47 protein-coding genes and 1 tRNA gene (2 of these 48 only partly in view) are annotated in these 57,671 nt (G+C 57.9%); 9 read left to right on the top strand and 39 right to left on the bottom strand.

What is annotated here, in order from left to right:
- Positions 1-657: the 3' portion of a pantoate--beta-alanine ligase gene (panC, locus tag GO988_RS08005; protein WP_157563977.1), read on the top strand. It extends 186 nt beyond the left edge of the window; only the last 657 of its 843 coding nucleotides appear in the window; its start codon lies beyond the left edge, outside the window; it ends in the stop codon at positions 655-657.
- 19 nt (positions 658-676) lie between these two features.
- On the opposite strand, the gene GO988_RS08000 is transcribed toward panC, so the two are convergent.
- Complete coding sequence (locus GO988_RS08000; RefSeq protein ID WP_157563975.1) at positions 677-1,690, bottom strand: sugar phosphate nucleotidyltransferase; 1,014 nt, start codon at positions 1,688-1,690, stop codon at positions 677-679.
- A gap of 181 nt (positions 1,691-1,871) precedes the next feature.
- On the opposite strand from GO988_RS08000, the gene GO988_RS07995 reads away from it, so the two are divergent.
- The 3 genes from GO988_RS07995 (at position 1,872) to GO988_RS07985 (ending at position 3,944) form a co-directional block, all read left to right on the top strand.
- Positions 1,872-2,486 carry a LemA family protein gene (locus GO988_RS07995; RefSeq protein ID WP_157563973.1) on the top strand — a complete coding sequence of 205 codons (615 nt, stop codon included), beginning with the start codon at positions 1,872-1,874 and terminating at the stop codon, positions 2,484-2,486.
- Between the two features lie 151 nt (positions 2,487-2,637).
- Entirely contained in the window at positions 2,638-3,096 is a 459-nt protein-coding gene (locus GO988_RS07990; protein WP_157563970.1) for a TPM domain-containing protein, read from the top strand.
- Positions 3,093-3,944 (top strand): TPM domain-containing protein, encoded by an 852-nt coding sequence (locus GO988_RS07985; RefSeq protein WP_157563968.1) that lies wholly within the window; start codon positions 3,093-3,095, stop codon positions 3,942-3,944. Before GO988_RS07990 ends, GO988_RS07985 begins: the two co-directional genes overlap by 4 nt.
- A gap of 74 nt (positions 3,945-4,018) precedes the next feature.
- Here GO988_RS07985 and GO988_RS07980 read toward each other — a convergent pair whose 3' ends face one another.
- The 13 genes from GO988_RS07980 to pdhA form a co-directional block, all read right to left on the bottom strand.
- Complete coding sequence (locus GO988_RS07980) at positions 4,019-4,639, bottom strand: 3'-5' exonuclease family protein (protein WP_157563966.1); 621 nt, start codon at positions 4,637-4,639, stop codon at positions 4,019-4,021.
- Between the two features lie 97 nt (positions 4,640-4,736).
- Positions 4,737-6,620 (bottom strand): single-stranded-DNA-specific exonuclease RecJ, encoded by a 1,884-nt coding sequence (locus GO988_RS07975; RefSeq protein ID WP_232341443.1) that lies wholly within the window; start codon positions 6,618-6,620, stop codon positions 4,737-4,739.
- Positions 6,621-6,934: 314 nt separating this feature from the next.
- Positions 6,935-8,785, bottom strand: coding sequence for a tetratricopeptide repeat protein (locus tag GO988_RS07970; RefSeq protein WP_157563964.1), 1,851 nt, complete (start codon positions 8,783-8,785; stop codon positions 6,935-6,937).
- A gap of 174 nt (positions 8,786-8,959) precedes the next feature.
- Positions 8,960-11,089, bottom strand: a complete 2,130-nt coding sequence (locus GO988_RS07965; protein ID WP_157563962.1) for a peptidylprolyl isomerase — start codon at positions 11,087-11,089, stop codon at positions 8,960-8,962.
- A 115-nt stretch (positions 11,090-11,204) separates the two neighbouring features.
- Positions 11,205-11,465 carry a hypothetical protein gene (locus tag GO988_RS07960; RefSeq protein WP_157563960.1) on the bottom strand — a complete coding sequence of 87 codons (261 nt, stop codon included), beginning with the start codon at positions 11,463-11,465 and terminating at the stop codon, positions 11,205-11,207.
- Positions 11,466-11,521: 56 nt separating this feature from the next.
- On the bottom strand, positions 11,522-12,085 hold the full coding sequence (gene lptC / locus GO988_RS07955; RefSeq protein ID WP_317164820.1) for an LPS export ABC transporter periplasmic protein LptC: 564 nt from the start codon (positions 12,083-12,085) through the stop codon (positions 11,522-11,524).
- Positions 12,085-13,410 (bottom strand): hypothetical protein, encoded by a 1,326-nt coding sequence (locus tag GO988_RS07950; RefSeq protein ID WP_157563956.1) that lies wholly within the window; start codon positions 13,408-13,410, stop codon positions 12,085-12,087. The genes lptC and GO988_RS07950 overlap by 1 nt, the downstream gene beginning before the upstream one ends.
- On the bottom strand, positions 13,397-14,161 hold the full coding sequence (locus GO988_RS07945) for a type III pantothenate kinase (RefSeq protein WP_157563954.1): 765 nt from the start codon (positions 14,159-14,161) through the stop codon (positions 13,397-13,399). The genes GO988_RS07950 and GO988_RS07945 overlap by 14 nt, the downstream gene beginning before the upstream one ends.
- A gap of 55 nt (positions 14,162-14,216) precedes the next feature.
- A complete protein-coding gene (locus GO988_RS07940; RefSeq protein ID WP_157563951.1) occupies positions 14,217-16,253 on the bottom strand; it encodes a pseudouridine synthase in 2,037 nt (678 codons plus the stop codon).
- A gap of 239 nt (positions 16,254-16,492) precedes the next feature.
- Entirely contained in the window at positions 16,493-16,876 is a 384-nt protein-coding gene (locus tag GO988_RS07935) for a TraR/DksA family transcriptional regulator (protein ID WP_157563949.1), read from the bottom strand.
- A 178-nt stretch (positions 16,877-17,054) separates the two neighbouring features.
- Entirely contained in the window at positions 17,055-17,531 is a 477-nt protein-coding gene (ribH, locus tag GO988_RS07930) for a 6,7-dimethyl-8-ribityllumazine synthase (RefSeq protein ID WP_157563946.1), read from the bottom strand.
- A gap of 190 nt (positions 17,532-17,721) precedes the next feature.
- The gene (locus GO988_RS07925) at positions 17,722-18,483 is read right to left on the bottom strand and encodes a tetratricopeptide repeat protein (protein ID WP_157563944.1); all 762 of its coding nucleotides are present in this window, start codon (positions 18,481-18,483) and stop codon (positions 17,722-17,724) included.
- Between the two features lie 101 nt (positions 18,484-18,584).
- Positions 18,585-19,769 carry a pyruvate dehydrogenase (acetyl-transferring) E1 component subunit alpha gene (gene pdhA, locus GO988_RS07920; RefSeq protein WP_157563942.1) on the bottom strand — a complete coding sequence of 395 codons (1,185 nt, stop codon included), beginning with the start codon at positions 19,767-19,769 and terminating at the stop codon, positions 18,585-18,587.
- A 78-nt stretch (positions 19,770-19,847) separates the two neighbouring features.
- Between pdhA and recF the strand changes: the two genes are divergently transcribed.
- A complete protein-coding gene (gene recF, locus GO988_RS07915; protein ID WP_157563941.1) occupies positions 19,848-20,972 on the top strand; it encodes a DNA replication/repair protein RecF in 1,125 nt (374 codons plus the stop codon).
- Between the two features lie 110 nt (positions 20,973-21,082).
- On the top strand, positions 21,083-21,400 hold the full coding sequence (locus GO988_RS07910) for a DUF721 domain-containing protein (RefSeq protein WP_317164819.1): 318 nt from the start codon (positions 21,083-21,085) through the stop codon (positions 21,398-21,400).
- A gap of 278 nt (positions 21,401-21,678) precedes the next feature.
- Here the strand turns inward: GO988_RS07910 and GO988_RS07905 are convergent, their stop codons facing one another.
- Together GO988_RS07905 and GO988_RS07900 are read right to left on the bottom strand one after the other, a co-directional pair.
- Positions 21,679-22,065, bottom strand: coding sequence for a helix-turn-helix domain-containing protein (locus GO988_RS07905; RefSeq protein WP_157563939.1), 387 nt, complete (start codon positions 22,063-22,065; stop codon positions 21,679-21,681).
- A gap of 181 nt (positions 22,066-22,246) precedes the next feature.
- The gene (locus GO988_RS07900; RefSeq protein WP_157563937.1) at positions 22,247-23,107 is read right to left on the bottom strand and encodes a glycerophosphodiester phosphodiesterase family protein; all 861 of its coding nucleotides are present in this window, start codon (positions 23,105-23,107) and stop codon (positions 22,247-22,249) included.
- A gap of 131 nt (positions 23,108-23,238) precedes the next feature.
- Between GO988_RS07900 and GO988_RS07895 the strand changes: the two genes are divergently transcribed.
- Positions 23,239-23,832 carry a hypothetical protein gene (locus GO988_RS07895; RefSeq protein WP_157563934.1) on the top strand — a complete coding sequence of 198 codons (594 nt, stop codon included), beginning with the start codon at positions 23,239-23,241 and terminating at the stop codon, positions 23,830-23,832.
- 113 nt (positions 23,833-23,945) lie between these two features.
- Here the strand turns inward: GO988_RS07895 and GO988_RS07890 are convergent, their stop codons facing one another.
- The 9 genes from GO988_RS07890 to GO988_RS07850 form a co-directional block, all read right to left on the bottom strand.
- Positions 23,946-24,215, bottom strand: a complete 270-nt coding sequence (locus GO988_RS07890) for a PLD nuclease N-terminal domain-containing protein (protein WP_157563932.1) — start codon at positions 24,213-24,215, stop codon at positions 23,946-23,948.
- Positions 24,216-24,309: 94 nt separating this feature from the next.
- On the bottom strand, positions 24,310-24,948 hold the full coding sequence (locus tag GO988_RS07885; RefSeq protein ID WP_317164818.1) for a rhomboid family intramembrane serine protease: 639 nt from the start codon (positions 24,946-24,948) through the stop codon (positions 24,310-24,312).
- A gap of 6 nt (positions 24,949-24,954) precedes the next feature.
- Entirely contained in the window at positions 24,955-25,926 is a 972-nt protein-coding gene (locus GO988_RS07880; protein ID WP_317164817.1) for a polyprenyl synthetase family protein, read from the bottom strand.
- A gap of 158 nt (positions 25,927-26,084) precedes the next feature.
- Entirely contained in the window at positions 26,085-28,646 is a 2,562-nt protein-coding gene (gene rnr, locus GO988_RS07875; RefSeq protein WP_157563930.1) for a ribonuclease R, read from the bottom strand.
- Positions 28,647-28,845: 199 nt separating this feature from the next.
- Entirely contained in the window at positions 28,846-30,648 is a 1,803-nt protein-coding gene (locus GO988_RS07870; protein ID WP_157563928.1) for an ABC transporter ATP-binding protein, read from the bottom strand.
- 45 nt (positions 30,649-30,693) lie between these two features.
- Entirely contained in the window at positions 30,694-31,293 is a 600-nt protein-coding gene (locus GO988_RS07865) for a lipoprotein signal peptidase (protein ID WP_262885668.1), read from the bottom strand.
- A 216-nt stretch (positions 31,294-31,509) separates the two neighbouring features.
- Entirely contained in the window at positions 31,510-34,887 is a 3,378-nt protein-coding gene (gene ileS / locus GO988_RS07860) for an isoleucine--tRNA ligase (protein WP_157565390.1), read from the bottom strand.
- Between the two features lie 142 nt (positions 34,888-35,029).
- A complete protein-coding gene (locus GO988_RS07855) occupies positions 35,030-37,516 on the bottom strand; it encodes an efflux RND transporter permease subunit (protein ID WP_157563926.1) in 2,487 nt (828 codons plus the stop codon).
- A gap of 54 nt (positions 37,517-37,570) precedes the next feature.
- The gene (locus tag GO988_RS07850) at positions 37,571-39,082 is read right to left on the bottom strand and encodes a glycine--tRNA ligase (protein ID WP_157563924.1); all 1,512 of its coding nucleotides are present in this window, start codon (positions 39,080-39,082) and stop codon (positions 37,571-37,573) included.
- Between the two features lie 168 nt (positions 39,083-39,250).
- Between GO988_RS07850 and GO988_RS07845 the strand changes: the two genes are divergently transcribed.
- Entirely contained in the window at positions 39,251-40,654 is a 1,404-nt protein-coding gene (locus GO988_RS07845; RefSeq protein ID WP_157563922.1) for an inorganic phosphate transporter, read from the top strand.
- Between the two features lie 266 nt (positions 40,655-40,920).
- Here GO988_RS07845 and GO988_RS07840 read toward each other — a convergent pair whose 3' ends face one another.
- The 13 genes from GO988_RS07840 to GO988_RS07780 all read right to left on the bottom strand — a co-directional run bounded on the left by GO988_RS07840 (position 40,921) and on the right by GO988_RS07780 (position 56,735).
- Positions 40,921-41,412: a hypothetical protein gene (locus GO988_RS07840; protein ID WP_157563920.1), complete on the bottom strand. Its 492-nt coding sequence runs from the start codon at positions 41,410-41,412 to the stop codon at positions 40,921-40,923.
- A gap of 95 nt (positions 41,413-41,507) precedes the next feature.
- Positions 41,508-42,002 (bottom strand): DUF4385 domain-containing protein, encoded by a 495-nt coding sequence (locus GO988_RS07835; RefSeq protein WP_157563918.1) that lies wholly within the window; start codon positions 42,000-42,002, stop codon positions 41,508-41,510.
- A gap of 881 nt (positions 42,003-42,883) precedes the next feature.
- Positions 42,884-44,575, bottom strand: coding sequence for an Ig-like domain-containing domain (locus tag GO988_RS07830; protein ID WP_157563916.1), 1,692 nt, complete (start codon positions 44,573-44,575; stop codon positions 42,884-42,886).
- A 60-nt stretch (positions 44,576-44,635) separates the two neighbouring features.
- On the bottom strand, positions 44,636-45,550 hold the full coding sequence (locus GO988_RS07825; RefSeq protein ID WP_317164816.1) for a methyltransferase domain-containing protein: 915 nt from the start codon (positions 45,548-45,550) through the stop codon (positions 44,636-44,638).
- Positions 45,551-45,657: 107 nt separating this feature from the next.
- Positions 45,658-47,526 carry a tRNA uridine-5-carboxymethylaminomethyl(34) synthesis enzyme MnmG gene (gene mnmG, locus GO988_RS07820; RefSeq protein ID WP_157563914.1) on the bottom strand — a complete coding sequence of 623 codons (1,869 nt, stop codon included), beginning with the start codon at positions 47,524-47,526 and terminating at the stop codon, positions 45,658-45,660.
- Positions 47,527-47,632: 106 nt separating this feature from the next.
- Positions 47,633-48,085, bottom strand: coding sequence for a GNAT family N-acetyltransferase (locus GO988_RS07815; RefSeq protein ID WP_157563910.1), 453 nt, complete (start codon positions 48,083-48,085; stop codon positions 47,633-47,635).
- Between the two features lie 65 nt (positions 48,086-48,150).
- Positions 48,151-48,849 carry a GNAT family N-acetyltransferase gene (locus GO988_RS07810; RefSeq protein WP_157563908.1) on the bottom strand — a complete coding sequence of 233 codons (699 nt, stop codon included), beginning with the start codon at positions 48,847-48,849 and terminating at the stop codon, positions 48,151-48,153.
- 30 nt (positions 48,850-48,879) lie between these two features.
- Positions 48,880-49,347 carry an rRNA maturation RNase YbeY gene (ybeY, locus tag GO988_RS07805; RefSeq protein ID WP_157563906.1) on the bottom strand — a complete coding sequence of 156 codons (468 nt, stop codon included), beginning with the start codon at positions 49,345-49,347 and terminating at the stop codon, positions 48,880-48,882.
- The gene (locus tag GO988_RS07800; RefSeq protein ID WP_157563903.1) at positions 49,344-49,775 is read right to left on the bottom strand and encodes an ATP-binding protein; all 432 of its coding nucleotides are present in this window, start codon (positions 49,773-49,775) and stop codon (positions 49,344-49,346) included. Before GO988_RS07800 ends, ybeY begins: the two co-directional genes overlap by 4 nt.
- Before the next feature lie 183 nt (positions 49,776-49,958).
- On the bottom strand, positions 49,959-53,438 hold the full coding sequence (locus GO988_RS07795) for a DUF4175 family protein (protein ID WP_232341441.1): 3,480 nt from the start codon (positions 53,436-53,438) through the stop codon (positions 49,959-49,961).
- Between the two features lie 167 nt (positions 53,439-53,605).
- Positions 53,606-54,976, bottom strand: coding sequence for a M56 family metallopeptidase (locus GO988_RS07790; RefSeq protein WP_157563901.1), 1,371 nt, complete (start codon positions 54,974-54,976; stop codon positions 53,606-53,608).
- Between the two features lies 1 nt (position 54,977).
- Entirely contained in the window at positions 54,978-55,343 is a 366-nt protein-coding gene (locus GO988_RS07785) for a BlaI/MecI/CopY family transcriptional regulator (protein ID WP_157563898.1), read from the bottom strand.
- A 138-nt stretch (positions 55,344-55,481) separates the two neighbouring features.
- Positions 55,482-56,735, bottom strand: coding sequence for a TCR/Tet family MFS transporter (locus GO988_RS07780; protein WP_157563896.1), 1,254 nt, complete (start codon positions 56,733-56,735; stop codon positions 55,482-55,484).
- Positions 56,736-56,925: 190 nt separating this feature from the next.
- On the opposite strand from GO988_RS07780, the gene GO988_RS07775 reads away from it, so the two are divergent.
- Positions 56,926-56,998 (top strand) — tRNA-Met (locus GO988_RS07775).
- 83 nt (positions 56,999-57,081) lie between these two features.
- On the opposite strand, the gene GO988_RS07770 is transcribed toward GO988_RS07775, so the two are convergent.
- Positions 57,082-57,671, bottom strand: the 3' end of a protein-coding gene (locus GO988_RS07770; protein ID WP_157563893.1) for a DUF6056 family protein. 844 nt of this gene lie beyond the right edge of the window; 590 of the gene's 1,434 nt are visible here — the last part of the coding sequence; its start codon lies off the right edge, out of view; the stop codon is at positions 57,082-57,084.

The raw sequence follows: 57,671 nt of genomic DNA, 5'->3' as shown, positions 1-57,671 counted from the left end.
AATAACCCCGACGACCTGCGCCTCTACCCCCGTCTGCCTGAGCAGGATACGGCCCTATTAGCCGCTGCTGGCTGCACCGTGCTGTTCATGCCTTCGGTGGAGGAAGTGTACCCGCAGCCCACGGTGTTGCGCTTCGATTTTGGCGAGTTGGAGCGCGTGATGGAAGGCGCGCACCGCCCCGGCCATTTTAACGGGGTAGCCACGGTGGTGAGCAAACTATTTCACCTTTCTCGGCCGCACGTAGCCTATTTTGGGCAAAAAGACTTTCAGCAAGTAGCTGTTGTGCGGCAGCTGATTGCCGATTTATCCTTCGATTTAGAGCTGGTAGTGTACCCCACAGTGCGCGAGGCCGATGGCTTGGCCATGTCGTCGCGCAACCGGCGCCTCTCGCCCGAGGCGCGGGCGGTGGCTCCGCTGCTGTACCAGGTGCTTGCGCAAGCCGCCTCCGGGGTGCGCGAGGGGGTAGGGCCCGCCGAGGTGCAGGCGCGGGCCCAGGCCGCACTGGCCCAGGAGCCGCAGTTTACGCCGGAGTATTTTGAAGTAGCCGATGCGCAAACCTTGCAGCCGCTAACTGCCTACGGGCCCGGCAGGGGGGTAGTGCTGTGCGTGGCTGCCCACCTAGGTGGCGTGCGATTGATTGATAACGTGGTGGTGTAGCACGGAGCTTTTCCTACCCCTACCCTTTTGCTTGGCTATAGTCTATCTCGGTATTATCGCCGAGGTTGAGACTATGGTTGAGGCCGCGGAACGAGGCGTCGGAGCCCACGATACAGTCGCTCATCACGGCTGAACTGAGCTCGGAATATGAACCGATAATACTGTCGCTGATGATGGTATGACGGATGATGGTGCGGTCGCCGATGGCCACGTTGGGGCCAATGATGGAATGCTCGATGCGGCAATCGACCCCGATGCTGACGGGCGGAATGATGACCGTATTTGGAAAATCGGGGTAGTTGAGCACCACCCGAAACTCGGGCTGGTCGAGTAGGCGGGCGTTGGCTTCGAGCAGGGTTTCCTTGCGGCCACAGTCAAACCAGTTGTCCACGGCGGCGGTGTGCATCGTTTCGCCTTCCTCGATGAGGTGCATGAGGGCATCGGTAAGCTGAAACTCGCCGTGGGTGCGGCGGCCAGTTTCGATGAGCCACTCCAGGGCCTGAGCCAGCTTCTCGGAATTGGCCAGTTTGTAGAGGCCGACCATGGCGTAGTTCGATTTGGGGATGCGCGGTTTCTCCACCACGCGGCTCACTAGGCCGTCGGTGCCGGTTTCGACGAGGCCAAAGAGGCTGGGCGTTTTTACTTCCTTCACGGCCAGCACCGAGCCGGGCTGGCGCAGCAGGGCTGGCAAATCGACATCGACAATGGTATCGCCGAGCAGGATGAGCACGCCATCGGTATCGTGCCGAAACGTGTCGCGGGCCAGCCACAAGGCGTGGCCTAGGCCTTCGCGGGGCTCCTGCACCACGAAGGTGGCGTTCATGTCGGGGTAGTGGTGGCGTACGTACTGCTCAATTTTCTCGCCCAGATAGCCGATGATGAACACGAACTCGGTGAGCCCAGCTCCGCGCAGCCGGTCGATGATGTGGCCTAGGATGGTGTTGCCGGCCACTGGCACCAGGCTTTTAGGCTGGGTGTGGGTGTGGGGGCGCAGGCGCGAGCCGATGCCGGCAACGGGGATAATGGCTTTCATGGATAGGAGTGGCAAGGGCGGAAAGATAGGACGGTACAACCGTTGCCGGGCGGCTGCGTACTTTGCGCCGGTCGGCCAGCATAACCACCGCAGCCAAGTAGTGGTTACGGCCGGCTAATTCTTTTCTTTCTCACCGCTGAGCCTCAAAGCTAAATCTCAGCACTTAGAAACCCTTCACACCATGAAACGCCTTCTCCTTTACTTCGCCACGTTGGTGACGCTGATTTCGCAGTCGTCGTGCGGCTACAACGGCATGGTGCAGCGCGACCAGGCCGTTAAGAGCCAATGGGCCAACGTACAAAGCGCCTATCAGCGCCGCTCCGACCTTATTCCCAACCTCGTGAACACGGTGAAAGGCGCAGCCAACTTTGAAAAGTCTACCCTCGAAGGGGTAATTGAAGCGCGCGCCAAAGCCACCAGCGTGCAGCTCTCGGCTGACCAGTTGACGCCCGAAAACCTCCAAAAATTTCAGGCTGCCCAAAGCCAGCTTTCCTCGGGGCTGGGGCGCCTACTAGCCGTATCGGAGAAATATCCCGACCTGAAGGCCAATGCCAACTTCCAGGAATTGCAGGCCCAAATTGAAGGCACTGAAAACCGCATCAACGTGGAGCGCAACAAGTTCAATACCAACGTGAACGACTATAATACCTTCACGCGCTCATTCCCGAATAACTTATTTGCCGGCATGTTTGGCTTCCAGCCCAAAGGCTACTTCGAGGCCGATGCCGGCGCTAAAGACGCACCCAAGGTGGACTTTGGCGACATGGGCGGCAACGCGCCGGCCGGCAGCAAGTAATGTAAACACTGCCCAAAACAGAACGTCATGCTGAGCTTGCCGAGGCATCTCGCGTGCAGCAGTAATCTCTGACGTTAGAAATTAGCGCTGCACGCGAGATGCTTCGACAGGCGCAGCATGACGTTCTGTTTTGGGTTAATTCACCAACGCCATGACCCACCCTCTTACCCCCGCCCAGGAAGCCGCGCTGGTAGCAGCCATCAAGGATGCCGAACTGCGCACCTCGGGCGAAATTCGGCTGCACCTGGAGGACAAATGTCCTACCCCCGAGCCACTCGACCGGGCGGCCCAGGTGTTTGCTGAACTCAAAATGCACCATACCAAGCTGCGCAATGGGGTGCTGTTTTACTTGGCTTGGCAGACCCGGCAGTTTGCCGTGGTGGGCGATGCGGCCATCAACGCAGCAGTGCCCGACGAGTTTTGGGAGGCGGTGAAAGAAACCGTTATCACCCATTTTCGGCAGGAGCAGTACGTGACGGGCCTGGAACGCGGCATTCGGCTGGTGGGCGAGCAGTTGCGGCAGTTTTTTCCTTACGACGCCGCAACTGACGTAAACGAGTTGGCGGACGACATTTCTTACGGGGACGATACCCCTACCCCCTCCCGATGAACTCCCCCTCTTTCCTTACCCCTTCGGTAACGCGCCAAGGCCACCCGGCACAGTGGCTGCGCCCTTGGCTACTAGCGCTGGCGCTGCTGCTGAACCTGGTGGCGCAAGCGCAATCCATTCCGCCGCGCCCTGACCCACCGCGCCTCGTCAACGACCTGGCGGGCCTCTTACAACCGCAGGAAGTGGCGGCGCTGGAGCAAAAACTGGTGGCTTATAACGACAGCACGTCGTCGCAAATCGCGGTGGTTACCGTACCCAACCTCGATGGCGACGACATTGCTGATTACTCCCAAAAGCTATACGAGGCCTGGGGCATCGGCCGCAAAGGCAAGGACAATGGCATCTTGGTGCTAGTAGCTAAGGACGAACATGTGGCGCGCATCCAGACCGGCTACGGCCTCGAAGGGGCCGTGCCCGATGCCTTAGCTAAGCGCATCATCAGCAATACGCTGGTGCCAGCTTTCAAGCAAAACCAATATTATGCGGGCCTCGACCGGGGCACCGACCAACTCATCGCCCTGGCCAAAGGTGAGTACAAGGCCGACCCGGCCGACGCGCAGCCCCGTGGCCGGCGCGACCGCTCGGGTTCGGGACCGGGCCTGTGGATAATTATTGGCATTTTGGTTCTCTTCTTCCTCCTGCGTTCGCGGGGCGGGGGCGGCGGCCGAGGCGGGCGCGGCATTGGCGGCGGCTTTATTCCACCCATCATCTTCGGCGACTTCTCGGGTGGCCGGGGGGTGTTTGGCGGCGGTGGTGGCGGGGGCTGGGGCGGTGGTGGTGGTGGCGGCGGCTTCGGCGGCTTTGGGGGGGGTAGCAGCGGCGGCGGCGGCGCCAGTGGCAGCTGGTAAACCCTTCTTAAAAACCAAACCAACGGGTAACAGCAGAACGTCCGGCCGAACTAGTTCGGCCGGACGTTCTGCTGTTACCCGTTATTCTCGCGTACCGCTTGGTAAACTGGGTGCTCGTAAAATGGCCTCAGCAATCGCACCACCTCTAGGGCATCGGCCAGCGCCTGGTGCGCCACATGGGGCTCGGCGTCGCCAGCACGGGCTTGGCAAATGAGCATCGAAGGCAAGCGGGAGTCTTTATGCCAATTGAGGTAGAACACCGCCGGGTCGAGTACGGCAGGTTCAGCCTTTACCAGCGTGCCCCAGCCGGGCAGCTGCCGTAGGAACAACAGGTCGTAAGTTCCTACGTTTTTGCCGGCCAGCGTGACGCTTACGCAGTCCTTTTTGTTGGGTTTGAAGCCGTTGGCCAGTAGAAACTCGCGCAATTGCGGCAGCACTTCGTGGAGCGCGCAGATGTCGGGGGCCCCTACCCTGCTCTTGTCGGACAACTCCTGGAGCAAGCCCGCATTGAGGGCCAGCGCGCCGGCCGTGCCGCAAATTTCGGGGTGGCGTAGGGCGCGCCGAAAGGCGGGCAGTTCGGCCAGCGGCGTAGTGGCCGTGCGGCGGGTGTCTTCCACCACGGCGGCTAGCTCCAGGGTTTGGTGGCGTAGTGGGTCGGGCCCGCTGGTTTCGAGGTCGAGGGAAACGTAACGCATTTTTAGGCAGATAGCCAGTAGCGACTGGCTGTTAGCTCTTTCCTTACGCGAAAAGACGGCTACCAGCTAGCCGCTACTGGCTATCTGCTCAAAAAAGCTATTCCCAACGCACATCAAGCAGGCGCAGCTGCAAGCTGCGCTGCCCCCTGAATTCGTTCATTTCCAAGGAGTAGCATACGTTCAGCAGCGCATCGGGGGCTTCGAGTAGGCGCGGCAGGTAGTGGCCCAGCCCAAAGCCGATGGCTTCGAGGGCTACCCCCGGCGACTGCCCAGGCTGCGTGAGGCGCATTTTGAGGTGGCCGGCTACCCCCACCGGGCGCACCGAGCCCGGCGACGCCCGCACGCCCGCGCTGGCAAAGACCGGCGCCGGGTTGCCAGGGCCATACGGCTCTAGGCGGCTGAGCTGAGTTAAAAACTCCTCGGTGAGCTGGGTAAAATCCAGCCAGCCATCGATGTCTACTGGGCGCACTGGCAGTTGCCCCACGGGCAACCGGGCGGCCACTTCGCGCATAAACTGCTCGCGGAAAGCTGGCACATTTTCGATGGGTAGGGCCAGGCCTGCGGCCGCCCGGTGCCCACCAAACTGCCGCAGCAGCGGGGCGCAGGCTTCTAGCACCTCGTGCACATCGAAGCCCGACACCGACCGGGCCGAACCCGTGGCCAGGCCGTCGCGCTCGGTGAGAATGACCGTGGGGCGATAATACTGGTCGAGGCAGCGCGAGGCCACAATGCCCAATACTCCCTGCGGCCAGTGCGCCTGGTAAAGCACCGTAGCGGGCGCGGTGGCGCCCGCTGGGTCTTCCGCAATAAGCGCCAGGGCCTCTTGCGTGGTGCGCGCATCGGAAAGCCGGCGCTCTTGGTTCATGTGGTCAACTACCTCGGCTGTGTAGCGGGCTTCCTGTTGGTTATCAGCCAGCAGCATATTCACAGCTCGATGGGCGTCGCCCATGCGCCCGGCCGCGTTGATGCGCGGCGCAAACCCAAACACAATGGAGCTCAAGTTGAGCGGCCCTTGGCGCGGGGCTGCCAGCTCGTGCAATGCGGCCAAACCGGGGCGCAGGCCATCGGTAGGGTAGTCGGTGGCGGCGGCCTGGTGGGTAAGCGGCCCTGGCCCGTCGAGCGTATCGGCCGCGGCGTGGGCCGCGGGCTGGCTGATGGCGCTGTGCGCTGCCGCCTGCGTGGTGTTAAAGCGCCGCAGGCCATAGGCTGCTAGCACCCGGTTTTCGCCAGTTACGGGCACTACATCGGCCGCGATGCTCACCGTTACCAAATCAAGCTGCGCATAAAGCGGCTCCAGGGGCAAGTTCAGTTTTTCGGTGAGGCCTTGCAGCAGCTTAAAGCCTACCCCACAGCCCGACAGGTCGGGGTAGGGATAGCTGCAATCGAGGCGCTTCGGGTTGAGCACAGCCAAGGCCGGCGGCAACTCCTCACCGGGCAGGTGGTGGTCGCTGATAATGAAGTCTACCCCCAGCGAATTGGCGTAGGCTACCTGCTCGCCGGCCTTTATACCGCAGTCGAGCGAAATGACCAATCCAAAACCACTATTCTTGGCAAAATCCACTGCCTGCATCGAAATGCCATAGCCCTCCCGGTGCCGGTCGGGGATGTAGGGCTGAAAGCGGCTCTGCTCTTCAGGCGTATCGGGAGCGTCACCCAGGGGGCGCAAGTAGCTCACTACCAAGGCTACCGACGTAATACCATCTACGTCATAATCGCCCAGCACCAATACCTTTTCGTTGGTCTGTAAAGCCCGTATCAGGCGGTCTACGGCCAGGTCCATATCGCACATCAGCCAGGGCGAGTGCAGGTTGGTTAGGGCGGGCTCAAAAAATTCACGGGCAGCGGCGGGCGTTTCGATGCCGCGCTGCGCTAATAAACGAGCTAACAGAGGGCTGATATTCAGCGCCTGCCGGATGCTAGCTACCGTGGTGGAATCGGGGTCGGGAGCAAAAATCCAGCGCTTTTCGGGTATAACAGCCATTAATAATAAATAAGAAGAATAGCATCAAAAGTACGCAGAAAATAGCCGTCGTACCTTTGTCCTATTCTAGCTGCCGCCCTATGTCCCGCCTCCGCGCGTTTTACCAGCGCTACCGCCAGTACATCCTCTCAGATGGCCTGATGTACGTCGTGTTTATTTTAGCGCTGGCCGTGATGTTCATTTTCTTCCGGTAGGGTTTACCCTTGGTATAGTGCGCAGCTTACTTAGCCGCCCTACCCCCTTCAAGATTAGGCAGCACAGTCCTTTTTAATTCTCTACCCCCTGCTTAGGCTAGCAGCCGGCCCTAGCCCGCGCTATTGCACGGCATCGCCGCGCAGCCGCCGGAAGCGTTTGCGGGCCTCAGCCACGTAAATACTACCGGGGTATTTAGTTAGAAATTCCTGGTACAGGCCCTGGGCCTTGGCCTTGTCTTTGAGGTTTTCTTCCTGAATTTCGGCCGTTAAAAACAGGGCATCGTCGCTCAGCACGTCGTATTTGGGGTTGCTGGTAAGCTGGCCCAGGGTAGCTATGGCGGCGGCGTAGTCGCCGGTGCGGCGCTGAAGTTTGGCCTGCAAAAACAGGGCATCGTCGGTGAGTGCGTGGCCCGGGTATTTACGCAGCAGCGCTGTCAAACCGGTTTCGGCTTGTGGTATCTTGTTTTGAAATACCAGCATTTCCACGGCCGCGTAGTCTTTGAGGGCGAGGCCCAACGTATCCTCCACCGTATTTTCCTGGATGAGCAGCGAGAGCTGCATGGCATCGTTGGCAATTTCGCGGGTAGTGGCTTCCTTCAGAATATCTAAGTGGCTCTGAGCCAGCTTAAAATCACCAGCAAAGTAGCTAAGGCGAGCGTTGCGCAGTTTGGCCTCGTAGCCCAGCGGCGCTTCAGGGTGGGCTTTTTCTACCTGCGAGTAGAGCAGCGTGGCCTCCCAGGGCTCGCCCTTGAGTAAGTACAAATCACCTTGGGTAGTTTTAGCTTCATCCACCACATCGGCGTCGGCTCGCGGCATGTCAATTACTTCCTGCAACAGGCTCATCGCCTTGGCTTTATTATCCAGCTGAAACGCGTAGAGGTTGGCCAGGCTGCGCATCACGCCCGCCGATTCGGGGCGATGGCCCAACTCGGCCAGCAGCTTTTCGTAGTCGGCGGCCAGGGCTTGCACCTGGGCGGGGTCTACGGGGTAGGTGTCGCGCACTTGGGCCTCGCGGGCTTGCAGGCGCAACTGGCGAGCCAAGTTGTAGTAGGGCCCGGTGCGGTACTCGCGAGCCACGTAGTCGTAGGCCGCAATAGCAGTTTCATAATCTTTGTTGCGCTGCGCGATGCCGGCCAGCCCCAGCACCCGGCTGCCTTGGCTGTTGGAGCGCCGGTCGAGGGCCCGCGACTGCACTAACGCGCCAGCAAAGTCGTGGCGCTGCACTTGTAGCCACAGCAGCAGCTCGCTGTAGCTGGTTTGGTCGGGTTGGGCCTGCACCTTGGCTACCAGTATTTTTTCGAGCGCGTCGAAGTCTTTTTCTTCGTGCAGCGCATTTTGAAGCATATTGCGCACAAAGGGCAGCTGCTGCTCGTCACGCTCTAGCAGGTGCAGCGTTTCGGCTAGCAGCTTGTCCTGCTCCTGGCTTTGGGTGTAGAGCTGAATGAGCTGCGGCGCGTATTCAGTGTTGTTCTTGGCTAATTCGCGGCCGCGCAAGTAGGTGCGCTCGGCCCACAGGGGTAGCTCGCGGCGGCTAAACTCTGCCGCGACCGGTGCCACTTGGGCGGGCGTAAGCTGGGCTACCACGCGCTGGTACTGCTTATCGGCTGCGCCAGCGTCACCAGCAGCCGTGTACAGGGCACCCAGCGCCACGCCGTAGCCGCCTTCTTCGGGGTGTTGCTTGATGGCCCGCTTAACGAGCTTCTCAGCGTCTTTGTAGCGCTTCTGAGCTTGCAAAGCAGCTAGATAGTCGGGCAAAATATCGGGAGTAGTCTGCTCGTCGCTTTTGAGCTGGCTGAAGAGGAACGCAGCTTTCTCAAACTCGCCCCGGCGCACGTAGTCGCGGGCCAGCGTAGCCCCGCTCACGGGGGCCCAGCTGCCCGGCCGCGGTAGGCCGCCCTGGGTAGGCTGGGCGCGCAGGGGCGCCAGCAAAACCAGCCAGCAAGCCGGCAGTAGCAACAGAGAATAGCGCATAGTAAAAACGGTTTTCACAAGTTGGCAACGCCCCTACCCCCTCGGTTTGTTCAAACCTAGGCCGGCAGTCCTACGCGCAAGTTCCATTCAAATTATGAGTCGCGCTGAGCTTTTCACAAAAAAAGGGCTGCCCCATTCGGAGCAGCCCTTTTATGCGCGGCAGTTTTTCTTGGTCTAGAAGAACTTCGAGCGGTTATCCTGCACCTTGGCTTGCGCCTTGATGGCTTCGTAAATCAGGCCGTCTTGGCGCTGCTGACGCTGCTGGGCGAGCTGCTGGCGCAGGGCCTTCACATCGCCGGGGGTAGCAGGCGGCGTTACGCTCGTAGCTTCTACTACCAGCACGCCCTGCTCACCCTGGATGGGAGCCGATTTCTGCCCGGACTTCAGCGCGAAGGCGCGGCCGATAGCATCGGGCTCGAAGCCTACGTTGGGGATAGTGCCCTGGCCTTGGGCTACGCCCTCCGCCGTTTGCACTTGGGCGCCGGTGCCGGCAACTTTGGCCAAGTCTTCGAGCGAACCGGTTTTGCCGGCCAGCTTTGCCATAATTTGCTTGGCTTTTAGCTCATTGCGCACGGCAAACGTCAGCTCCGGCTTGATGTTTTCGATGGTAGCCGTGCCCTTAGTGCGCGAATCGGTAACGGCAGCAATGATGTGCTGGTCGCCAATATCAAACTTGCGTACGTCGCCCACTTTAGTTTCCGAGCCGCCGTCGGGGCTGAAGCCAAAGGCCCAGCGCACGATTTCGCGCGAGTTGGGCAAGTTGTTCAGCGTCTGGGCATCGCGGGCCACAAACTTAGCTTCCTGCTTTTGCAAGGTCTTGTCTTTGGTGGGCAGAGCCCGGAAAGCGTCGAGGCTGCCAGCGTCGGCCATTAGCTGCTCGGCTTTATTATAGGCTGCTTCGCGGGTAGCATCGCTGGGCTGCACAGCTTTCACCACGGCCGCTACCTGGTAGGTTTGGGTGGTTTTGGGGGCTGTTACCTTCACGATGTGGTAGCCAAAGCTGGTTTCTACCAGCGTAGGCAGCAAGCCCACCGAATTAGCCGCGAACACTGCTTTGCTGAATTCGGGTACCATGCGGCCTTCCTCAAACCAACCGAGGTCGCCGCCCTGGTCTTTGGTGCCGTCGGTGCCAAACTGGCGAGCCATCGTAGCGAAGTCAGCCCCTGCCTTTATTTTATTGAGGATATCCTGCGCCTTAGCCTTGGCCGCAGCTTTCGCTTCGGGCGTTTGGCCTTCGGGTTTGATGAGGATGTGGCTGGCGCGAGCTGCGGGCTTGGTGCCGGCTTTGGCGCCCGTTACCTTGTAGAGCGCCAGCGTGTTGTTATCCACGTAGGGGCCGTATACCTGGCCCACCGTCAGGGGCATTTGCTGGCGCAGCTTTTCGGGCAAATCGGCTGGCGAGAGGTAGGCGTGGTTGTAGGGCTGGTCGGAGTTCGAGCGCACAAACAACGAGTCGTTGGGCGCCGTGCGGAACTGCTGGGCCAGCGTGCCCATGCTGGTACGCAGTTCGGCGCTGTCCTGCTTGGTCGCCACTTCGGGCACCACGATGTACTCGATGGTGCGGCCATCCTCCACTTTGTAGCGGCCTTTGTGGCGGTCGAGGTAGTCGCTCAGTTGGGCATCAGTGGGCTTGAAAGCCGAATCTGACACGCTGCTGTAGGGCACGAACAAGTAGCGGAAGCTAGCCTTGGCATTCTGGGCCACGTCGAAGGCTTTGGCCTCGGCGCTGGTTACGTACACCGAGTTTTTGAGCAAGGCGTTATACTTGTTCACCGGCCGGTCGAAGTCGCGTAGGCTAGCCTCAAAGCTGTGAAACGCGGCCTGCGCTTCGGGGGGTAGCTTATCGAGGTTCTTGAGGTAGTCTAGGAGGCGCGCGCGGTCGAGCTGGCCGGTTTTAGGGTCCGTAAAGGCCTGCTTGATAGCGGGGCTGATGTTTTCGCCCTGTACCAAGTCCACCAATTCTGCATCGCTCACGCTGAGGCCTAGCTTATCAATCTCGGGCTGGAATGCGCGCTTATACAGCAGCTGGTTCCATACTTGGTCGCGCAGGTAGCCGGTAGCCTGCTCGTCGGGCTGGCGGCCCTGCTGGTTGGCAAAGTTTTGCTTGGCTTGCTCGAGGGCGGCTGTGAATTCGGGTAGTTCGATTTTCTCGCCGTTCACCTCGCCCACCACCTGGCCATCGCGACCAAAAAGCCGATTCTTTCCCCCAATCAGGTCGCCCCCCACAATGAAGAGCAGCATCCCGACAGCGACGGCGCCAACGGCTACCCCCGACTTTTCCCGAATCGTGTTAATTAAAGCCATTTAAAATTTTGTAATGCTAATTCTGTAGTCCGGAGCCAAAAAGAGGCGCAAAATAACCACGAACTGGCCGAACTATCAAGCTCCTACCCCCCGCCCCGGGCTCAAAAGGCCCTTGCTAGCGCCGGCGCGCCTTGTTATTTTTCTTGGCTGGCTTGTTCAGGGCGGCTACTTGCTTGGCTACTTCCGCTTCTTTGGCCAGGCGGGCATCTTGCTGGCGCCAGTAATTAAGGGGCAGCCAGCAGGCCAGCGATATCATAAAAATCCAGTAGTTGCGGCCCAGGTCGTTCTGCACCACCGACTGGTAGGCCCCAATCACGAAGGCCACGACGCCCAGGGCGAATAGCACCGTGCGCAGCAAAGACTTGTCAAATTTCATAGCTTCTAAGATAGGGCTTACGCGGGCCGCCCAGTATTGGCCCCGGCAAGCAACTGCTACTTACCCTGGCTTTTGGCTTCTGCCAGCGTAAACGTGCCCGTGGGCTTATGAATGCCGTAGCGCGAAAAATCCTGGTTGGCCGTGAGGCCGTAACCAGTGAGCACCTCGGTGGGCGTTTGCACGCGCACGAAGGTGGAATCCTTGGTGTAGATTTTTTGCTGCACTTGGTTGTAGAACAGCTCTTCGGTATTGAGATGCTGCTGCTCGGGCACATTGGCCACGTTCACCGCGCCACGCATGGTATAGAGCTTCGTGGCATTGTCATACCGGCACCACTTGCCGACCAACGTGTTAACTATCAGCTTGCCCGGCTTGTCGTAGAACGTCACGGCTACCCCCTTGGAATAGAGCTTGTCGCCGTTCTCGAATATTTGCTCTAGCGGGGCCGTGAGACGAATATGCAGCCGGGCCGAGTCGCTAAGCAGCTCCACCACGTTTTCACTTTCCAAAAACGGCCCTTTGTAGATGACCTGGGCCGGCGCCGCATCCTTTTTTCCGCAGCTAGCTAGCATACTCGTTGCTAGTAGCCCGGTCAGCAGCAGGGGGGGTAGGGCCCGCACTATTGCAGCCGCCGCTTGATAAACCAGCGGTTGCTGAGGGTGGCACCTACCTGCACCCGCAGGTAATTCTCTTGCACGTTGCTGGCGCCGCCGGCTCCGTAGAGGTAGTCGGTGTTACCTCGGATGCCATAGATGAAGGCTAGGCTCATGGTCGTCGATTCGAGGGCCGTAGCCGTAGGCAACGGGAACGAGAAGCCCCAATGCACGGCGCGGTCGTAGAGGTGCTGCCCGGCGGGCTGGTACGGCATCTGGGCCACGCTCAGGCCGAAGCGGTACGTGACGCGTTGAAAATAATGCTCTACCGAGCCGGGGTCGGGCGTGAACTCGCCGCCCGCTGCCGCGCGCCAGGTATTGCTGAGGGCAGTAGTAGACAGCTCACTGAAGGACGTAAAATTCGACCACTGCTGGCGCGACAAATCCACGCTGGCCGTCCAGTTGCGGCTGTTGTCGACGGTGATGCCAAACTGGGTCAGGCCCGGTATCCGCACGTTGCCCTGGTCGGCCGATAGCGTGATACTGGTGCCAAGCACGGCCCCGGTGGTGGGGTCGCGGCGCTCTTCGGTGCGGGTGCGGTTGGCACTCACGTTGGCCTGGAAGCTTTGCACGGCCGCCAGGTTCAGGTTCATATTCTTGCCAAACTTGTGGCGGTAGTGCGCCGCACCCCGAAACAAAAAGTTGGAGTAGCGCAGGGCTTCGTCATCCACTACCAGCTGCTGAGCGGCCAAGGTGGGGGTAGTGATGCCCGTGCCCGTGGTTTGCTCGATGGTGCCAAACAAGTACGATACGCTGCCGCCCAGGTTGAAATCGCGCAGGATGTGAAAACCGCTGGCGAAATAGGCTTCCGATAAGCCGCCCGTGCCTTTATACTGCTTGTAAGCCGTAGCGTAGGGGTCGCCATTAACGGCCCCCGTGGTATTAGCTTCGTAGTCGACCGAGCTGTAAGGCTTGAGGCCAATAGCGGCGCCCCAGCGCTTATTTATCGGCACGGCCAGAGCCAGGTAGGCCAGTGTGCCAGTGCCTACGCGGTGCGAAGCATCGGCGTTGCGCACGGTTTTTATTTGCGCATTAAAGCCGGCTTCCCACGTGGTACGCGGGGTATAGTAGAGCAGAGCCGGGTTTAATTCGTTGACGTTGCCGGTGTTAGGCGCAGCCAAGCCCGTGCCACCCATACCCAGTTGGCGCACGCCACCGAGGTTGCCAACGTAGTCGCCAAGGCCCAGGCGCGAGTAGGGCGAGTTGCCCAGGCCCTGGCCCATTGCCGAGCCAGAAAGCAGGGTAGCAGCGGCCAGCAGCGGCGCCCAGGATAGTTTTTTAGATGTCAACATTATAGCGCAAAATCTTATCCAGGCCCAGTAGTACCAGTTCTGGCACCGCAAAGATACTCCCGATTGCCGGGGCTAGCCGCGGCAGCAGGTACGAAGCATCGCCGCCGGTTAGCAGCACGCACAAGTGCGGGTAGCGCCGCCGATACTCGGCTACCAAGCCAATGGCTTCGGCCACCGCCCCATTCACTACCCCACTCAAAATCGAAGACGCCGTAGCATCCCCAATTAGTTGCACCGGGGTAGCAGCTTCTGGCAATTCGAGCAGTGGCAGCCGGCCCGTGAACGTGTGCAACGCCCGCAGCCGCATATGCAAGCCCGGCGCAATGCTGCCGCCGTGGTAGGTGCCATCGGCCGTTACTAAATCAAATTTTAGCGCCGTGCCGGCATCCAGCAGCAGTGTGTCGCGGCCGGGCCGGAGGCTGGCGGCTCCTACTGCCCCCGCCAGGCGGTCGGCACCCAGCGTGTGGGGAGTCGCATAAGCGTTGCGCAGCGGCAGCGGCGTGAAGCCGGGCCGAAACGGCAGCACTTGCCCCAGCGCTGCCGCCTTCGCCAGTTCGGCCAGCCACGGCTGCCCCGCGGCCTCGGTAGCCACCGAGGCCAAGATGGCGTGTTGCGGCTGGTAGCGCTGCCACAGTTCGCCGAGTTGTGCGGGTGCTGCTAGCGTGCCACTTTCTAGTAAGCCACCAGATTCAAACACCCCATACTTTAGGGCGGTATTGCCCAAGTCGAGGGCGAGGGTAGTAAGGGGCATGGGCTAAAAAAAGGGGCTGCGAATGATTACTCACCCGCAGCCCCTTTTTCGATTTTTATTTCATGAAATACTTTAGCCGGATAACCTCCTGCTCACTCAAGAAGCGCCATTTGCCGCGCGGCAGGTCTTTCTTGGTGAGACCCGCGTACTGCACGCGGTCAAGGGCCACCACATCGTACCCCAAGTGCTCAAAAATGCGGCGCACAATGCGGTTTCGGCCGATGTGCAGCTCTATCCCCACAAAGTGCGGGTTGCCAGCCACTACGGCCACGTCATCAACTTCGGCTTTGCCATCTTCCAGCTCCACACCCGCCGTAATTTCGGCCAAGTGTTCGGCTGTCAGGGGCTTGTCTAGCTCAGCCTGGTAGATTTTCTTGTTCTTATGCGAGGGGTGCGACAGCTTTTGCGCTACTTCGCCATCGTTAGTGAAGAGCAGCAGGCCCGTCGTATTGCGGTCGAGGCGACCTACCGGAAAAATGCGCTCCTTCGAAGCTGTAGCTACCAGCGACATCACCGTTTTGCGACCTTCGGGGTCTTCGGTAGTGGTGATGAAGTCTTTGGGCTTATTCAGCAGTACATACACCAGCTTCTCGCGGTTGAGGTTGGTTTTGCCGTACTGCACGGTGTCGGTGGGCTGCACTTTATAGCCCATTTCCGTCACTACTTCACCGTTTACCCGGATTTCACCGGCGGCAATGAGGGAGTCGGCCTCGCGGCGCGAGCAAATGCCTGCGTTAGCGATGTAGCGATTCAGGCGCAGCTCTTCGGTGCCGAAGTCTTCTTGGTCGCGGCGGTTTTTGTTGCCGCGGTTTTTGTCCTCCTCGTAGTGCTTCAGGTTTTTGTAGTCGGGTGCCTGGCCCGGCTCGGTGCTACGGCCGTAGGCTGTGCTCGAACGTGGGCCGCTCATCTGGGCCCGCATGGCTTCGCGCCGCTCGCGGAAAGTACCACCCGTATTGGCCGGCCGCTCGCCGTAGCTGCGCGGCTTGTCGAAGCTACCTGCGGCCCGCGGGGCATTGCGGTCGCGGTCACCATCAAACTTGCGGGGAGCGCGGTCGCTGCTCTCGCGGCGGTCACTGCCTTCTCGGGGAGCGCTAAAGCTGCGGCGCTCGCCACGGTCTTCGCTCTCGCGGCGGGCAGGGCGGCTGTCGCCAGCGCCGCCGTAGCTGCTGCGGCCACCTTCGCTGCGGCGGTCGAAACCACCCTCAGGCCGGGGGCGGGGGGTAGGGCGTTCGCCCCGTTCCTCAAAAGCACGGCGCTCGTCGCGGCCCGTGTAGGCGGGGCGGTCGCTGGCGGGTGCTGGGCTAGCACTACCTTCTACAACCGAGCCATCAGGGTTGCGCTTAATGAACTTACGGTTGCGCTCGCCGGCCGTTCCACGGGGCACGGTAGGCTTGCCTTCGTAGCGCACAGGTTGGCCTTGCCAGATAGGCTTAGGAGGGTAGGCCGGGCGCTCGCCACGCTCATCGCGGTTGGGGCGCTCGCCACCTTCCGATGGCTCGAAGCGCCGCGGACGGGCATCGCGGTCGCCGCCGAAGCTCCGCTTTTCGCCATCGCCAAAACCACCACGGGTGGGACGCTCGCTACGGTCGCCGCCAAAACTGCGTTTCTCACCACCGAAGCCGCCACGACCCGCCGAGCGGTCGTCGCCGCCATAGCTGCGCTTCTCGCCGCCACCAAAGCCACCGCGGCTCGGGCGCTCGCTACGGTCGCCACCCGGGCCAGCAAAGCCTGGACGGTTGGGCCGGTCACCACTACCCCCGCCAAAACCACCGCGGTTAGGACGGTCGTTGCGGTCGCCGCCAAAGCTGCGCTTTTCACCATCGCCAAAGCCACCGCGATTCGGGCGGTCGCTACCCCCACCGCCAAAGTTGGGGCGGTTAGGACGGTCGCCGCCTGGGCGGCCACCAAACTTGCTGCCACCTTGCCCAAAAGTTGGGCGCGCAGGCAAGTAGCCCTCACCGCGGCCACCGGGCCGGCTGCTGCCATTGCCACGCGAGTCGTAGCCCCCCCGGTCGCCGTTGCCGGCGCGCCCGGCGCCGCTGCCCGAGTTTCGCCGAGCCGGCTTATCGTTCGAAAAATGTTGCTTGCCCATAAAAGTTAGTTGCTGGTTTCTGGTTGCTAATTGCTGGTAATTCTGTACTGCTACGCTCGCTCTGGTAGCAACTCCGGCCGCTTGCTGCCAGCGGCGAGGCCTACCCCCCTACCCGGCTGATGGCCCGGCTACCCGCCACGCGCACTCCAGCAACCAGAAACTTAGTAAAAAAAGCCCGGACCCGCTGGCTAGCCGCCGAAGCGCTGCCTACGGGTCCGGGCCGGGAAGTGCTGCTGCGGTTAGTCGCGGCGGGCTAGCTTGGCCTCAATCGAGTGCTGCGTATGCGGCACCGCGCGCAGGCGCTCTTTAGGAATAAGCTTGCCTGTACCAATGCACACGCCATACGTTCCGTTTTTAATGCGGAGCTGCGCATTTTCAAGCTGTTGAATAAATTTCATCTGGCGCGAAGCCAGCTGGTTCAGGCTTTCCTTCTCAGCGGTTTCGGCACCGTCTTCCAGCACCTTCAACGAAGCTGCGGTGGTATCGGTGCCCGATTCGTTGTTGCGGGTCAGTGTTTCCTTAATAAAGGACAATTCTTTGCGAGCCGCCGTGAGCTTGTCCTGAATAATCTGGTCAAACTCAGCCAGGTCTTCGCGTGAATAGCGGAGGTTTTCCTCAGTCATCGAAAGGTAGGATAAAGTAATGGATACTGGTGCCGATTTGAAGCGGCGCGGCGGCCTAACGCTGGGTCAGACTAAAAGTTTAGCGGAAGCTCTTCAGTAGTAAAAAAACCTTTGTCGCTTTTCGCGGTGCAAAGGTAACTATTTTTAGTGGCTTTGTCTTTTCTGAGTCACGCAAGCTTCAGAAACCCAGCATTTGAATGGCGGCCACTGCGGCTTCTACTCCTTTGTTGCCGTGCTGCCCACCGGCGCGGTCCCAAGCTTGCTCTAAGGTGTTGGTCGTCACAAGGCCGAAGATTACGGGTTTGTTGTACTTAAGGCCTACTGTAGTTAAGCCCTGGGCTACTGCATGGCAGATGTAGTCGTCGTGCTTGGTATCGCCTTTTATAACTACTCCTAGGCAGATAACAGCATCCATTTCGTCGTGTTGAGCTAGTAGCTGGGCACCCAAGGTTAGTTCGAAGCTACCGGGTACTGTATTGCGGAAGATGTTTTCGGGCTTGGCACCGTGCTTAAGCAGGGTTTCATAAGCGCCGCCGCTAAGCGTATCAGTCAATTCGCGGTTCCACTCGGCTACCACCAAGCCAAAGCGCTTTTCGCTGATGTCAATGAAGCCAGTGCTATCGTAAGAACTGAGGTTTTGGAGGGCAGATGCCATGTAGCGCAGATTTTATAGTTCTTGTCGATTCCGCAGTAATAGGTCAGGTCAACACCACCTTCTTGCGGAATGTCAGCTTGCTGCTGGGTTGAAAATTAAAAAGAAGATGGGCGGACTTTTGTTAAAAAACAACGGCACTTTTCCTTGCGGAAAAGCGCCGTTTGCTTTCAACTACTTGCCTACCCCTGGTTTATTGGGCGACGGCTGCCTTGCGCTGCCGAGCCTCCGCCACCTCCTGCGACGAAGGATAGTCGTTGATGATTCGGTCGTAGGCCTTCACAGCACCAGCGTTGTCTTTGGCTGCTTCTAGGGCAATACCTTCCTTAAGCACGTAGCCCGGCGAGAAATACTCGTTGGCGTTGTGGTCGGCAGCTTTCGCATAGAGGTCAGCTGCCTCTTTAGGTTTGTTAAGTTCTAACTGCGCGTCGCCCATCAGCGAGTACGCCCGCGATTGCACCAGGTAATCGCTAGAGCTAAACTTGTCGAGGTAGTTATAGGCATCCTGAAATTTACCTTGCTTAAGAGCGGCTACCCCAGCGTAAAAAGCAGCTAGATTGCCGGCTTTGGTGCCGCTGTACTCCGTAGCCACTTTATCGAGGCCGGGGTGCTTGCCATCGCCTTTGGTTGCTTTGTCCAACGAGTCGGCTTCCCAATAATCAACTGCGCGGTACAGCGCAGTCTGGCCCTGCTCGTTTTGCTCGGTGCGCCAGTAGTTGTAGCCTAGCGCCCCAGCCACGGCAGCTACTACTGCTACCAATATGCCTAGGAGTAGGTTGCGATTGCGGCGCACAAAGTCTTCCGAATCGGCTAGGCGGGCAGCCAGCGCATCGGGGTCTTCGAGCAGAGGATTTTCCGTCACGTAGTTTTCGGCCGGCGCAAGCGGGTCGGTCGATACGGGGCGCACCGGCTGGCGGGCTCCCGGCGTTTTGCCGGTGTAAGGAATTTTAGACATTGGCTAGGGTAGCTCAACGGCGCAACCCTGGGTAGGGCCGCGCCGCTTAGTTGGCTCCGCCCCCTAAAGGGCAATAGAACCAGGTTTAAAGGGGTGGAAACTTAATCGTGAATGTAGGGATAGTCAGCCTGCACGTATACTTCAGTATAAAGCTCGGCAGCATCAGGGTAGGGCGAGTTCTCGGCAAATTCTACCGACTCTTGCACTTGGGCTTTGATACGCTCGTCGATGGCATTAAGCTCATCTTCCGTGGCCATGTTGTGCGTAAGAATGGTGTGGCGCACAGCTTCGATGGTGTCGCGATGGCGGTATTCCTCTACCTCCTCTTTGGTGCGATACTTAGCGGGGTCGCTCATCGAGTGGCCCTTGTAGCGGTAAGTCTTGAACTCAAGGAAAGTTGGGCCTTCGCCGGCACGGGCGCGCTCAGCGGCACGGGCTACTGCGTGGTGCACATCCTCCACGTTCATGGCATTCACCGGCTCGTTGGGCATCTGATAACCCTCGGCAATGATGTGCAGGTCGGTCACGTTTGAGGTGCGTTGCACCGACGTGCCCATGGCATAGCCGTTGTTCTCGACCACAAAAATCACGGGTAGCTTCCAGAGCATTGCCATGTTGAAGGCCTCGTGCAAGGCACCCTGGCGCACCGCGCCGTCACCCATGTAGCAGATGCATAGCTTGCCAGTCTTGTTATATTTCTCGGCAAAAGCAATACCGGCACCCATTGGAATCTGACCGCCTACAATGCCGTGGCCGCCCATAAAGCCAACCTCCTTGTCGAACATGTGCATCGAGCCACCTTTTCCTTTCGAGCAACCGGTAGCCTTGGCAAATAGCTCAGCCATGATAGCATTAGGCGAGGTGCCCAGTGCTAGTGGGTGTGCGTGGTCGCGGTAAGCCGTGATGTACTTATCGCCCTTTTGCAGCGCCGACACTGCCCCAGCTACGCAAGCCTCTTGGCCAATGTAGAGGTGGCAGAAACCCTTAATCTTCTGCTGGCCGTAAAGCTGACCAGCCTTTTCCTCAAACTTGCGCATGAGCTGCATTTGCTCATACCAAGTTATATATACTTCTTTCGAGAACTCCGGCTGGCTCGGCGAAGTAGCCACTGGCTCGTCGCCAGGGTTGTTACCCTCATGCGTAGCTGGCAGCACTTCTACTGCGGGCTGCTGAGCAGTCTCGACGCCAGTAGTGGCGTCAATTGCTTTTGGCGCCTGACCTTTGGCTTCCGCGCCGTTGCTGCCGTTTGCGCCAGCCTTCGGCGCTTCCTTTACTTTCTCCGCCATGATTCGGGTTAAATATAATTTCGCGTTGGGAGGGCGAAATTACATAATACTGACCGTACTCCCACTCCACCGCCCCGAATGACGCTCGACCAACTTCACCTGCTATTTTTTAAGAACTACGACGAGGCCAATCTAGCTTTTTGCTCCGGCATTAATTGCTTTATCGGCGATAATGGCAGTGGCAAGACTAATCTGCTTGATGCTATCCATTACTTAGCTCTTACCAAGAGCGCGTTCACTAGCCTTGATGCGCAATCTATCAAGCAAGGCGCCGACTTTTTTGTAGTTAAGGGCAAGTTCTCGGCCCCCGTATTAGAACGTCCCGAGACTATTCAGGTAAGCCTGCGAGTTGGTCAAAAGAAGATTATTACGCACGATAAGCAACCCTACGACCGCATGGCTGACCACATCGGCCGCTATCCGGCAGTTCTCATTTCCCCTTACGACACCGACCTTATACGCCAAGGAAGCGAGGAACGGCGGCGCTATTTCGATAGCTTACAGTCGCAGCTCGACCACGAATTTCTTGAACTCCTTATCCAGTATAATGGCTTATTGCGCCAGCGTAATGCTACGCTTAAGCAAGGCGTAGGCAGCCACGGCTTCGATACGCTCTACCTACAGGCGCTCGACGACCAACTGGCTCCCTTGGGTGAAAGCCTATCACTACGACGGGCTGATTTTCTTACCCAATTTATTCCAGTCTTTCAGCGGCATTACGCTCAGCTCGCTGATGGCCGTGAGCAAGTTTTACTAGAATATAAAAGTCAATTGCCCGGCCAAAATTTTCGACACCTACTATTAGCTAACGAGCGCCGTGACCAAGTTTTGCAGCGTAGCACCACGGGTCCTCATCGCGACGATTTTGTTTTTCTCATGGATGAGATGCCCGTCAAGAGCTACGCTTCTCAAGGGCAGCAAAAATCATTTGTTATTGCGCTTAAGTTGGCTCAGTTTGAATTGCTGTCTACGCAGGCCACTGGCAGTTCTTCTCCCGCCAAGCCATTGCTATTGCTTGATGATATATTTGACCGGCTCGATGACAAGCGAATAGCACGCCTGCTTGAACTGGTAGCCGACCATACCTTCGGGCAGGTATTTCTTACCGATACTAATTTGGCGCGTACAGATGAGGCCTTAGCTGGCGTGGGCAGTGACATCTTGCGCTTCCGCGTTCAGGGCGGTACTGTGGAACCTGTCTAATCTACTAACACCCATTTCGGGAGACCTAAGTCGTACTTTTGGGCATCGGAAGTGCACGCACTGCTGGCCTTATGTAAGGTCACGCATGATGACTAAGCCAGCCTGTTTTTGTGAAAAAGCCTACCCCCTCTCCCACTGCTCGTCGCGCCGACATCATTCCACTAAAAGAAGGACTGGAGGCGCTAGTACGAGCATACCGCCTCGGAGGCAAGCTCAATGAAGTAACGGTAGTGGCTAGCTGGGAGCGTGTGATGGGCAAAGCCGTTGCACTCAAAACAAAAGAGGTATATGTAAGCAAGGGAAAGCTTTTTGTACGCCTTACTTCTGCACCGCTCAAGCACGAACTAGTGATGGCAAAGACTCTCGTGCTAGAGATGCTCAATACTGAAGTCGGCTCCCAAGTGGTAACGGAAGTCGTCTTTTTATAGAACTGCTTCCTTTTTAATAAAGTCAACTCAGTGGCTTTGCTAGATATTGAACTCCACTTTGCTTGCGCTGCAACAATAAGCTTGTCCACCATTTCGGGTAACTGTATTTAGTTAGGATTGCTCTACTGCGACAATAATTTGAGAGGTGTAAAGAGACATGCTAGCGATTCATCGGAACTCACATTGGCTGGTTAAAGCGTCTCCTCACATTCCATTAAAGGAGGTAGACAAGTGATGATTCACTAATACACAAAAATGTTCCACGTGAAACATTTTTGTTACTTGGGACCATACACTTTCAATAGCAACTCATTATAGGCCTCTAGCAGCGCGATATATTTAGTTTGGAGGGCTAAAAGCTGCCTAGAAAAGTCTGCATCAGCATTAGTTGGCAATGCAACACGAGATGTAACGTTGGGTACAACTACTGACTTTACATTTGATGTTGCAAATGGCAATGTGGATTGTTGCAATAGTGTAAAGTCAACAGAAAAATCGTGTCCGATAATTTGACCAACGCTCTTTACAAAATTAGCATCGAGTGTTTCGTCCTTGAATTTACGGTAAATAGTCGGACGTGTAATACCCAACTCTTCCACGATACGCGTAATGGAGATACCACTGTTTTTGATGGCTTCCTGCAGTATTTCACCCTGATGAGGCATGGGTAGGTTGATTATATGAGTTACACTACAAAGATGTAATGTGTATCAAGATAAAACAAATTATGAGGTTAAGCGCTCAATGCTTTACATATGATACGAAATCAAAATAATGTAAAGACTATTACAATATCTGTAAAGGGTGACTGAAATAGCGTGTAACAATTATTTTATAATACAGGTACTAGGCTGTCATCAGGTATAATAAGCTAAGTAGCCGGTCAGGGTAATCAGTAGTAATGCCCGCCACTCCCCACTCGATAGTGCAGGTCATATCGAGGAGCTCATTAACTGTCCAAGGCACTATGCGAAGAGTAGGATAGGCAGTGTGTAACGCTCGCAGTTTCTCGACGGATAACAGCTCGAACGCAGGTCCCAATGCATCGGGGACAAAACCTAAGTTTCGCAGTAATTCTGCAAAGGGCTCGTCACTTTCAACCAGTAGGCAAAGTTTAAGGGCCGGCGCCTGCAACCGAGCGGCTTGTAGAATGCGTGCGTCGAAGCTGAGCAGTGTGGTGCGGGGAAGGATGGCGGTAGCATAAATTTCGGCCAGCACTAATTCCACAAAAGGAATGGGTGAAGGATGAAAAACACCGTCGCTCGCAGGCTCACTTTTTACTTCGATTGAATAACTAATAGGAAGGCGGCCGAGCTGCTGACAAGCGTTTTCGACCACTTGAATCACTTCATTTAGCAAGGGCCGGTAACTAGCTATAAGCTGCTGGCTAGGAAAATCTGGATGCGGCTTATCACCCACTACGCAGCGTCGAATAGTAGTGTATGGCAGTTGGTAAAGGTTGAAGCTGCGCTCGTGAGCAGGGTCTATTTCCTCCCCATGAGGACCAGTACCCAAGCGGGCTGATAACCAAGGTTCGTGTGACACGACTACCTGATGGTCGGCTGACACCACGACATCCAACTCTAGCACGTCGACACCAAGCGATAGGGCATGCAAGAAGGCTGGCAGCGTGTTTTCGGGAAATAAGCCCCGGCAGCCCCGGTGGCCGTGCACCTCGGGGCGATAGGGAGGGGTAGGAAAAGCCATGCACTATTGTACGCATCAAGGCGCAGGGGCAGCCGACCAGTCCAGTAGATTTGCACACGTTTTACTTGATTGAGGTCTACGTTACCCTTTTAGTTTTTTACATGAAGCGAATTCTTTTACTTATACTACTGATGGCTGTAGCAGCCGGTGGTTATTACTACTACAACTCCCTAAAGAAAGGCCCTGAGTATGCGCTGCTACAAGCTGCAGCCGCCACGCAAACGCACGATGTAGCAGCTTTTGAACGCTACGTAGATGTGGACGCCTTAACGAGCCACCTCGTAGATGATGTAGCAAACCAGAGTAATCTATTGACGGCGCTCGTGCCCGGCGGTAGCTTTGCGCTGCACGGGGGCTTACGCTTGCTGAAGCCCCAACTGGCCAAAGCTGCGCACAACGAAGTGCAACGCTACATCGAAACTGGTTCTATAGAGGCAGCGCAAGCAGCGGCTCCGAAGCGACTCATTAACCTGTCGTTCTTGGGGCTGGCAGGGCATGTGGTAAGTCCCGATAGCAAGTTTAAAGGCATCAAATACACAACTGAAAAGGGTGATGATGCATTGGTGGGATTGGAGTTCACGCAGCCACGCTACGACACTACAATGGTGGTAGAAGTGAAGCTGCACAAACAAGCTGATGGCCACTGGCAGGCCAAGCAGATTACGAATGCTGGCGAACTAGCCCAGGGCGTGGCCCGACTAGAAAAGCAACACCTGCTGAAATAGGAACAACCTGTTGCTCGCTCGACAGCTGTAAGTATAAGCAACAAAAAACCCTTAGTCAGTTAGACTAAGGGTTTTTTGTTGTTTGAAGAACAGGTCTAGAAGCTCACTAAACCTTAGTTGCTACGACCTGAAAACAGCAAGTAGATAATAGAGCCACCGATGGGAAAGAACCAGATGATGACGCCCCAGATAAGCTTCTTGCCCAACGACCAGTCTTGCTTGAGCAAACTAACCAACGCATAGATGGCAAGTATCAAGTAGAGGACGCCAGCGATGCTAAGCGAGCCATTGTTGTTGTAGCGGCTGCAGCTACTAATCAGGAGAAGCAGTGGTAGCAGGGCGGCCGGCGAAAGGCGGGCGGCTAGTAAGGATAAACGGCGCATGAGAAGAGGTGAAGAAGAGTGTGGTGTTCACGCCTTTACGCAAAGAATCAAATTTAGGTCGCCTTTTTAGATTAAGTTGTTGATTATTAAATGCTTAACTAACATAATTAATGATTTGTTGCATAAACTGAGGTAGTACGCCCGGTACGAGCGCCGAGATGAGTAATACCCCGAAAAGTGCCCCATAAAAGTGCGCATCGTGGTTAATGTTGTCGCCTTGGCGGCGGCCCATGAACCACGAATAGGCCAGGTATAGGAAACCAAAAAGAAACGGTTGAATAGGAAAGGGCAGCGGGAAAATGATGATGCCGCCTCCATGGCTATTAACTGGAAACAGGAGTATGCTGGCAAATAACACTGAGGCTACCCCCCCCGAGGCCCCCAAGCTACGGTAGTTACGGTCGTCGCGGTGCCGAAAATATGTAGGCAAATCGGAGATGATAATCCCCCCTAGATAGAGCAGCAGGAACAAGGCCAGCCCTACCCCTGACCCGTAGCCTTGGGCTAATGTGGCCAGCACTACGGGGCTGAAAGAGTAAAAGGCAAACATGTTGAAGAGCAAATGGCTCCAGTCGGCATGTAGGAAACCGGAGGTGAGCAGGCGGTACCATTGACCCGAGCGGGCAATCACGTAGGGCTGCATAACCCAGGCTTCCATGAGGTCGCGGTTTGACCAGGCGTAGGCGGAAGCGGCGACCGTGAGGCCGATAAGCAGCAGGATAGGAAAAGACACGGGGAATTAGTTTTCGCGGTCCATGAGCTGGAGCGCGAGGTGATGAAGGGGCTGCTTGCGTGCTGCCGGAGCTGCTACGCGCTCCAAATGCTGCAGGGCTGCTTGGAAGTATTCGTTGATGAGTGCCTCCGTCTGAGGGCGGATATGCAGCTCGTCGTAGATGGCCCGCACGGCCTGCACTTTGGCTTCGGCATCGAGAATGGGCTGGCCAAGGTATTGGGCCAGCGTAGCCTGCTGCGCAGCTGTAGCCTGGGCCAGCGCAGTAAGCAGAAGAAACGTTTTCTTATCAGAGATAATGTCGCCGCCTACCCGCTTGCCGAAGGTAGCGGCGTCGCCATACACGTCAAGCAGGTCGTCGCGCAGCTGGAAAGCCAGGCCAATATCGGTGCCGAATTGCCGCAGGTGCTCGGCATCGGTAGCGGAAGCGCCGGCCAGCGTGGCGCCTAATTCCAAGGCAAAACCAAGCAGCACGGCCGTCTTCAGCCGAATCATGTCGAGGTACTGCGGGATGGTGACGGTCGTTTCCGTTTCAAAATTCATGTCCCACTGCTGGCCCTCGCAGACCTCAGCCGCCGTTTGGGAGAAGCGCCGCAATACCTGTGGAAGCAGGGGTAGGGATACGTTTTCGAAGAGCAATTCGTAGGCACGTACCAGCATCACATCGCCCGAGAGGATGGCCACATTGGCATTCCATTTTTCGTGCACTGTAGGCTGGCCGCGGCGCAACGGCGCCTGGTCCATCAAGTCATCGTGTAGGAGTGTGAAGTTGTGGAAGACTTCGGTGGCCAGCGCGGGCTTCACCAGCGGACCTAGCTCATCGGTGAAAAGCTGGCCGCCGAGTAGGGTTAGCAAAGGCCGCAGGCGCTTGCCACCAAGGCTCATGATGTACCGAATCGGGTCGTACAGGTTGGCGGGCTGCTGGCCGTAGTCAAGCTCTCTTAATGCTTGCTGAAGGAGGGAAGATGGGTCGGGTTGCACAGGGGCAAAGGTCGGTTAAACACGGGTGTCATAGCGAGCTCAACGAAAGGACGCGTGGTCCGACTCTCCTTACTGGGTTACTGCCCCTGCGAGTAAGAGAGACGGCCACGCGTCCTTTCGTTATGCTCATTCAGACAGCTTACGAATAAAGCAAAAGGTTAGCGTCGGCTTTTGCCACCTTCTCGCCCACCCCGGCCGCCGCTCTTACCGCCGCTGCCTTTGTAGCCGCCACCGCTGCTTTTGCCACTCCGGTCGCCGCCGCGGTCACTGCGGCCCCTACCCCCCCGGCCGGCTTCACGCTCGGCGCGCTCGCGCTGCTTCACGTGCTCCGGGCGATTATCAACTAGCTCCATGTCGATGGTGCGGTCGAGTAAATTGGCCGAAGTCACGATGACTTGCAGCTCGTCGCCGAACTGAATAATACGCTTCGAGCCGCGGCCCACAATGCGGTAGTTTTCCTTATCCAACTCGAACGTGTCGCCCGGAATGTCACTAATGCGAATCATTCCCTCACACTTGTTGGCTTCAATCTCGACGTATATGCCGCGCTCGGTGAGGCCCGAAACCACGCCCGTAAACTCTTCGCCAATGTGCGAGCCGATGTACTCGACCTGCTTGTATTTGATGCTGGCTCGCTCGGCATTTGCTGCCAGCTTCTCGCGGGCCGACGAGTGCTTGCAGGCCTCCTCCACGGGCTCATTGGCCACGTTCTTGCCACCGTTGAGGTAGTACTCCAGCAGGCGGTGGGCCATCATGTCGGGGTAGCGGCGGATGGGCGACGTGAAGTGCGAGTAGTGCGCAAATGCAAGCCCGAAGTGCCCTAGCGGCTCAGTGGTATAGATGGCCTTCGACATCGACCGAATGGCCAAGCCCTGAATCACGTTTTGCTCGGGCTTGCCCACCACTTCGGTGCTCAGCTTATTGAGCTCGGTGCTGACTTTTTTGGGATTGCTCAGGTTTAGCTTGTGGCCGAATTTCTGGGCAAAGAGGGCGAAGTTTTCGAGGCGGTCGGGGTCAGGCGCATCGTGGGTGCGGTACACCATGGTGAAGCGCGGCTTGGTTTTTTTGAGGCCAAACACGTACTCGGCAACCCGCTTGTTGGCGAGCAGCATAAACTCCTCAATAAGCTTGTGCGCGTCCTTGCGCTCCTTCACATACACGCCGAGTGGCTTGCCGTCTTCACCCAGTTTGAATTTCACCTCCTGCGTTTCAAAGCTAATGGCGCCCTTGCGGAAGCGCTCGGCCGAAAGCTTTTTAGCCAGGCTGTTGAGCAAATTCACTTCGGCAGCGTAGTCGCCTTCGCCAGTTTCGATGCGCTCTTGCGCCTCCTCGTAGCTGAAGCGACGGTCGGAGTGGATAACCGTTTTACCGAACCACGACTCGTGCAGCTTGCCCTTTTCATCAAGCTCAAATACCGCCGAAAAAGTCAGCTTGTCCTCATTAGGCCGTAGCGAGCAAAGGCCATTGGAGAGGTTCTCAGGCAGCATCGGAATCACGCGGTCTACGAGATACACTGAGGTCGCCCGGCTCTTACCCTCGCGTTCTAGCTCGGTGCCAAGACGCACGTAGTGGGTCACATCGGCGATGTGCACGCCCACCTCGTAGTGGCCGTTCTCAAGCGTCCGCAAGCTTAGGGCATCGTCAAAGTCCTTGGCATCGGCCGGGTCGATGGTAAAGGTGAGAATGTCGCGGAAGTCGCGGCGCTTAGCTATTTCTTCCTTCGTGATGGTAGTCGGGATGGCATCGGCTTCCTCTTCTACCGCCGACGGAAATTCGAAGGGTAGGCCGAACTCCGCCATGATGGCGTTTATCTCCGCCTCGTTCTGGCCAGCCGCGCCGAAGTTGCGCACGATGGTACCAACCGGGTTGCGGCCCTGCGCATCGTGGTCCGGAAACTCGGTGATGCGCACCAGTACTTTGTCGCCGTTGCGCGAGTCGTGCAGCTCATGGGGCGGCACCATCACGTCGAAATACGACTTGCGGTTGTCCGGTTTCACAAAGCCAATAGAGCCCTGCACTTGCAGGCGGCCCACTACTTCGGAACGCTGTCGCTTGAGCACTTCTACCACATCGCCGGTGAGGCGGCCGTCGCGCACACCCCGCAGGCGCACCCGCACCAGGTCGCCATCAAGGGCGTAGCGCAGCTGGTCGGTGAAGACGCGGATATCGTCGCCTTCACCATCCTCGCGCACCACAAAGGCGAAGCGGGGGGTAGCAAGTGCTACCGTACCAATAACGGTATTAGCATCGCGCTGGGGTCGGCGGTCGGGGCCATCGCCTACGTAGTCGAACCCTGCTGAGCGGCGCCGGTGAATAATTGGGTCTTGGCCAAATTCTTCTTCGAGCGCTGGCTCTACCGAAGCGGAGGGGGTAGGGGCCGTTGCTTTTTTAGTAGTCTTGCGGCCCTTGGCGGTGGCCGTAGGCGCGGGCTGCTCAGCAGGGCTAGCCAGCCGGTATTCGTCGTTCTGCAGCAGCTCTAAGCTGCCTGATTGGCGAAGGTCTTTGAGGTGAGTAAATAGCTCCTCACGCTGCGCTTTGGTAGTAATACCGAGACGGCGCGAGAGCTGCCGGTAGGCTAGCACCTTGCCCGGGTTATCGGCAAATTGACGATACACGAGGTCTTGGCTTAGGCCAGCCGAAGCAGCGGGGGTAGCCTTAGAAGAAGTTGCTGCCTTCGCGCGAGCGGCGCGGGGGGCGGCGGGGTCTTGGGGGTTTTTCATGTAATTGATAAGACGGCCGCCGGGCAGCTTGAAGTAAGATTGACGAAGGCGACGCGTAGGTAAATGTTTAATGCGAGGTTGTGCCCAGTAGGGCTTACTCTCGCTCACCGTTGAACGGTGGGACAAGAAGGAGGTTTTACTTCCACGCCGTAGATGAGCTTACACACGCGGGCTAATGGGTCGAGGCAAGGCCTACCCCCTAGCCTATTGTCCGCGCCGCAATACGGGCAGGGTCGTCGCTTGGAATAGCAGCCAGCAACTGCTGCGTATACGGGTGCTGGGGGTGGGCATATACGTCGGCCGCGGGACCGCTTTCTACAATCTTACCCTGGCTCATCACCAGTAGTCGGTCGCTCATAAACCGGGCTACCGACAAGTCGTGGGTAATGAAAAGGTAGGTAATACCCAGCTCGCGCTTTAGGTCATTGAGCAGGTTGAGGACCTGTGCTTGCACCGATACATCGAGCGCTGACACCGACTCGTCGCACACAATAAACTTGGGCCGCAGGGCTAGCGCGCGCGCAATGCAAATGCGCTGGCGTTGCCCACCGCTGAACTCGTGGGGGTAGCGCTGCTCCGCGTCCTCGCTCAAGCCAACAGTGCGCAGCAACTCGCGCACCCTAGTCTTTTGCTCGGCACGAGTGCCACCTACCCCGTGCACCCGCAACGGCTCCAGGATAGCTTCGCCCACCGTCAGCATAGGGTTCAGGGCCGCATACGGGTCCTGAAATACAAGCTGAAACTCGCGCCGCCGATGGCGCAATTCGCCAGTGGGCAAGCGTGCCAAATCGGTTCCTTCAAACAGGATGCGGCCGGCGGTTGGTTCCGTTAGGCGCAGCAGGGCGCGGCCAAGGGTAGTTTTACCGCAGCCGGACTCGCCCACAAGACCGACCGTTTCGCCTGCATTGATAGTAAAGCTGACTTCATCTACGGCCCGCACGTAAGTGGTAGCCCGCGTGAAAAACCCCTTGCGAATTGGAAAGTACACTTGCAAGTTTTCGACTTGCAGCAAGGGCAAAACGGCCGTGGAACGTTGATTTTGTTCCACGGGGAACGTTTTGGTAGTGTCAGAATTAGTCCGTAACTGAGCAGGCAGCTCAGCAGCTACCTGCACCGGAGCCATGAGTGCCCTATCGGTGAAATTACCGGCTGCATCAGTCACCATAAAATCAGCCACCACCGGCAGCCGCGCCTTACCAATAGACAGGTACGGGCGGCAGGCCAAAAGGCCACGTGTATAGGGATGTTGTGGGTCGGTAAAAATATCAAGCACCGAGCCTTGTTCTACTACCCTACCCCGGTACATCACCAAGATGCGGTCGGCAATCTCGGCTACCACCCCCAGGTCGTGCGTGATGAACAACACGGCCGTACCATGCTCGCGGCGCAGGTCGCGGATGAGTTGCAGGATGCGCGCCTGCACCGTCACGTCGAGCGCCGTGGTAGGCTCGTCGGCGATGAGCAGCGCGGGGCGGCAAGCCATGGCCATGGCAATCATTACGCGCTGCTTCTGGCCTCCACTAATTTCATGGGGGTAGGCCTTGAAGATTTGCGCGGGCCGGGGCAATTGTGCTTCGGTGAATAGCTCGATGGTACGGGCCTCCGCTTCCTGAACACTAAGGCTGGTATGCAGCCGCAAGGCCTCAACGACTTGATTGCCGCAGGTCAGCACGGGGTTCAGCGAGGTCATCGGCTCCTGAAAAATCATGCTGATGTCGTTGCCCCGCACTTGCTGCAGCTGCGTTTCGGTAAGTTGCAGCAAGTCTACCTCACCTAGTTTTTCCGACTCGAAACGGGCGGTGCCCTCCTCGATGTGCGCTGCTGGCCTAGCCAGCAGCCCGAGCAGTGCCAAGGACGTTACCGACTTGCCCGAGCCCGACTCGCCTACAATGGCGACTACCTCTCCCCTACTCATCTCAAACGACACGCCCGCCACGGCCCGCGTATGCCCACGCTGCGAGCGGAAGTCGATGGTCAGGTCTTGTACGGAAAGCAAAGGCATAGGCACCAAAAAAAGCGGCGCGGAGTAATCCGCGCCGCAAGTTTACTAGGAAGGTTCCGAAGCCGGCGGGCCGGCCGTAGCGGCTGTGGGTTGCGACTGTTTAAAGAAGCGGCCTTGCAGCAAAAGAATAAGGGCTACCCCCACAAAAATGGAAGAGTCAGCCACGTTAAAAATAGGCCACAGCGAAACGTACTTTCCGCCAATTAGTGGCCACGCGGCGGGCAAAAACCCTTCGTAGATATCTGCATACAGCATGTCGATAACCTGCCCGAAAAACCAGGGGGTAGGCGAGCCAAAAGGCGCATTGTGGTAAATGACGCCGTAGAAAATGGAATCTACTAAGTTGCCTACAGCTCCGCCCAAAATCAGGGCCATGCAAGCAATGAAGCCTGCGGCTGCCCGGTGTCGCCACAAGTAAACGATGTAGTAGCTAAGCCCACCTACTGCCGCCAGCCGAAAAGCCGTGAGCAGCAGCTTTCCGTAGGGCGGCGGCAGTTCGACACCGAAGGCCATCCCGGGGTTGGTAGTGTAGTGCAGCTTAAACCAATGCCCTAGCAGCAAAATCTCTCCTCCCGAAGTAAGCGTTTGGCTACTGTGTACCAAATACTTAGATAATTGGTCGATACCTATAACCAGCAAAGCCAATAGGAAGAAGGGCAGTACACTACCGCGTCGCGCGGGGTAGCGCAACGGCGTAGAAGAGGAATCCAGGGAAAAATCGGTTTGCACAGGTGAAACTCTAATTGCTTTGTACTGTTTTATACCGATTTATGAGGTTTCATAACCATTTAAAACGGCGGAAGGAAGCGTTGTGCGCGGGAAAACCCAGGCGCTTTTCTAAAACGCCCGGGCCTCTCATAATCAAGTAGTTACTACATCAACTTTAGCAGGCACTTGAAAATCGTCGAATTCTAGCACCGCACCGTCGGCTACTTCGGGCACAAAGTCAAGGCGTAGGGCCTGCACTTCGGTGCGGATGTAGTCGCCAAACGACTGCACGGCGGCTTGCAGTTCGGTGGGCGCGCTAGCGGCTAGCGTCACGCTGATGCGGTCCTGCACTTCCAAACCCGAGTCTTTGCGCAGGTTTTGGAGGCGATTGACTAGCTCGCGTGCTAAGCCTTCCTGCCGCAGTTCGTCGGTGAGGGTCACGTCGAGGGCCACGGTAAGCGGGCCGTCGGTGGCCACAAGCCAGCCGGGCAGGTCCTGGGTGCGAATTTCGACTTCGTCGAGGTGCAGCGTAAGGGTTTCGCCCTCCACTTCTACCGCTAACTCACCCTGCTTTTCGAGCTGGGTTAGCTCGTCGCTAGTTAGGGTTTGGATACGGGCACCGACAGCCTTTAGGCGCGGGCCGTACACTTGGCCGAGGCGCTTAAAATTGGGCTTCACCGACTTCACCAGCACGCCGCTGGTGTCGTCTAGAAACTCGATGTGCTTCACGTTTACTTCGGCGCAAATCAGGTCCTCGACTAGCCCGACTTGCTCCTTTGTGGTGTCATTAAGCACAGGCACCAGAATGCGCTGCAAGGGTTGGCGCACTTTCAGCACCGACTTCTTGCGTAGTGAGTGCGTGAGCGAACTGATGCGCTGAGCTAGCTCCATACGCTCCTCCAACGCCTTGTCGATGAGCATAGTATTGGCTTCAGCTAAATAAGTCAAATGCACCGACTCGGCGGCAGTCTGGCCTTTGGTGAGGTTGCCATAGAGCCAATCGGCGAAGAAGGGCGCGATGGGAGCCATGAGCTGCGCCACGGTGCTTAAACACTCGTGCAGCGTCTCGTAAGCGGCTTGTTTATCGGTAGTTAACTCGCCTTTCCAGAAGCGGCGGCGCGAGAGGCGCACGTACCAGTTGGAGAGTTGGTCGGTGACAAAATCTTGGATGGCGCGAGCAGCTTTCGTGGGGTCGTAGCTGTCGAAATGGCCACGTACTTCAGCCAGCAAGCTCTGCAACTTGCTCAGAATCCAGCGGTCCAGCTCGGTGCGCTCGGCCACGGGCAGGGGGGTAGGGCTAACCTGGAAACCGTCCAGATTCGCGTACAGCGCGAAGAACGAGTACGTATTAAACAGCGTGCCGAAAAAGCGCCGTTGCACCTCTGTGATGCCCGCCTGGTCAAACTTGAGGTTGTCCCATGGCGGCGCGTTGGAAATCATGTACCAGCGGGTGGCGTCGGGGCCGTACTGCGCGATGGTCGCAAAAGGGTCTACGGCATTACCTAGGCGCTTGCTCATCTTGTTGCCGTTCTTGTCCAGCACCAAGCCGTTGGCAATCACGTTTTTGAAGGCTACCGAGTCTTCCAGCATCACGGCCAGGGCGTGCAGCGTGAAGAACCAGCCACGCGTTTGGTCCACGCCTTCGGCAATGAAATCGGCAGGGAAGTTCTTCTGGAAAACTTCTTGATTTTCAAAGGGGTAGTGCCACTGCGCATACGGCACCGCGCCCGAGTCAAACCACACGTCGATGAGGTCAGGCTCGCGGTACATAGGCTGGCCGCTGGGCGAAACGAGGAAAATATCGTCTACATACGGGCGGTGCAGGTCAATTTTTTCACCGTTCGCATACGGGTTGTGGGTCATGACTTCGGCCGCTACGGCCTTATCAATCTCCGCTTTCAGCTCGGCAATCGAGCCAATGCAGATTTCCTCGGTGCGGTCCTGGGTGCGCCAGATGGGCAGCGGCGTACCCCAATAGCGCGAGCGACTGAGGTTCCAGTCCACCAGGTTTTCGAGCCAGTTGCCGAAGCGGCCGGTGCCGGTGCTTTCGGGCTTCCAGTTAATGGTTTTGTTGAGCTCGATGAGCCGGTCTTTCACGGCCGTGGTCTTGATAAACCACGAGTCGAGGGGGTAGTAGAGCACCGGCTTGTCAGTGCGCCAGCAGTGCGGGTAGGTATGCTCGTACTTCTCGGTTTTGAAGGCCGTGCCGTTGGTGCGCATCCGGATGGCGATGCTCTCATCCAGCGTTTTATAATCGGCGCCGCTCTGGTCGTGGCCGTCGTAGTTTTTCACCCAGCGGCCACCAAACTCGCCCATTTCGGCCACGTAGCGGCCCGTGCGGTCCACGATGGGGCCTAGCTTGCCCTGGTCGTCGGCCACCATCAGCGCAGGAATGCCGTTGAGTTGTGCTACCCGGAAGTCATCGGCGCCAAAAGTGGGTGAAATGTGCACGATACCCGTGCCGTCCTCGGTCGTCACAAAGTCGCCCACAATAACGCGAAAAGCGTTTTCCTCGCCTTCAAAGTGTGGGAAACCAGCTTCGGTGTTGAATAAGCGCTCGTAGTGAATACCGACTAAGTCAGCACCGGTAAACTCGGCTTCAACGCGCCAAGGAAGTACTTTCTTATCGCCTTCAGCGTAGCCTTCGAAGGGCGCAGCAGCACCTTTCTCCGAAAAATATTTGCTCACCAACGCTTTCGCCAGCACCACTCGGACAGGTGCAGCAGTGTACGGGTTGAAGGTCGAAACCAGCACGTAAGGAATATTCTTGCCTACAGCCAAGCCGGTATTGGCGGGCAGCGTCCAAGGGGTGGTTGTCCAAGCCAAGATGTAGGTTTCGCCTACCCCCTCGCTGGCAAACAACTTCTCCGAAGCCGCATCGCGCACCACCTTAAACTGCGCCACGATGGTTGTATCCTTCACGTCCTTATACGTGCCGGGCTGGTTCAACTCGTGCGAGCTGAGGCCGGTGCCGGCGGCCGGCGAGTAGGGCTGAATGGTGTAGCCTTTGTATAGAAAGCCCTTGTCGTATAGCTTCTTAAGTAGGGCCCAGCAGCTCTCGATGTACTCGGGCTCGAAGGTGATATAAGGGTCGTCGAGGTCCACCCAGTAGCCCATTTGCTGCGTCAGCTCATCCCACTGCGCTTTAAAGCGCATCACGGTTTCGCGGCAGCGCTGGTTGTAGTCTTCGACGCTGATTTTGTGGCCGATATCTTCCTTCGTGATGCCTAGCTCCTTCTCCACTTGCAGCTCGATGGGCAGGCCGTGGGTGTCCCAACCGCCCTTGCGGGGCACCTGCTTGCCGAGCTGCGTTTGGTAGCGGCAGAAGATATCCTTCACCGCCCGCGCCATCACGTGGTGAATGCCAGGCTGGCCGTTGGCCGAAGGCGGGCCCTCGTAAAACACGAACGTGGGCTGGCCCTCGCGGCTGCTCACGCTCTTCTTAAAGATGCCGTTGGCGTCCCAGCTGGCGCGTACATCGGTGGCGAGCTTGGCGTAGTCGAGCGGCTGCTTGTATTCGGGGTAAGTCATTGTTGTTGAGTTCATCAGCCGGTTACTACCAGCTGTCATACTGAACAAGGAGGAGCATTTTGGCAGGGTACGATTGGGTTAGTAGCCCTACCAAATGCTTCCCGTTGTTTTATATGACGTTCTTTTTCTAAAATTCAGCTAATCAAACTGTTTTAACCTTGGCCCGCTCCACGCTCAAGCGTTGCAGGTTCTGGTCCATGTCGTCGTCTTCTTCGTGGTAGTTCTCGTCGTAGTGCCGGATGAGCGCATCGCCGGGAATTTTCTCACCCTTGCCGTGCTCAAAAGTCACGAGCAAGGTCGGCAGCAGCACGAGGTTGGAGAAGTTGGTTATCAGCAGCGAAGCGCCCATGAGCACGCCCAGCGCCTTCGTGCCGCCAAACTCGCTGAAGGCGAAGATGCTAAAGCCCAGGAAGAGCACGATACTGGTATAAATCATACTCGTGCCGGCTTCCACCATCGTATTGGTAATGGCTTCGGTAACGGTGCGACCGGCCATCGCCATTTCTTGCCGGAATTTAGCCAGCAAATGAATGGAGTTATCACCATCAATACCCAGCGCAATCACGAAAATGAGCGCGGTGCTGGGCTTAAGCGCAATGCCAAAATACCCCATGATACCGGCCGTGAGGGCCAGCGTAAATAGGTTGGGGGTAAGGGCGTAGAAGATGGTGCGGAACGAGCGGAACAGCAGCAGCACGACTACCGCTACCAGGCCAAAAGCCCACATTAGGCTCTCGCGCAAGGTACCAATAACGTACTCGTTGCCCTTCGTGAAGATGACCGTGGTGCCAGTGCGGCGCACCGTCATGCCCGAGTTTTTGAAGATGCGGTCCATCGCCGGCTGAATGCGGCGCGTCACGAGCGTATCGAGTTTGTGCGAGCCGATATCGGCAATTTTGAGGCTAATACGGGCCTTCTGCGAGTTTTTATCGACGAAGCTGTTGAGCAGCTTATTCATCGAGCTGCCGGCCTTGCCCTGGGCGACCGTGGTTTTGGTCGAATCGGGGCTGTTGGCGGCGCTACCCCCCTGCGAATTGGCGAGGTAACTCAGGATGAAATTCTTATCGTCGTTATTCGGCAGGCGATAAAACTCGGGCTGGCCGTTGTAAAAAGCCTGGGTAGCCGCCTTGATAAACGTGACCATGCTAATGGGCGGCGACAGCTCGGGCTGGGCCCGCAGGAAGCGCTCAAATTGGTCTATTTTCTGCAAGTTGGGCAGCTTGAATAGGCCTTTCGGCTTGCCGGTATCAACTACGAATTCCAGGGGCATCACCCCGCTGAAGTGGTCTTCGAAGAAGCTCAAGTCAGCATTTACCGAGCTGTTTTTAGGCAAATCATCCACCATGAACGACACGGCTTCAATCTTCCGAATCCCTACCCCCGCAATGACGAGCAGGCCTAGCGCGGCCAAATACACCGTGCCACGCCGGTACAGCACCACGTGGTCGAGGAAGTGAATAATGCCCAGCAGCGGCTTCGAATCGAGGTGTTCGAGCTGCTTCTCGGTGGGTGGCGGCAGGTAAGTAAACACCGCCGGAATCATGATGAAGCTGATGATGAAGGCGATGAAAATGTTAATCGTCGCCACCATGCCAAACTGGTAGAGAATGGCAATATCCGTGAACGTGAACACCACGAAGCCGATGGCCGTGGTGAGGTTGTTCATGAGCGTAATGAGGCCAATTTTGCGGATAACCCGCGTCATGGCCAGAATCTGATTGCCCGATTTGCGGTAGTCGTAGTGGTAGCGCGAAAGCAGGTAGGTGCAGTTCGGCACGCCGATGACTACCAGAATACTAGGAATAAGCCCCGTAAGCAGATTGATTTTATACCCTAGCAGCACGATGCTGCCCACGCAGCATATCATCACGCACACGACCACCAGCAGTGGAAATACCACCGCCGACCAGGTGCGGAAGAACATAAACAGCGTAATGCCCATGACGAGCACCACCAGCATGGCAAAAAACTTCATCTCGCCGGCCACCTTGCTCGTCATTGTGGAGCGCACGTAGGGCAGGCCCGCGTAGTGCATCTTGATGCGCGTGTCCTTCTCAAACCGCTCGGCGTGGCCCAGGATGTGGTTCATCACGGCCTGGCGGCGGTTGGAGTTGAGATAGGCTGGGTCGAGCGTGACGGCCAGCAGGGTAGCCCCGGTGCGCGGCGCAATAATTTGCCCCTTATAAAACTCAATACTGTTGACCACGCGCATCAGCGAGTCCAGTTCGTGCTGCGAGCGCGGGGCAGCCTTGAAGATGGGGGTAGTAACGAACTTCGAGTTAATCGTATCCTTCTCAATCTGGATGAGGCGCGTGATGCCGAGCACGCCGCTCACCCCCTCCACCTTGGCCAGGGTATCAGTAAGCTGGTGCAGCTGGTTGAACTTACTCAACTGGTACACCGAGCTGTCCTGCATGCCCAGCACGAGAATGTTGCCGTCCTCGCCAAAAGTCTTTTTGAACTGCTGGAAGTACACCATATCGGGGTCCTTCGGGCTCACGACTTGGGCAAAATCGTAGGTCATCTCCACGTCTTTGGCCTCCCAAGCCATAAACACGGTGAACACGGCAATCAGGCCCAGCAGCCACTGCCGGTACTTGATGATAAAGAGGGCGATATGTCCCCACATAAGCTTTAGAATTTAGTACAGGCAACTCCCCTACCCTAGCACGGTACCTCGAAGCTACAGCTTCGCAAACACCGTCTTAAAGCTCACAGCTTCGCCAATGTAGGCCCGCAACGCGCTGATGGGCATTCGGGTTTGCTCGCGGGTGTCGCGGTGGCGCACCGTCACGGTGTCGTCTTCCAGCGTTTGGCCGTCGACTACAATACAAAAAGGCGTGCCGATTAGGTCCTGGCGGGTGTAGCGCTTGCCAATGGCGTCCTTGTCCTCAATCACCAAGCGGAAATCAAACCGCAAATCATCGAAAATTTGCTGCGCTTTCTCGGGCATGCCGTCCTTGCGCACCAGCGGGAAAATAGCCGCCTTGATGGGCGCCACGGCCGGGTGCAGCTTCAGGAAGGTGCGCTGTTTGGTGGTTTGGGCTTCGCCTTCACCTTCGGTAATGGTTTCTTCCTGAAACGCCTCGCAGAGCGTGGCCAAGAACAGGCGGTCAGCGCCTACCGACGTTTCTACCACGTAGGGCACGTAGTTGCCGTAGGGTTTGCCAGTCGTTTCGTCGATGTCGTTGTCGAAGTACTGCTGCTTTTTGCGGCTCAGGTTTTGGTGCTGGGTCAGGTCGAAGTCGCCGCGCGAGTGAATGCCCTCCATCTCCTTGAAACCGAAGGGAAATTCGTACTCAATGTCCACGGCGGCCTTGGCGTAGTGGGCCAGCTTGTCGTGGTCGTGGAAGCGCAGCTTGGCAGCCGGCAGACCCAAGGCCTCGTGAAAACGGCGACGGGCCGCCTTCCAGGTGTCGTACCACTCGCCTTCGGTGCCGGGGCGCACAAAGAATTGCATCTCCATTTGCTCAAATTCGCGCATGCGGAAAATGAACTGCCGGGCCACAATCTCGTTGCGGAACGCCTTGCCAATCTGCGCGATACCAAACGGAATCTTCATCCGCGCCGATTTCTGCACGTTTAGAAAGTTCACAAAAATACCTTGGGCCGTTTCGGGCCGCAGGTACACGGGCGCCGCCTCCGAATCTACGGCCGAGCCCTGGGTCGAAAACATCAGGTTGAACTGGCGCACGTCGGTCCACTTGCTGGAGCCGGAAAGTGGGTCTACTATTTTCTCGTCAATAATGAGCTGCTTCACGCCGGCCAAGTCGTTGGCGGTGAGTAGACGGCCCATTTCGGCCGTCAGCGCCGCGCCGCGGGCGGGGTCGCCGGCTTTTTCGTATTCAGCAGCTTTTTCTTCGATGAGCACATCGGCGCGGTAGCGCTTCTTGCTGTCGAGGTTGTCGATGAGCGGGTCGTTGAAGCCCGCCACGTGGCCACTGGCCTCCCAGGTGCGCGGGTCCATAAAAATGGCCGCGTCGATGCCCACCACGTTGCCGTGCAGCTGGGTCATGGCTTCCCACCACAGGCGCTTGAGGTTATTTTTTAGCTCCACGCCGTTGGGGCCGTAGTCATACACAGCGGCCAGGCCGTCATAGATTTCGGAAGATTGGAACACAAAGCCGTATTCCTTGGCGTGGGCCACAATATCTTTTAGTTGGGCGCTTTCTGCGGGCGTAGTGGGCTTGCTCATAAGTAGCAAAGTTAGGGCGGTTAGGCACGTCTGGCATTGTGCGTGCGCTGCGGCTGCCAGCGCCGGGGCCCCTACCCCCCTGGCGGGAGCCAACAATTCGGTAACATGCCGCTAGCACAATACCGGGTTAATTTTGAGCGCTGAATTATCCAAGCTCAGCGTTTTTCTATGTTCGGACTTGAACCCCATGTACTGCTGCTGCTAGCTGTTTGCCTGCTAGCGGCTTGCATGTTTGAATTTGTCAACGGCTTTCACGACACGGCGAATGCCGTGGCTACGGTCATCTATACCAACACCCTGCGCCCGTGGGTAGCAGTGGTGTGGTCGGCTTTCTGGAATTTTATCGGCGTGTTTTCGGGCGGCATTGCCGTGGCCATGGGCATTGTGTATCTGCTGCCCGTCGAGAGCCTCATCGACCAGAATGTGTACCACGGCATTGCCATGGTGGGTGCGCTGCTGGTGGCGGCCATCATCTGGAACATCGGCACTTGGTACTACGGCATTCCCTCGTCGTCGTCGCACGCACTTATCGGCTCCATTTTGGGGGTAGGCATTGCGTTTTCGCTGCTGCCGGGGGGTAAGGATGCGGCCATTAACTGGAGCAAGGCCAGCGAAAGCGGCCTGGCCCTGCTGCTGGGCCCGCTGCTAGGCTTCACCTTCACCATTGGTATGATGTTCTTGCTCAAGCGCTTTTCGCCCAGCAAGGCCATTTTTAAGGAGCCGCACAAACGCAAGCCGCCGCCCCTGTTCATTCGCCTCACACTCATTGCCACCTGCACACTGGTAAGCTTCTTCCACGGCTCGAACGACGGCCAGAAGGGGGTAGGGCTCATTATGCTGATTCTGATTGGCATCGTACCCATCCATTTTGCGCTCGACAACTCCAAAAACCCACTCGACCTGCGCGACTCGCTGGCCAAGGTCGAGTACGTGATTGGCCGCGTTAACTCGGCCGAGTTGAGTGCCGCCGACCAAAAGCTGCTAACCGAAGTGCGGGCCCAAACCACCGACCTCGACCGCGTATTCGCTGGCAAAACCAAGGTGGAGGACCTACCCCAAAACGCCCGCTTCGAGATTCGGCGCGACATTCTGCTGCTTGCCAACCGCGGTAAAAAGCTTCTGGCCAGCGAAAGCGTTAGCCTAAGCACTGCCGACCGCAGCACCTACAAAGACGCCATCGCCAACATGAGCACCTTCACCGACTACGCGCCTTGGCAGGTACTGCTGATGGTGTCGCTGTCGTTGGCCTGCGGCACCATGATTGGCTGGCAGCGCATCGTGAAAACCATCGGCGAGCGCATCGGCAAGGAGCACCTCACCTACGCGCAGGGTGCCAGCTCGGAGCTAGTAGCTGCCATGATGATTGGGGCCAGCACCCAGTTGGGCCTCCCCTCCTCTACTACGCACGTGCTGTCGTCGGCCATCGCGGGCAGCATGGTGGCCAACCGTGGCATCAAAAACCTGAACCCCGCCATGGTGCGCAGCATCGCCTTGGCTTGGGTACTCACGCTGCCCGTAACGATGGTACTTGCCGGCGGGCTGTTTCTACTCTTCCGCGCCATTAGCGGGTAGTCCCCTACCCCCCTCACTGGCGCTGAGCATAACAGAGTTACCCACATATCCACGTAGTTATCCACAAAAAAGCCAACCCGGTTAGGGTTGGCTTTTTTACTAGGCGGGTTGGCCAACATGGAAATCGGTAACGTGGGAATAATCCCAGCTTCACTGAGTTATCCACTTATCAACACTAAAAAAGGGCTTTTTTGTGGATAACTTTTGCCCAGGTTAAGCAGATGCAGGACAATACCGGGAACTTCTACGCTTTTAACGGCAATGGCCTATTTAGGCCATTGCACCTCTAGGTCGTCGTTGATGAAGACGCCAAAGTTGACAAACTGCAACATTCCTTCCTCGAAGTACATGTCTATCATAGACTTCTCGTAGGATAGCCGCACTTCGCCGCCCTCCATGGTTTCCATTTCGGGTTGTGCCTGTTCGTGGCGCTGCATGAGGGCTTTAATCTGGTCGAAAGGCCGGCCGTGAATCACCTCGCCGAAGAGGCGCAGGCTAGGATTATCGGTTTCGATGCAGCTGAGGCGGAAATCGTCCTCGCGGTCGAAGTACAGCGACAACAAATGGTCGTCTTCGTAATAATTCCAGGCCTGGTGCTCAAACTCGTCTTCGTCTTCCGACTCGTCGATTTCCTCCGGCTCGCCCACCAATGTGCGAACCTCGTCCATCGTCATGCCAAAGCGCAGCGGGCCCATGCCCGTACCCAGAATGATTTCGTTTTCCTCGATGCTGCTGGGGGTGGTAGTTGGGGTGCTCATGGGTAAAAGGGTTTTGAAGTTGATACAAAGGTAGCCCGATAGGCAGTGCGCAATGAGGAGTGCCTAGTGCGTAAATGTGCACCATCTACTGCGCTCTACTTCCCGTAGCGGGCCTCGAAGGCGGCTTTTTGGCGCTGGTACTCGGGCAGCGCCTTGGCTTCGTCCCACTTCTGCTTAAAAATGGCGGCGGCTTCTACTTTATCCACATCGGGTTGTGGATTACGCGGCAACTCGGCGCGGCCATGGGCACCGCTTTGGCCTTTCTTGTCGGCGGGCACCGGGCCTGCGTATTTCTTGCCGCCGGCGTGGTTGGCGTAGCGCCGGGCCCGCGTGAAGCCCATTTGCAAGAATTTGCGCGCCATATCGGCTCCCACAAAATCTTCGGCCTTTAAATAAGCCTCTAGTAGGCTCCAGATAGCCGCCGACGACTCTCGGGCCGCCGCCGCATCCTTGAAGCGCCAGTGGGGCAGGATTTCGCCTTTGTAGGGCTGCACCAGCAGTACGCCCTGCTCGCCCTTACCCACTCGGTACAGCTCGGGGTGCTGCCGAAAATCGACAGTGGCAAAATCAAGGTCGTAATCGAAGGGCATGTGGAAAAAGTATGGGTAGGGCCTTTTGCCCAGCTTATACGAAAACCGGCCGCCTCGAAGCCAACCTCTAGTCCGCAGCCCAGCCAAAGTTTTCCACTTAGTTAATAAGTGAATTAATTTCTTTTTTAAAAATCTCTTTTTGTTTTCATCCATCAGGGCAGTGGATAAGTTGATAACCCTCAAGAGTTGTCCACAGCGTGGATAACGGGTGGGAAACTATCGGCTTATCCACGGCCTTTCCACAGGCAATGTGTATATCATGGGGGTAGGAATGAATAACTTAAGCGAGTTATCCACTATTCACAGGGTTATCCACGAATTCACAATCCACAGGCTGGCGGCAGTGTGGATTGCGCTTGTGGGCCGTCGAAGTTATCCACGCTTATCCACCATCAGAGTTAGCTGCGTTGGCGGTCGAATTACCAAAAAAACTTTCCCTCATCTTATCCACGGGTAGTACACACTTATCCCCATACTTATCCACACAGAAAGGAAGCCTACTCCGCCTGCGTGGATAACCCGGTGGATAACTAGTGGAAAAAGGGGCTAAACTGCGCTCAGTAACTGGAAACGCCGCTTAGTTATCCACCAAAACCGGGTTATTCACCGTTCTTACAGCGAAAATCAGCGTTTTGGCGCTCTTCCTGTGGAAAGCTGCGCTAAAAAGGCGCTTCGCTGCGCAACGATAGCTTTTCGCCTCTTTCGATTACTTAGCCTGCAAACGAAGCAAGCCCGCCTTGGTAAGCCTAGCTCAACCAAACCGGTACGGCATGCGCGAAGCCAGGCCCACCAACGCGGGCTTAGTAAGGGTAATGACCTCTACGTGCGGACCACCGCGCTGTGCTACACCGCTACGGCTTTATCCACTGGTGCACCTGCTTTTAGAAGCTCAGCTTCTCTTCCGCCTCCCAGCCGGCGCGCACTTCCAGCACCTTGGGGTAGAGGTAAACTGGTTCAGCTGGAATTTGTAGTTTGGGGTCGCCGTTGCGCCAGCGGCCATCGCCATCTTGGTCGATGAGCACACGCAGGCGGTATTTGCCGGGCGCCAAGTGCGCAAAGCGGTAAGTGCCGCGGGGCGAGCGCAACTGGTCGAGCACCTGAAACTGGTCGTTGAGCAGTTGCAAATCGAAGTTTTTCGCCTTCGTTTGAATAGCACCCGAAAGCAAACCGCCGGGGTCTTGGTCGGTCACGGCCAGGCGCAAGGGCCGGCGCAGCCCCAGCGATTGCCCCGTAATGGCCGCAAACGCCGTGCTGTCGAGCCGAATTTCCACCGTCTTCACGGCCTTGGTGTCGAGGGTTATCGTGAGCTGTGTGCGGTCGGCGCTCAGGCTGCCATCGGGGGGTAGGCGCAGGGGGCGAGTACGCAGCGAATCTTCGGTGAGGGTACCCACCGCCTTGCCCGGCACCAGCTGGACCGGCACCGGAAAGCGGAATTTTACCTGCCCTTGGCGGTACACGGTGCGCGGGTTGCCTTCTACGGTAGTGCCGGGCAGCACCACTTTGCGCCCCGCCGCCGTGGGTACCGGAAAACGAATATTGAGCGTGTCGCGGCGCGTGTTGCCGGTGCTGTCGCTCACGGCCAGCAGGTAGCGGCCATCGACGAGGGCCGGCGTTTTATAAAGTATCAGCACTCGGCCCTGGCCCGAAAGCTCGGTGGCAGCCTGCACTGCTGCCGTCGGCGCGCCCGCCGCCGTGGGCGTAAGCACGGCGGTGGCCAAGCCTTCGTTAAACCGCAGCTGCACTTGGGTAGCCGTGGCTTCGAGGCCCGTGCGCTGGGGCGGTAGGCGGTCGGGGTGCACCAGCGCGAGGGTGCGGCCAGCGGTGGTGTCGCTAACGGCGAGGGGGGTAGGGAAATAGGCGATTTTTTCGCCGTCGTCGAAGCGGCTGTTATTATTCTTATCCGCCCAGGCGTACACTTTGTAGGGAGCTACGCGCACGAAATTGAGCTGAAAAGTGCCCTTGTCGTCGGTCCGGGTGAGGTAGTAAGGCTGGCCGCGGCGCACGCCCACCGTGTCGGTGGTGCGGTACAGGCCCACGATAACATCCTTGGCGGGGCGGGCGGTAAGCAGGTCTACCACCGTGCCACTTACCCGGCCCGAGTCGAGGGTGGCGCCGGTGCTGAAACTCAAGGCCTCGTACTTGGCCGGCAGGCTTTCGTTGGCATCCACAATGGCCTTGCGGAAGTTAAACGAGTACGTGGTGTTGGCGTCTAGGGGCTTCTTAAACAGCAGCGACACGGCGTTGCGGTCGGCGCGCACGGTGTACACATTGTCGGGCGCGAGCTGCGGGGTAATGAGCAGGTTCTTCGGCAAATCCTTCACCTGTACCGGTTCCGAAAAAGTGAGCCGGATAAACGGCGGGTTCACATTGCGGGCCGCGCTGTCGGGCGAAGTGGCAACTAGGCGGGGCGGCGTTTTATCGCGCGGCCCGCCCTGCGGCGCACTAATGGCCGCGCAGCTGCCCAGCCCGGCCAGGGCCAGCAGCCCCAGCCCAGCGCCTACCCCCCGGCTTAGCGGGCGGCTGGTTTTCGCGTTAGTAGTCAAGAAGAAACGAAAGGCAGCGCGAAAACTCATGGACAAAAAAACGGCGGAAAAGCTCGGCAAAAGTAGCTACCTCAGCCGCGGCCCGTGGGGCTAGCCCGCGGCTGGGCTGCGTTGCGCTACGTAGAGCAAGCTCGAATATTGCCCGCTGCGCTGCGCCGCGTATTGGTTGGACTGAAAACCTGCCTTGAGTACCGTAATAGGCCCGCCCGCCCGCTCGGGAGACCGCTGCTTTTCCGAAAGCATGCTCACGTAGTACGCATCCAGGGTGAGGGGTAGGGTTTGAATGATGCGCAGGCCGTGGCGGGCCAGTAGCTGGCCCATGGTAGCCGGCACAAAATGGTAGAGGTGGCGCGGCACATCATAAGCCGCCCACTCCTGGCGGTAGTGCTGGGCGTCGAGGCTGTCGGGGTTGGGCACCGCAATGAGCAGGTGGCCGCTGGGCTTGAGTACATGAAGTAGCTGCTCCAGCGTTTCGTGCAGGCTGTGTACGTGCTCTAGCACGTGCCAGAGCGTCACCGCGTCGAAGCTGGCGGGCGGCAGCGTAGCCAGCGCCGCCGGCTCTAGAATAGGCTGGCCCAGGCGGGCAGTGGCATCCTGGCGGGCGCGGGCATTGGGTTCGAGGCCCGTTACCTGCCAGCCAGCTTTTTTGGCACCCGCCAAAAAGTGGCCCGTACCACAGCCGTAGTCGAGCAGTTGGCCCCGGCGCCCACCGTGCAGCTGCGTAAGCAAAGCCACTTTGTGGCGCACCGTAAAGTAGCGGGCTACTTTGTACACGCGGTTTATCAGGCCCTGGGCGCCGCTGTTGTGCGATACGTAAGCGTCAGATTCGTAGTACTTGCCGATGTGCTCGGCGCGGGGGCGCGGGTTGGTAAACTGGAAGCCGCAGTTCTGGCACTGCACAATCGTAAACAGCTCCTGGCTCACCGATTTATCCTGTACCACCAGCTTATCGCGGAAGGTGGTGCTCCCACACACCGGGCAGCTCTCTAATAGTTCGTAAACCACTTCGTTTAATTATGAGGTATGAGCTAAAAGCTAAGAGCTAAAAGTTGGGCGCAATAGCAGCTGCAAGGCCGGTCGTTAACGCCTAACTTTTAACGCCTAACTCCACGTCATCGTCCCAGGTACACCATAAGCACCGACACGTCGGCGGGGCTCACGCCGCTGATGCGCGAAGCTTGCCCCAACGTTTCGGGCTGAATCTTGAGCAATTTTTCGCGTGCCTCGTGGCTAAGCGCGGGCATGGCGCCGTAGTTGAGGCGGCCCTGAATCACGAAGTTTTCTAGCTCGCGCATGCGCTGGGCCTGCTGCTGCTCCTTCTGCAAGTACGTTTCGTACTTGGTCTGAATAATGGCTTGCTCCTGGGCTTCGGCCCCAAAGGCCGCCAGCTTTTCGGCCAGCGCGGGCAGCGCGGCCGTCAGCTCAGGTAGCTCAATATTAGGCCGGCGCAGCAGGTTGAGGGCGCGGGTTTTCTCGTGAATCTCGGCCGAGCCGTGCGCTACCAAGAAGGGATTGATGTCGGCGAGCTCAATGCCGAAGTTGGCCAGCACAGCCAGGGCAGCGGCAGTATCGGCTTCCTTCTGGCGCACGCGGGCCAAGCGCTCGTCGCTGGCTAGGCCCAGGGCGTGCCCGAGGGGGGTAAGGCGCAGGTCGGCGTTGTCTTGGCGCAGCAAGATGCGGTGCTCGGCCCGGCTCGTAAACATGCGGTAGGGCTCGTCGGTGCCTTTATTGATGAGGTCGTCGATGAGCACACCAATGTAGGCCTCGTCGCGCCGCAGCGTGAAGGCCGGCTTGTCGTGGGCGCGCTGGTGAGCGTTGATGCCGGCCATCAGGCCTTGGCAAGCCGCTTCTTCGTAGCCGGTGGTGCCGTTTATCTGGCCCGCCAGCCAGAGGTTGCGCACTGGCTTGGTTTCGAGCGTGTTGGTAAGCTGGGTAGGCGGGAAGAAGTCGTACTCAATCGCGTAGCCGGGCCGGAACATTTTGGCCTTTTCAAAGCCCGCAATCTCGCGCAGGGCGCGGTACTGCACATCCTCCGGCAGCGAACTGCTAAAGCCGTTTACGTAGCACTCCACGGTGCTCCAGCCCTCGGGCTCCACAAAAATCTGGTGCCGGTCTTTGTCGGCAAAGCGGTTGATTTTGTCTTCCACGCTCGGGCAGTAGCGCGGCCCCAGTCCCTTAATGCGCCCCTGAAACATGGGCGATTTCTCGAAGCCTTCGCGCAAGATGTTGTGCACCCGCTCGTTGGTATACGTGATGTAGCACGGGCGCTGCCCCGTGAGCGGCGGCGTGTCGAGGTACGAGAAACGACTCGGGTTGGCGTCGCCGTCCTGCACTTCCATTTTAGAATAGTCGAGCGAGCGGCCATCCACGCGGGGCGGCGTGCCGGTTTTCATGCGCCCGGCCTCAAAGCCCAGCTCCAAGAGCTGCTCGGTGATACCGCGGCTGTTTTTCTCCGCGGCCCTACCCCCCCCAAAGTTCTTCTCCCCAATGTGAATCAGGCCGTTGAGGAAAGTGCCGTTGGTAAGCACCACCGTTTTGCTGCGAAACTCGATGCCGAGCGCGGTGCGAATGCCCACGCAAGCGTCGTTCTCAATCAGCAAGCCCGTGACGGCTTCCTGCCAGAAATCGACGTTCGGAATCTGCTCCAGCGTCAGGCGCCATTCCTCAGCAAAGCGCATGCGGTCGCTTTGCGCGCGCGGGCTCCACATGGCGGGGCCTTTCGAGCGGTTCAGCATCCGAAACTGAATCATGGTGCGGTCGGTGATGAGGCCCGACTGCCCGCCGAGCGCATCTATCTCGCGCACTATCTGGCCTTTGGCTACCCCCCCCATCGCCGGGTTGCACGACATCTGGGCGATGGTATTCATGTTCATCGTCACCAGCAGCACCTTCGAGCCCAGGTTGGCGGCGGCCGCGGCGGCTTCGCAGCCGGCATGGCCCGCGCCTACTACGATGAGGTCGTATTCTTCTTGCTGAAACATAGGGGTAGCGCTAAAGGTCGTCTTTTTGAACCAGTGTTCAATAGGACAACAGAAACCGGCTACAAAGTTCGCCACAAAAAGGCTAGCAGTAGGCGCCCCGGTCCTACTAGTTAATCGGCTTCTGCAAGCACACGCTATTTGCTACCCCGATGTACTGCCCGTAGTTGGGAATCGTAGCGTAACCGCTGCGCTCGTAGAGCCGAATGGCTTCGGGTTGTTTTTTGCCGGTTTCCAGCACGCAGCTGGCGTAGCCTAGCTCGGCGGCCCACCGCTCTAACTCGGCTAAAACCGCCTGAGCAATGCCTTGCTGCCGGTGGGTGGGCCGCACGTACATGCGCTTAATTTCGACGGCATAGCCTTCAAAATGCTTAAAAGCACCGCAGCCAACCGGCTCCTCGTTCTGGTAGGCTACCACTACGTGCTGGAGCTGCGCAATAGTATTGAACTGCGCGTAGAAGCTGTGTTCGGCGCCATCGCGCTCAGCCAAATCTTGGTCGAGCAGCTGCACGAGCGTGCGAAAATTGAGATTCTCGGAAGTAGTACGGGTGAGGTGCAGCATGGCAACAACGAGGCAATTAAGCACGATAAAACAGCCTGCGAAAATAGGCGAATAACCTAGCTAGTTCAATCGTTATCGTGTTCTGACTGCCAATCAACCTGCAATGCGGCTGACTGCCGGGCTACTTCCTCCCAACTAAAAGGCTGCCAGCGACCATTGCGGCAATCAAATACCTCCGTGGCCGCCGGGCAGGCAAATAGCTTGTAGTCGAACTTGGGGTAGCCGTGCACAAGGTAGCCGGGGTAGTAGTACGTTTTTTGCTGCTGGCTGGCGTGGGCTATCTTCAGCAGCATCAGGTACTTGCCCAAGCTGTGTTTGCGGTAGGCTGGGTGGTAGAAGTTGACGATGCCAGCAATGCTGTCCGTGCCTTGGTCAAAAATGCCGGCGGCAATCAATACGTCGCCGTCGCGCACTTCTATCACTTCGGTTTTGAATAACGAGTGAGAAGTGTCATCCAGTAGTAGTTCTTCGAGCGTGGGCGACGCATCGAAGGTAATACTCTGGTGATAAAGGTTATAGAGAGCCTCGTACTCCGCTGTGAGGCGAAATGGCTGCACCGTGACCGTGAACGGCGCATTAAGCCGCAGCAAATGGCGCTGCTTACTGCCGTATTGCACGTGGCGCAGCACCAGGCGCAACCAATGCACCGTGTATAGCTGGTCGGCGTGGGGTAGGAATTGGCAGGTAAACAAGTCCTGCCGCATTCGGTAGTAGCCCTGGCTCAGGTAATAGTCGAGCACGACACCGGGGATACTGCGCAGCATACTAAGTAGTTAGGCCGGCTGGCTCAGCAATCAAAACCCGCGCAGCGAGAGGCAATAATCCTCCTTGCGGCGCATGGCGGTTTGGCTAAGCAGGTCTTTGTCGTGGTAGCCAAGCAGGTGCAGCACCCCGTGAATCATTACGCGGTGCAACTCATCGCGGAAGCTGATATTCAGGTCTTTGGCATTGTCAGCTACGCGCTCTACACTGATGAAAATATCACCCTCCAGTACGTCGGCATCATCGGCATTATCGAAGGTGATAATGTCCGTGAGGGTGTCGTGGTTGAGGTACTCCATATTCAATTTATGGAGGTATTCATCGGTGCAGAAAATGAACGTAAGCTGCGCAATACGGTACTCGTGCACCGCCGCAATGCGCTCAATCCAAGCCACCAGGTCTTCGGCGTCGTGCAGGCCGAACTCTGGCACGTCCTCTACGACGAATTCTATACCGGGGGCTTCAAAATAGCGGACGCCGGCGGTAGTGGCAGCATTCATGCGGCAGCGGCTTCGGGCGCAGGGCCAGGGGTAAGGGCAAAGGTGAGTTCAATACGCCGGCCGTCATTGCTGAACTCCACTTCGTCGGCGAGGTGGCGAATCAGAAAAATGCCGCGGCCACCGGGGTTCTCCAGGTTTTCGGGAGCAGTAGGGTCGTCGAGGTTCGTAAAATCGAAGCCCGTACCCTCATCCTCAATCTCAAACTTCAGCTTGTCGGGGTTCACGTACAGCGAGAGGTATACGTTTTTGTCCTTGTCAAACTTGTTGCCGTGGCGAATCGCGTTGTTTACGGCTTCCGTAACGGCCACCATAATATTGCCGTAGATATCGTCCTCGATGTGGAACGTGTCCTTGGAGTTGTCGATGAAACTCTCCACGACGCGAATGTTTTCCACGAGTGACGGAATCTGTATTTTAACCTGCTTCATAGGGGGCGGCGGAGGGTAGAAGGAGAGCGACGCAGAAATAGGGAGGACAAAAGTATAACAAGTGTGCAAAATTCAGGCAGTGCCCCGGCGCCATGACTAAAAGCCAGGTGGGCGCGGCACTGCCTAAACAATAGCTATCACAAAGGGGCCCTTACGTAAGCTCAAGGGCAAGGTTACGCAACCTTAGCGAGTTTTTTGAAAATACTCGCTTACTTTTTGCTGGTAGTAGGGCGTGAAGGTAGGCTGTGGCCGGCGTAAGAGGTCGGTTTGTTGGTCTTTAGCTGCTGGTTTGTATTTGTCGAAGGCAGGCGGAAATACCGGCGGGTGGTTTTGAGCGGCTTGGGCCTCGCGCTTGGTGTCCTGGTCGCGCTCGCGGGCCGATTTTTCGGCTTCGAGCAGGCGCGTAAGTATCTGGCGCTGGCGGTTAATGGTTTCTTCGGTGAGGCGTTTATTAACGAGGTCGGTTTCGGTCTGCTCCATTAGCTTTTTCATTTCACCGGCATTGCCCGCGCCGCCCTGGCCATCTTTGTCTTGGCCGTCCTTACCCCCAGTTTTGCCGTCTTTGCCACCGGGCTTGCTACCCCCCGGCATGTTGCCGAGCTGCTGCATAGCTTGGCGCAGCATCTGCTGCTGGCCGGCTAGCTTGGCCAGTTCTTGCGAGAGGGCGCGCCCGGTTTTGCCGCTCTGCGAGAGCTGCTGAATCTGCTGGTTGAGCTGCTGCTGCATCTTGCTGAGGCTGCCGGCGCCGGGCGAGCCACCCTTGCCTTTTTTCTTGCCGGGCTTGCCGCCGCCGCTCTGGGGCTGGCCTTTGCCCTGCATCTGCTGCATCTCTTGCTGCATCTGGCCGAGGGCATCGGAAAGCATGAGGGCCAGGTTGTTGATGCTCGTCATGGCCTGCTGCTGGGTCGTGGTGGCGCGGGGCACGTCGCGCTGCCGAATATGGTTCAGGCTCTCGTCCATGCGGCCGTTCATCTCGCCCACTTCGCGCGTTACAAAGCTCTGAATCTTGGGTTCGCGCTTAGCCAGCGCGTACAGTGAGTCTTGGATAATCTGGGCATCGTCGCGCAGCTTGCGCTGCGTTTGGCCGAGTTGCACAAAGCGTGGGTCGGTCTGGTCTACGGCCCGGAAGTCCTTCATCAATTTCTCCTGGTCGAAGCTGAGCGTGACGAGGTTATCTAGGATATCGCGCAGGTCGTCGATATTCTGCTGGGCCTTTTCCTGCTCGTCGTCGCTCATTTGGTCTTTCATCTTCTTAGCCATTTTCTGCAGGCGCTCGGCGGCGGCTTTCTGGCTTTGGCTGGCCTTCTGGTTCTGGTTCTTCGAAAGCTGCTGCTCGCCGTCCTGCATATCCTGGTCAGTTTGCTGCTGGTCGGGCTTTTGCTCGTCGAGGCCGTTCTGGTCGCCCAGTTCCTTGTCCTGCTGCTTCAGGTCTTTGAGGTCTTCCTTAAGCTGCTCAAAGTCTTGACGTTTATTGGCTTGCTCCTGCGCTAGCTGGTCATTTTTAGCTTCCTGCTGCTGTTTGGTGAGCTTGTTGTCGGGGCTATTTTTGTCGTTTTGGGCGGTTTGCTCGGCCAGTTTTTCCTCTTCCTTAGCCAGTTGTTCAAGCCGGTCGGCGGTTTTCTCGGCCTTTTGCTCAAACTGCATTTGCTTGAACATTTCGAGGGCGCGGTCTAACTCCTTCTGCAAAGTATTTTCCTTGTTTTCGAGCTGCGCCAGTAGCTTTTGCATTTCGGCATCGGGCTGCTTTTGCTGTTCCAGCAGCTTTTGCAGCTTGTCGTAAAGCTTTTTGGTTTCAGGGTCAAGCAGGTCGTTCATGAGCTTTTTTAGCTCCTCGGCCTTCTTGGCCAGTTCTTCGCTTTTGGGGTCGAGCTGGTTTTGCTGTAGTTGCAGCTGCTCAAACTTTTGCTGCATCTGTTGCACCTGCTGGTCGAGCTGCTGCTTTTGCTCCAGCATGTCTTGCAGCTGCTTGCGGTCCTGGAAGCTCATGTCGCGCTTGGTCTTGAGCTTGTCGCGGCTCTGAGCCAGTTCGCGTTCCAGCTGCTTGCTCTGCTTGGCCGCTGAGCTCAGTTGGCTGGCCACCGAATTAGCCTGCGAAGCCAGATGCTTGTCTAATTCGTGCCGGCTGGGCAGGCGAAACTCCAGCGGCCGCGAGCGCGTGCTCTTAGGGCCGTGAATACCGTCGTTATCAAGCGCTTCCACAACATACTCGAGCCGGTCGCCGGGCTGCAAGTTGAGCGTCGCCAGGTTCCAGGTGTACGAGTAAGTGCCGCCCACGCCGCTGGGCAGGGGCAAGGCGCGACTAACCGAAGGGCTACCCCCCCCACCCGCGCCGGCCCGGCGCACCTGGTAGTGCAGGCGCAACGCCGTAAGGCCGTAGTCATCCTGAGCCATGCCACCGAGGGCCAAAAACCGCAACGAAGTGGTGTCCGAAAATGCCTCCACGGTGAGTGTGGGCGGCGCGTCGGGCACCACCGTGAGCTGGTAGCTGATGGGGTCGCGGTTGAGGCTGGCCGCGTTGCGCAGCTGCACTAGGTACGGCTGCGAGCGAAGCGCCCGGCGCTCGGCCACAAAAGCGTCGCCGTTGCGGGTGGCAGGCACGGTTTCGGCCGGTTGGCTGAATTGCAGGGCCAGCGCCTCGGTGGCTGCCGTGCTAAACTCCCAGCGCAGCTGGCTGCCCTCGGGCACGGTCAGGTTGCCGCCGTTGCGAATGGTTTCGGCGGCTCGGCCGGTGTAGGGGGGGTAGGCCACGTGCACCGTAAAGTCGCGCAGGTCAGGCCGCTCCAGCACCATCAGGTGGTACTCGGGCGACACAAAGCCGGCGCCGCTGAGCTGAAACGCCACGTCTTGGTCAGGCTGCTCGAAGGTGTAGCGAAACGCATCGGCGTGGCCCGGCACTTTGGTCAAAGGCCGCTCGGCACCGTCAATAAACATACTGACGGTGGCCGGCAGTACCTTACCAGCTACAGCTACCTCCAGGGTGAAATTTTCGCCTTTAAAAACGCGCAAATTCTTGTTTTTCAGTACAAAATCAAACGGTGCGGGCCGCGAGTATTGCCGCTGAAAATGCCAAATGTGGCTAGTACTTTGGGTGATGAGCGCGGGGTAAAACGCCAGCGCCAGCAGCAGCACCGCCAGGGGGGGTAGCACGTACTTCCACAGCGGCTTGCTTTGCTGCTGAATATCAATGCCCTGCGCAAACGACACCCCTTGTAGCTGGCCGGCACGCTGCTCGAGGCTAGCCAGCAATAGCTCGTTGCCACGGGCCTGGCCTTGCAGCTGCAAGGCGTTCAGTAGGCGGTCTTGCACCTGCGGAAACAACTCGCCCACCTGGCGGGCCGCCTGCTCGTCGCTTAGCAGGCGGCGCAGGTTGGCCAGCGCCGCCAGGGGCTGCCACAGCCAGCGCCCCACTGCGTACACAGCCAAGGCCAAGAAGCTGAACAGCAGGCCCGCCCGCACCGCCGTGGGCAGGTACAGGAAGTATTCGAGCACGTTGAAGAGCACAAACAAGCTCAGCAGCAAGGCGCCCGCTATCAAGCTGCCCCGCACCAGCAGGCTCAGGTAAAACTTGCGCTTGTAGGCTTCGAGTTCGGCCCGTACTTGGGTGAGCACCGGAAACTCGTTGAGAGAAACCCCGGCCGCCGGGGGAGTCGCTACCATCGTCATAAGCAAAAAATCGACTGGGGGCGCTGCCACCGGCCCGCGCCGCAACAAGTTACGCCCGATGCAGCAACGACGCGAAACGGCCGGGTAGTTCACCAGAGCTACCTCTGCGAACTACCCGGCCGCGGCTGGGGCTCTTCGGCTACTTGGTTGGCACGGGCACCGCGCCCTTAGCGATGCTCCGAAATGAAGTCGCCCTGCGGTGTGAAGAAAACGTAAAATGGCCGTTTGCCCGATACCAGCTGCACGTGGTACTTCACGGCGCCGGTCGTTTTCCGCTTAGCTTCCACCACCTCGCCGCTCAGGCGCGCGTCGGGGTAGTGCTGGGTGATGTAGGCCAGAGCTTTCGGCACCAGCACGTTGACCTGGACTGGCGTGTGCGAGTAGCCCGAACCCAAATCGGCTTTATCAACTAGCGCCAGCACGGCCGGCAAGTTGGCGTTGGCCTGCGTTGTAACGATGATGGCGCTGGTGGCCGTGGTATTACCAAAAACCTGCTTGATTTTAGCCGGCTCATCCTGAATAATGTCCATATTATAGATGGTGCTGGCGGGCAGCTCCCGCACGGCCTGCTCGCTGCTGGGTTGCCCATCTAGGTAATAGAGCGCATTGGCCGGAATATTCGGGTGGAAAGTCGCCGGCTGCACCACGGCGGTAACAGCCTGGGCGCGGGCGCCCGAGTAGCCCAGCGCCAAGGCCATCACGAGGGGCGCAGCCAGCAGGTAGCGTCCCAGCTGGCGGGTAGTCGAAGCAGGTTGGTTCAGCATGAGAATGCGGTTTTTGAGGGTGAGAAAGGAGAAATGAAAGGCCAAGGCCGGCGCGGGCACGGCGCCCGGCTGTTGGTGCAGCAAGCTGTATTGGTAGGCGCGGCGGTCGAGGCCGGTTTGCAGGGCGGCGCGGTCGGCCAAGTATTCGAGGTTGTCGAGCACGGCGCGGCGTAGCAGCCAGGCGGCGGGGTTAGCCCAGGCCAGTGCAAGGGCTACCTGCGCCAGCAGCACATCAAGCGTATGCCACTGGCGCACATGGGCTTGCTCGTGGCGCAGTACCACCACTAGCTCATCCATGTTGGTTAACAGCTCCTGACTCAAGTAAATAGCGCGGCCAAATGAGAAGGGCGCGGCGGGCCGCGCCAGCAGGCGCACCGGTTGCCCCAGTACCGTGGCCGGCCGGGTAGTGCGCCTCAGCCAGGCCAGGCTAAGCAGCTGCCCCAGCAGCCGCAGCACAAATAGTGCAGCACCAGCAGCGTACACCACTAAGCCAACCAGCTGCCAGTCGATGACTGCGCTTGGGGCCAGCGTGCCGACACTGGCTCTTACCCCTGCCGCCTGCTGCCAGGCTGCCGGCACAGGCGCCAGCGCCTCGGCTGGCAGCAGCGCTGGCATAGGTAATGCCGGATATACTGCCGCAAACAGCAGCGCCAGTACCAAATACGCCCGGTTCAGGCCAAAAAATGTGAGCCGGCGCAGCAGCCCGTAGTAGGCCGCCGCAAACAACACCAGCACCCCGTTGGCCTTCAGCAAATAGAGGAGGGTAGGCGCCATGCTACTCGGGCTTTTGCTTTTCGATGAGTCGGATAATCTCCTGCAAGTCAGCAGCACTCACTTTTTCTTCCTTGGCAAAAAAGGAAACCAGCTCTTTATAAGAATCGCGGAAGTGCTCGCGCACCAGCGCGCCCAGCGAGCGGCGCTGGTAGTCCTCGGCGCTTACCAGGGCCGTGTAGCGGAAAGAATTGCTTAGCTTTTCGGCGCTGACATACAGCTTGCGCTCTAGGTTGCGCAGCGTCGAGGCCAGGGTAGTATAGGGCGGGCGCGGGGCGGGCAGTTGCTCCAGCACGTCCTTCACGAAAGCGGGGCCGGTGTGCCAGAGGGCGCGCAGGGCGTCTTCTTCGGGTTGAGTGAGGCGTTCCATAGATGCTTATTACGAATTTTTCGTAATACTACGATATTTTCGTAATAGAGCAAAAAAAGTTTTTCCCATAGCTGTCCCTACCCCGTAAAAAAAGCCCCTGCTACGCCTAGCAGGGGCTTTTTCTCTAAATAAATTTTCTTAAATAATATCCGCACCTGGCGCGAGTGGCTGGCTGGGCTCGGGCGGCAGGCGCCGCAGGGGGCCGGCCGCCACCAGTAGCGCCACCAGCGTCAGCACTGCTCCAGCCAAAAAGGGCATGCCCGGAAACCGCAGCGGTGCGCCCGGCCGCGTAAACCAAGCAAACAAATTAGTCATAACCAGCGGCCCCACCACGCCCGTAGCGCTCACGAGTGAGGTGAGCGCCCCCTGCAACTCGCCCTGCTCGGAGGGCGGCACCTGCCCCGAAATACTACCCTGTAAAGCTGGCCCCGCCAGCCCGCCCAAGCAGTAGATGCCCGTAACGGCAAACATCATCCAGCCCTGCGAGGCAAACGCATACAGCACAAAACCAATCATGTAGAATACCAGCCCCACAGCCACGGCGCGCGCTATTCCCAGCTTCGGAATGGCTACCCGCACCAGCCCACCCTGCACAATAAGCGCCCCTACCCCCACCGCGCCCAGCGAGTAGCCAATCAGTTTCTCGCCCCAGCCAAACTTGAGGATGGTGTAGAACGTCCAGACGGACTGCGTAGCCGAACCCGCCAAATACAGCAGTACCAGCGCCACTACCAAGCCAATTATTTTGGGGTACTTGCCTAAGCGCAGCAGCGAGGCTATGGCGTTGGCCCGCCGCCACTCGAAGGGCCGCCGCTGGCTAGCTGGCAACGACTCGGGCACTAGGAACAAGCCGTAGAGAAAGTTGAGCAAGCTCAGCCCGGCGGCCACCAAAAACGGCACCCGCGGCCCCCAGTGGGCAAACAAGCCCCCCAGCACCGGCCCGATAATGAAGCCCAACCCAAACGCCGCACCCACCAGCCCGAAGTTTTGGGCCCGCTTTTCGGGCGTGCTCACGTCGGCAATGTAAGCAGTGGCGGTGGTGAAGCTCGCCCCCGTAATGCCCGCGATAATGCGCCCCACAAACAGCCAGGCAATGGTGGGCGCCAGCGCCAGAAAAATGTAGTCGCACCCCAGCCCCAGCAGCGAGGCCAGCAGCACCGGCCGCCGTCCAAAGCGGTCGGACAAGCCGCCCACAATTGGCGCAAATGCAAACTGCACCGCTGCATAAGCAAATGATAGCCACCCCGCGTACTGCGAGGCCTGGCTCACACCTTCGCCCGTAAGCTGCTCAATCAGAGCCGGTAAAACCGGAATAATAACACCTATTCCAATGACATCAATAAGAATGGTGACGAAAATGAAAGCCAGAGCGGCCGGGCGTTTGGGTGACATAGACTAGCAGCGAATGAAACCGCAAAGCTGGCGATAAAAGCACTGCCAGTGCGCATCCAATCATCTTAGCTGCCTTACGCTACTTATTTTTTATGTCTGAAAATCAGGACGCAAGGCCCCGAATGAAGCCTTCGGCTCCCACAACGCTTGTTTTTTCAGGATTTTTCAGTACTTTTGTATTACCAAACAATGCGGGGTGGAGCAGTTGGTAGCTCGTTGGGCTCATAACCCAAAGGTCACTGGTTCGAGTCCAGTCCCCGCTACTACTAGTAAAAAGGCCGTTTCCTACCAGGAAACGGCCTTTTTTTGTCTCAAATAGTTTAATGGGGGTAGGGAAAGCCGCTGCTTAAAAAGCAGCTTGCCGCAACTGCCGGGCATCGGTGCGTACCGAATCTAGGCCAAACCATGCCGCCGTTTCCACATTCGTGTAAAAGTGGTAGGAAGGCTGAATATCATAGCCCCGAATCATGACGTACCGTGGGGTGACGTTTAGCATGGGCGCTATGGTAAGTTCTTTAGGCCCGGGTAGTTGGGCAGCGCGCTGGAAAAGTTGGTACCGCGCCTCCCACTGCCGGGCGTAGGCGGGGGCATCCAGTAGGAGCTCTTGCCAGGCGCGCACGCTGGTAGCAACCACCACGGCTGCCAATACAAGGCTGGCTACCAAGCGCATACCGCCGAAGCGGAAGGCGGCGCTGGCCGTAGTAGTGGCCGGCAAAGCCGCCCAGCAGGCTACCACCCAGCCTAGTAGCAACCACCACATCAATACGTTAACGGCACGGGTGGGCACCGGGGCTTCCCACACGACCATGTAAGGAAGGCAGCCGACAACCAGCCCTAGCAGCAGAAAGCCAGCGCTCACTACCAGCGGCATACGCAGCCCCGTGGGGCGGGCAGGCAGCAAGCGCACCCCCAGCGGCGCTAGTAGCAACGGCACCA

It is taken from the genome of Hymenobacter ginkgonis (genome assembly GCF_009755225.1).
Taxonomy (GTDB): domain Bacteria; phylum Bacteroidota; class Bacteroidia; order Cytophagales; family Hymenobacteraceae; genus Hymenobacter; species Hymenobacter ginkgonis.
Note: the sequence above shows the minus strand (reverse complement) of the source record. Positions and strands in the feature narration are given on the sequence as shown.

What these genes read in the sequence shown, in the direction of transcription:
- GO988_RS07790 (WP_157563901.1), bottom strand. Translation starts at nt 54,976, where the DNA reads ATGGCGCCTACCCTCCTCTATTTGCTGAAGGCCAACGGGGTGCTGGTG.
- GO988_RS07855 (WP_157563926.1), bottom strand. Translation starts at nt 37,516, where the DNA reads ATGTGGGGACATATCGCCCTCTTTATCATCAAGTACCGGCAGTGGCTG.
- GO988_RS07925 (WP_157563944.1), bottom strand. Translation starts at nt 18,483, where the DNA reads ATGTCTAAAATTCCTTACACCGGCAAAACGCCGGGAGCCCGCCAGCCG.
- GO988_RS07935 (WP_157563949.1), bottom strand. Translation starts at nt 16,876, where the DNA reads ATGACTGAGGAAAACCTCCGCTATTCACGCGAAGACCTGGCTGAGTTT.
- GO988_RS07990 (WP_157563970.1), top strand. Translation starts at nt 2,638, where the DNA reads ATGACCCACCCTCTTACCCCCGCCCAGGAAGCCGCGCTGGTAGCAGCC.
- GO988_RS07960 (WP_157563960.1), bottom strand. Translation starts at nt 11,465, where the DNA reads ATGAAATTTGACAAGTCTTTGCTGCGCACGGTGCTATTCGCCCTGGGC.
- GO988_RS07780 (WP_157563896.1), bottom strand. Translation starts at nt 56,735, where the DNA reads ATGTCACCCAAACGCCCGGCCGCTCTGGCTTTCATTTTCGTCACCATT.
- GO988_RS07890 (WP_157563932.1), bottom strand. Translation starts at nt 24,215, where the DNA reads ATGCGCCGTTTATCCTTACTAGCCGCCCGCCTTTCGCCGGCCGCCCTG.
- GO988_RS07795 (WP_232341441.1), bottom strand. Translation starts at nt 53,438, where the DNA reads ATGACGATGGTAGCGACTCCCCCGGCGGCCGGGGTTTCTCTCAACGAG.
- GO988_RS07940 (WP_157563951.1), bottom strand. Translation starts at nt 16,253, where the DNA reads ATGGGCAAGCAACATTTTTCGAACGATAAGCCGGCTCGGCGAAACTCG.
- GO988_RS07900 (WP_157563937.1), bottom strand. Translation starts at nt 23,107, where the DNA reads ATGGCTTTTCCTACCCCTCCCTATCGCCCCGAGGTGCACGGCCACCGG.
- GO988_RS07840 (WP_157563920.1), bottom strand. Translation starts at nt 41,412, where the DNA reads ATGAGCACCCCAACTACCACCCCCAGCAGCATCGAGGAAAACGAAATC.
- GO988_RS07895 (WP_157563934.1), top strand. Translation starts at nt 23,239, where the DNA reads ATGGCTGTAGCAGCCGGTGGTTATTACTACTACAACTCCCTAAAGAAA.
- GO988_RS07870 (WP_157563928.1), bottom strand. Translation starts at nt 30,648, where the DNA reads ATGCCTTTGCTTTCCGTACAAGACCTGACCATCGACTTCCGCTCGCAG.
- GO988_RS07800 (WP_157563903.1), bottom strand. Translation starts at nt 49,775, where the DNA reads ATGAAGCAGGTTAAAATACAGATTCCGTCACTCGTGGAAAACATTCGC.
- GO988_RS07850 (WP_157563924.1), bottom strand. Translation starts at nt 39,082, where the DNA reads ATGAGCAAGCCCACTACGCCCGCAGAAAGCGCCCAACTAAAAGATATT.
- GO988_RS07830 (WP_157563916.1), bottom strand. Translation starts at nt 44,575, where the DNA reads ATGAGTTTTCGCGCTGCCTTTCGTTTCTTCTTGACTACTAACGCGAAA.
- GO988_RS07980 (WP_157563966.1), bottom strand. Translation starts at nt 4,639, where the DNA reads ATGCGTTACGTTTCCCTCGACCTCGAAACCAGCGGGCCCGACCCACTA.
- GO988_RS07815 (WP_157563910.1), bottom strand. Translation starts at nt 48,085, where the DNA reads ATGCTGCACCTCACCCGTACTACTTCCGAGAATCTCAATTTTCGCACG.
- ybeY (WP_157563906.1), bottom strand. Translation starts at nt 49,347, where the DNA reads ATGAATGCTGCCACTACCGCCGGCGTCCGCTATTTTGAAGCCCCCGGT.
- GO988_RS07950 (WP_157563956.1), bottom strand. Translation starts at nt 13,410, where the DNA reads ATGTTGACATCTAAAAAACTATCCTGGGCGCCGCTGCTGGCCGCTGCT.
- GO988_RS07845 (WP_157563922.1), top strand. Translation starts at nt 39,251, where the DNA reads ATGTTCGGACTTGAACCCCATGTACTGCTGCTGCTAGCTGTTTGCCTG.
- GO988_RS07945 (WP_157563954.1), bottom strand. Translation starts at nt 14,161, where the DNA reads ATGCCCCTTACTACCCTCGCCCTCGACTTGGGCAATACCGCCCTAAAG.
- ribH (WP_157563946.1), bottom strand. Translation starts at nt 17,531, where the DNA reads ATGGCATCTGCCCTCCAAAACCTCAGTTCTTACGATAGCACTGGCTTC.
- GO988_RS07785 (WP_157563898.1), bottom strand. Translation starts at nt 55,343, where the DNA reads ATGGAACGCCTCACTCAACCCGAAGAAGACGCCCTGCGCGCCCTCTGG.
- mnmG (WP_157563914.1), bottom strand. Translation starts at nt 47,526, where the DNA reads ATGTTTCAGCAAGAAGAATACGACCTCATCGTAGTAGGCGCGGGCCAT.
- GO988_RS08000 (WP_157563975.1), bottom strand. Translation starts at nt 1,690, where the DNA reads ATGAAAGCCATTATCCCCGTTGCCGGCATCGGCTCGCGCCTGCGCCCC.
- GO988_RS07995 (WP_157563973.1), top strand. Translation starts at nt 1,872, where the DNA reads ATGAAACGCCTTCTCCTTTACTTCGCCACGTTGGTGACGCTGATTTCG.
- ileS (WP_157565390.1), bottom strand. Translation starts at nt 34,887, where the DNA reads ATGACTTACCCCGAATACAAGCAGCCGCTCGACTACGCCAAGCTCGCC.
- rnr (WP_157563930.1), bottom strand. Translation starts at nt 28,646, where the DNA reads ATGAAAAACCCCCAAGACCCCGCCGCCCCCCGCGCCGCTCGCGCGAAG.
- GO988_RS07970 (WP_157563964.1), bottom strand. Translation starts at nt 8,785, where the DNA reads ATGCGCTATTCTCTGTTGCTACTGCCGGCTTGCTGGCTGGTTTTGCTG.
- GO988_RS07810 (WP_157563908.1), bottom strand. Translation starts at nt 48,849, where the DNA reads ATGCTGCGCAGTATCCCCGGTGTCGTGCTCGACTATTACCTGAGCCAG.
- recF (WP_157563941.1), top strand. Translation starts at nt 19,848, where the DNA reads ATGACGCTCGACCAACTTCACCTGCTATTTTTTAAGAACTACGACGAG.
- GO988_RS07975 (WP_232341443.1), bottom strand. Translation starts at nt 6,620, where the DNA reads ATGGCTGTTATACCCGAAAAGCGCTGGATTTTTGCTCCCGACCCCGAT.
- GO988_RS07835 (WP_157563918.1), bottom strand. Translation starts at nt 42,002, where the DNA reads ATGCCCTTCGATTACGACCTTGATTTTGCCACTGTCGATTTTCGGCAG.
- GO988_RS07985 (WP_157563968.1), top strand. Translation starts at nt 3,093, where the DNA reads ATGAACTCCCCCTCTTTCCTTACCCCTTCGGTAACGCGCCAAGGCCAC.
- pdhA (WP_157563942.1), bottom strand. Translation starts at nt 19,769, where the DNA reads ATGGCGGAGAAAGTAAAGGAAGCGCCGAAGGCTGGCGCAAACGGCAGC.
- GO988_RS07965 (WP_157563962.1), bottom strand. Translation starts at nt 11,089, where the DNA reads ATGGCTTTAATTAACACGATTCGGGAAAAGTCGGGGGTAGCCGTTGGC.
- GO988_RS07905 (WP_157563939.1), bottom strand. Translation starts at nt 22,065, where the DNA reads ATGCCTCATCAGGGTGAAATACTGCAGGAAGCCATCAAAAACAGTGGT.